Here is a 57,296-nt window from a genome sequence, read left to right on the forward strand (position 1 = left end):
CGGGCGTGGGATAGGAAAGCAGCAGCGAAATGATTTTCAGGGTCCTGTTCATTACACCTGCTCCCTGAAAATATCGGTCGGCGTTTGGACCACTTTCTGGCGCTTGGCACCGAACAGATCTTCCGTCGACGTGCCGCCCGAGCAGCCATTGCCGAAGGTGAAGCCGCAGGAGCCGCGCACGTCATAGGCGTCCTCGGTGATTTCACGATGCGTCGTCGGGATGACGAAGCGGTCCTCGTAATTGGCAATCGCCATGATGTGGTACATTTCCTCGATCATCGCGCCGCTCATGCCGACGCGGTCGGCAATCGCCTCGTCGATGACGCCATCGACCGTCTTGGCGCGCATATAGGCGCGCATGGCGAGCATGCGTTCCAGCGCCGAGATGACCGGCTCTTCCTTGCCTGCGGTCAGGAGATTGGCGAGGTAGCGGACCGGGATGCGCATGGAGCGGACATCCGGCAGCGGGCCGTCCATGCCGAGCTTGCCGGCAGCCGCAGCCGATTGCAGCGGCGAAAGCGGCGGCACATACCAGACCATCGGCAGGGTGCGGTATTCGGGATGGAGCGGGAAGGCGATCTTCCAGTCCATCGCCATCTTGTAGACCGGCGAATGCCTGGCGGATTCCAGCCAGGCTTCCGGCACGCCGTCCTTGCGCGCCTGTTCGATCACGGCAGGATCGTTCGGATCGAGGAAGATGTTGAGCTGTTCCTGATAGAGGTCCTGTTCATTGGCCGTGGAAGCGGCCTCCGAAATACGGTCTGCATCATAGAGCATCACGCCCAGATAGCGGATGCGGCCGACACAGGTTTCCGAACAGACGGTCGGCTGGCCTGCTTCGATGCGCGGATAGCAGAAGATGCACTTCTCGGACTTGCCCGAGCTCCAGTTGTAATAAATCTTCTTGTAGGGGCAGCCGGAGACGCACATGCGCCAGCCGCGGCACTTTTCCTGATCGATCAGGACGATGCCGTCATCCTCGCGCTTGTAGATCGCGCCGGACGGGCAGGCCGCAACGCAGGTGGGGTTGAGGCAGTGCTCGCACAGGCGCGGCAGGTACATCATGAAGGTATTTTCGAACTGGCCGTAGATTTCCTTCTCGACGCCTTCGAAATTGTAGTCCTTCGAGCGCTTGGCGAACTCGCCGCCGAGAATTTCCTCCCAGTTCGGCCCCCATTCGATCTTTTCCATCCGCTCGCCGGAAATCAGCGAGCGCGGGCGGGCGGTCGGCATGGTCCTGCTTTCGCCTGCCGTCTGCAGATGGCCGTAATCGAAGTCGAACGGCTCGTAATAGTCGTCGATTTCCGGCAGGTCCGGATTGGCGAAAATCTTGGCGAGGATGCGCCATTTTGCGCCCATCTTCGGCTCGATCTTGCCGTTCTTCTTGCGGACCCAGCCGCCGTTCCACTTCTTCTGGTTTTCCCATTCCTTGGGAAAACCGATGCCGGGCTTGGTCTCAACGTTGTTGAACCAGGCATATTCCACGCCTTCACGGTTGGTCCAGACGTTCTTGCACGTCACCGAGCAGGTGTGGCAGCCGATGCACTTGTCGAGATTGAGCACCATTCCAATTTGCGCACGGATTTTCATTCTGCTGCCTCCTTCACGGCGGAGTTGCGGTTGCCTTCTTCAAGCGGCCCTTCCATCCAGTCCACATGGTCGAGCTTGCGCACGACCACGAACTCGTCGCGGTTGGCGCCGACGGTGCCGTAATAGTTGAAGCCATAGGACTGGTGGGCGTAGCCGCCGATCATATGCGTCGGCTTGGTGATGATGCGGGTGACGGAGTTGTGAATGCCGCCGCGCTGTCCGGTGAGTGGTGAGCCGGGCGTATTCACGATCTTCTCCTGCGCGTGATACATGAAGATGGTTCCATCCTTCATGCGCTGGGAGACGACCGCACGGGCCACGATGGCGCCGTTGGCGTTGTAGACTTCCACCCAGTCATTATCGACGATTCCGGCCTTTGCCGCATCCGGCTCCGAAATCCAGACAACCGGCCCGCCGCGATTGAGCGTCAGCATCAGGAGATTGTCCGTATAGGTGGAGTGGATGCCCCATTTCTGGTGCGGCGTGATGAAGTTCAGCACCAGATGCGGCTGGCCGTCCGCCTTTTCGCGGATTGCCGGGTTGACCGTCTTGGTGTCGATGGGCGGACGATAGACGCAGAAGCCCTCGCCGAAGGCGCGCATCCACAGGTGATCCTGATAGAGCTGCTGACGGCCGGTCAGCGTGCGCCACGGGATCAGCTCATGCACATTGGTATAGCCCGCATTATAGCAGACATGCTCGGATTCGAGCCCCGACCATGTCGGCGAGGAGATGATCTTGCGCGGCTGCGCGACGATATCGCGATAGCGGATCTTCTCGTCTTCCTTGGGAAGAGCCAGATGGGTGTGGTCGCGGCCGGTGAACTTCGACAGCGCTTCCCATGCCTTGACCGCCACTTCGCCGTTGGTTTCCGGCGCAAGCGAGAGAATGACCTCGGTTGCGTCGACATCGGTATAGATGCGCGGACGCCCTTCGGTTGCGCCCGGCTCATGAACCCTGCCGTTCAGCTTGCCGAGAAGCTCGACCTCATGCTCGGTGTTCCACGAGATGCCCTTGCCGCCATTGCCAAGCTTGTCCAGAAGCGGCCCGACGGAGGTATAGCGCTTGTAGAGGTTCGGATAATCGCGCTCCACGACCACGACCGAAGGCATGGTCTTGCCGGGAATCGGCTCGACCTCGCCCTTCTTCCAGTCGAGAACATCCTTGGGCTGCGCCAGTTCGCCCGCCGTGTCATGCAGGGTCGGCACCAGAACGATGTCCTTCTCGACGCCCAGCACTTCCGGCGCCACTTCCGAAAACTTCTTCGCGATGCCCTTGAAGATGTCCCAGTCGCTGCGTGCTTCCCACGCCGGATCGGCGGCACTCGACAGCGGATGGATGAAGGGATGCATGTCGGAGGTGTTGAGGTCGTTCTTCTCGTACCAGGTGGCAGTCGGCAGAACGATATCGGAATAGACGCAGGTCGTGGACATGCGGAAATCGAGCGTGACCAGCAGGTCGAGCTTTCCTTCCGGCGCATTCTCATGCCACACGGCCTCGCGGCTTTCCTGCGCGCCTTCCTGTCCCAGATCCTTGCCAAGCAAGCCGTTGGAGGTGCCGAGCAGGTGCTTCAGGAAATATTCATGCCCCTTGCCCGACGAACCGAGCAGGTTCGAGCGCCAGACGAACATGTTGCGCGGCCAGTTGGCCTCGTGGTCGGGGTCCTCGCAGGACATGGTGACCGTGCCGTTCTTCAAGGCATTCGCGATGAAGTCCTTCGGCTCCTTGCCCGATGCGGCTGCCTCTCTGGCAAGCTCCAGCGGGTTGGTCTGCAACTGCGGCGCGGAAGGCAGCCAGCCCATCCGTTCGGCGCGGATGTTGTAGTCGATCATCGTGCCTTCCCACGCACCATCGGGCGCGGTGGGCGAAAGGATGTCCTGCACCTTCACGGTCTCGTAGCGCCACTGGTCGGTATGCGCATAGAAGAACGAGGTGGAGTTCATGTGGCGCGGCGGACGGTTCCAGTCCAGCGCGAAGGCAAGCGCGGTCCAGCCGGTCTGCGGGCGCAGCTTTTCCTGTCCCACATAATGGCTCCAGCCGCCGCCCGACTGGCCGATGCAGCCGCACATCACCAGCATGTTGATGATGCCGCGATAGTTCATGTCCATGTGGTACCAGTGGTTGAGACCGGCACCGAGAATGACCATGGAACGGCCATTGGTCTTTTCGGCATTGGTTGCGAATTCGCGGGCGACGGCAATGATCTGGTCGCGCGGGACGCCCGTGATCTTCTCCGCCCAGGCCGGGGTATAGGGCAGGCCCTCGTCATAGGACCGGGCGGAGTTCTCGTCGCCAAGCCCGCGATCGAGGCCGTAATTGGCGGCGAACAGGTCGAACACGGTCGCGACCAGCACTTCGCCCTTCTTCAGCTTGAGCTTGCGGGCCGGGACCTTGCGCACCAGCACGCTGTCATGGTCGGTGCCTTCGAAATAATCGTGTTCGCGATTGCCGAAATAAGGGAACGCCACATCGGCGACGGCATCGTGCGCGCCAGTCGCAATGAAGCTCTTGGCGAGTTCCACATCCTTGCCCCGGCCATCCTTTTCTTCAAGGTTCCACTGGCCGTCATCGCCCCAGCGGAAGCCGATGGAGCCCTGCGGGGCAACATAGGTGCCGGATTTCGTATCGAAGGCGACCGTCTTCCAGTCGGGATTGTTGGCCTCGCCCAGATCGTCCTTCAGGTCCGAGGCGCGCAGGAAGCGGTCCGGCACGTAGCGTCCGTCCTTCTTTGTGAGCATGACCAGCATCGGGAAGTCGGAATATTTGCGGCAATAATCCTCGAAATACGGAACCTGCCGGTCGAGATGGTATTCGCGCAGGATCACATGGCCGAGCGCCATGGCAAGGGCGGCGTCGGTGCCCTGCTTCGGGTGCAGCCAGAGGTCGGCGAACTTTGCAGCTTCAGAATAGTCAGGCGAGACCACGACCGACTTGGTGCCCTTGTAGCGCACTTCCGTGTAGAAATGCGCATCCGGCGTGCGGGTCTGCGGCACGTTGGAACCCCAGAGCATCAGGAAGCCCGCATTGTACCAGTCTGCCGATTCCGGCACGTCGGTCTGTTCGCCCCATGTCATGGGTGACGCGGGCGGCAGGTCGCAATACCAGTCGTAGAACGACATGCAGACGCCGCCGAGCAGCGACAGGTAACGCGAACCCGCCGCATAGGACACCATCGACATGGCCGGGATCGGCGAGAAGCCGATCACGCGGTCCGGGCCGTACGTCTTGGCCGTATAGGCATTGGCGGCTGCAATGATCTCGTTGACTTCTTCCCAGGTGGCGCGAACGAAGCCGCCGAGACCGCGCACCTTCATATAGTCGGCGCGCTTGGCCGGGTCCTGCTGGATCGCAGCCCAGGCTGCGACCGGCGTTTTCAGCGCACGTTCCTTGCGCCACAATTTCAGGAGGCGCGAGCGGATCAGCGGATATTTCACGCGGTTGGCCGAATAGACATACCAGCTATAGCTTGCCCCGCGCGAACAGCCGCGCGGTTCGTGGTTCGGAAGATCGGCGCGGGTGCGCGGATAGTCCGTCTGCTGGGTTTCCCAGGTGATGATGCCGCCCTTGACGTAGACCTTCCACGAGCAGGAGCCGGTGCAGTTCACGCCGTGGGTGGAGCGCACGATCTTGTCGTGCTGCCAGCGCTTGCGATAGGCATCTTCCCAGTCACGGTTTTCGTTGGTGGTGACGCCATGGCCCTCCGAGAAGGTGCCGACATTCTTGCGCGCAAGAAAGTTCAGGCGATCGAGGAGTAGACTCATGATTTTATCCTCACTTTGGTTCGTTAGGCGGCAGCAGCGGCTGGCTTGCTGCGGTGCTCCACGTCGTAGAGCAGCCCGCCTTTTCGGGTGTAGACGCCCCAGGTGATGACGAGGCATGTCACGTAGAAGATCAGGAAGGCCCAGAGTGCGGCTTCCGGCCCGCCGGTCATGCTGATCGAGGTGCCGTAGCCCTTCGGAATGAAGAAGGCGCCGAAGGCAGCGATGGCCGAGGTGAAGCCGGTGATGGCCGCGGATTCCTTGTCCGCTTCGTGGCGGCGTTCTTCCGCGGTGGCCTTGGGCATGAGCCTGTCCATTTCCTTCGACATGATCGCCGGGATCATCTGGAAGGTGGAGGCGTTGCCGATGCCGGTCGCGAAGAACAGCAGGATGAAGGAAGCGAAGAAGCCCCAGAACGCGTTCGGCTGATCCTTGATGCCGACGAAGTAGAGCACGCCCGCCACGCCGATCATCATCAGCACGAATGCCCAGATGGTGACGCGCCCGCCGCCGTATTTATCGGCAAGCCAGCCCGAGCCCGACCGCGACAGAGCGCCGACGAGAGGCCCGAGGAAGGCGAACTGAAGCGCATTGACTTCCGGGAACAGGATGTTGGTCAAAAGCGGGAAGCCTGCCGAATAGCCGATGAACGAGCCGAAGGTTCCCGTATAGAGCCAGCACATGATCCAGTTGTGCCTGCGGCGGAAGATGACGGCCTGATCGGCAAACGAAGCCTTGGCCGATGCGATGTCGTTCATGCCGAACCAGTTGGCGAAGGCCGTGACGATGATGAACGGCACGAAGAAGAACCCGGCATTTTGCAGCCACAGCGGTGCGCTGCCCGCTTCGGTCGCGACCATTGCCGGATCGCCACCGAGCTTGCCGAAGATGCCGGCGGTAATGACCAGCGGCACCACGAACTGCACGACGCTGACCCCGAGATTGCCGAGGCCCGCATTGAGCGCTGCCGCATTGCCCTTCTCGTGCTTGGGGAAGAAGAACGAGATGTTGGACATGGAGGAGGCGAAGTTGCCGCCACCGAAGCCGCAACAGAGCGCCAGCAGAAGGAAGATGAAATAAGGCGTATTCGGGTTCTGCACCGCATAGCCGATGCCGATGGCCGGAATGACCAGCGACCAGGTGGTCAGTGTGGTCCATAGGCGGCCGCCGAAGATCGGCACCATGAAGGAATAGAAGATGCGGAAGGTCGCGCCCGAAATGCCGGGGAGCGCCGCCAGCCAGAAGAGCTGGTCGGTCGTGAACTGGTAGCCCACCAGCGGCAGCTTCGCCACCACCACGGACCAGACCTGCCAGATGGCGAAGGACAGGAGAAGCGCGGGGATCGAAAGCCACAGGTTGCGCCTGGCGATCTTCCTTCCCTTCTGTTCCCAGAACGCCGGATCGTCCGGACGCCAGTCGGTGAGGACGGAATCGCCCTTTGCCGGCTTGATTTCGGCCTTCTTCAGGCCCTGCAATTCGGCGAAGGCCGGAAGTTCTTCCGTGGCCGCGCCTTGCGAGGCGCGTTCCATCTGGCGGATCGAGACATGCATCCATGTGAACGACACGGCGACGATGACGAAAAGCAGCATGAAGCAGCTTGTCCAGAGGCCGGTCTGGTCGAGGAGCACGCCGAACAGGATCGGCAGGATGAAGCCGCCAAGACCGCCGATCATGCCCACGAGGCCGCCGACCGAGCCGACATTGCCCGGATAATAGACCGGAATGTGCTTGAAGACCGCAGCCTTGCCGAGCGCCATGAAGAAGCCGAGGATGAAGACGGTGATGGTGAAGCCGATCACGCCCATTTCGGCATGGAAGGCCAGCGGGCCGTTATCGCTCTGGATGACATAATCCGTCGGCGGATAGGACAGCACGAAGGTTGCGACCAGCGAGACGGCGAAGGTCCAGTACATGACCCGGCGCGCGCCATAGACATCCGAAAGATGCCCGCCATAGGCGCGGAACAGGCTGGCCGGAACGGAGAAGAACGCCGCGATGATGCCTGCCAGGCGAATATCGACGCCATAGACATGGATCAGATATTGCGGCAGCCACAGCGCGAGTGCCACGAAGGCGCCGAAGACGAAGAAATAGTAGAGCGAGAAACGCCAGACCTGCACATTCTTCAGCGGTTCCAGCTCCATCAGCGTGCTGGTGGGCTTTATGCCCTTGAGCCGGCGCTCGACCAGAACCGGATCGTCGCTCGTGGTGAAATAGAAGATGAGCGCCATGACGACCATCGCCGCCGCCCAGACTTCCGCGACCGCGTGCCAGCCAAACGCAACCATGACCATCGGCGCGAAGAACTTCGTCACCGCCGAGCCGACATTGCCCGCGCCGAAAATGCCAAGCGCGACGCCCTGCTTTTCCGGCGGATACCAGCGCGACACATAGGCGACGCCGACCGAGAACGACCCGCCCGCCACGCCGACGCCAAGCGCCGCAACCAGCATCTGCGGATAGGTGGTGGCGTAGGTCAGAAGCCAGGTGGCGACCGCCGAGACCAGCATTGTGAGCGTGAAGATGGCGCGGCCGCCATAGCGGTCCGCCCAGATGCCGAGGATGACGCGGATCAGCGATCCGGTCAGGATGGGCGTGCCGACCAGCAGGCCGAACTGCGTTTCGCTCAGTCCAAGCTCGGACCGGATTTCAATGCCGATGATTGCGAAGATGGTCCAGACCGCGAAACAGACTGTAAAAGCGGTCGTACTCATCGCTAGCGCCGTTGTCTGCGCCCTGGGATTTTCCCCTGCGACATGTTGCATAGGCGTACTCCGAATTGAATACCATTGGGAGGTTTCGTATGCACTTATGCGTCGACTGCGAGATGAATACATTGATTAAGATCAATATCTTTAGACTATTCAAGTTGAATTTTAGTTCTTGGTGACTTAAGGCCAATAATAGACCGAGTTTGGCGCAAGTATTGATTAATGCATATTGCACGATTGATATTTATCAATTATATTAGCGGGCCATAACTTGCCCCCTGAAGTGAGGATCGATGCGGAGAGAAGAAATCGACGCGCTGAGAAATCTGCCGCTTTTCGCGGACATGGCCGACGCCACGTTCGAGCGGCTAGTGCGCCCGAGTTTCGTGCAGTCGTTTCCGCCCCGCACGACCCTGATCAGGGAGGACGAGCCTGCGGATTTCCTGTTCGTGATCCTGGACGGGCTTGTGCTGATGTCGGCGAAATCGGACGATGGCGAGACCGCGCTGGAGATACTGCGCGCCGACGACATCTTCATTCTTGCAGCCGTGCTGAACGATGATGTATGCCTGCAAACCGCGCAGACGCTCACGCCCACCCGCGTGCTGATGGTGCCTTCCAGCCTGGTGCGCGACCTGATGAGCGAGGATGTCGGCTTCATGCGCGCCATCGTTTTTGAAACCGCGCGCGCCTATCGCCGTCTGGTGAAGGAACTGAAGGCGCAGAAGCTGCGCAGCAGCGTACAGCGCCTCGCCAACTGGATCGTCAAGGAATCGCTTTTGAACGACGGCGCCGACGTGGTGATGATTCCTTACGAAAAACGCACGCTCGCCTCCTATCTCGGCATGACGCCGGAGAACCTGTCACGCAATTTCGCGACACTCGGTTCGCATGGCGTCACGGTGCAGGCCTCGGCGATCAAGATCACCAACAAGAACAAGCTGCTGCAATTTGCGGCCCCCTCCCACCTGATCGACAGGCAGGAACCGGCGCGCGCATTCGACAGAATTTGAGATCAGCAGCCTTCATCTTCCTGTCAAACAGAACGACTATCCGGTGACTTTCTCGATCGAACGGGCCGCCGTCATGAAAGCACCTCTTGCTGCACTGTTTCTCGCCCTTGCAACCAGCGCCGTTGCGCATGAAATGCCCAAGCCCGAACTGATCGGCGCTTTCACCCTGCCCACCGGCCTGAAAATCGGCGGCGTCGAATTCGGCGGAATATCCGGCCTCGACTACGACCCGCGTGCAGATGTCTATTACGCCATATCCGACGACCGTTCGGAAAACGCGCCAGCGCGCTTTTACAAGCTCAAGCTCGCCATCGACGGTTCCGGCATGCAGAGCCTCGATATTCTGGAAACGGTTACGCTTCTGGACAAGGCGGGCAAACCATTTGCACTGAAGGACGTGGACCCGGAAAGCATCCGCTTCAATACGGCCACCGGCACCATCTACTGGTCGAGCGAAGGCGACAGGAATGGCAGACCGTTTGTCGGCGAAGCAAAGACCGATGGCAGCTTCATCCGCGAATTTGCCTTGCCGGAAGCTTACATTCCCGACGAGGGCAGGACACGCGGCATCCGCAACAATCTTTCCTTTGAAAGCCTGACGATCACGCCGGACGGCAAGACGCTTCTGGCCGGTACTGAAAACGCGCTGGTACAGGACGGGGACAAGGCGACGCTCGACCATGGCAGCCGCTCGCGCATCATCGCCTTCGATCTTGCATCAGGCAATGTGACGGCGGAATATGCCTATGACACCGGCCCGATCTTCACCAAGGCGACTGAGCCGCCCTTCTGGAACGATAACGGCATGTCGGAATTCGTTGCCGATGGAAACGATCTCCTCACCGTCGAGCGCTCCTTCGCCATGGGCGTGGGCAACCGGATCACGCTCTATCGCGCATCCTTCGACGGCGCCAGCAATGTGAAAGACGTTCCGTCGCTCGCCAGCGAGCCCGTAACGCCGCTGGCAAAGCAGCTCCTCCTCCAGCTCGACGAAGGCGATTTCGGCCTCGACATCGACAATATCGAGGCCGTCACCTTCGGGCCGGTGGTGGACGGGAAGAGGACGCTGGTCCTCGCTTCCGACAACAATTTCAGCCACGGACAGGTTTCGCAGTTCATCGCCCTGAAGCTGCCCTGAAGCGACATGACCGGCCACAGCATTTCCAGCTGAAGTGTGGCGCGGTTTTGCGCAGGATGTTCAGGTCCAGAAATAGCGCACGGTGTGGAAGAAGACCGGGGCTGAAAAGACGAGGCTGTCGGCCCGGTCGAGCATGCCGCCATGCCCTTCGATCATGTGGCCCCAGTCCTTCACGCCGCGATCGCGCTTGATGGCGGAGGCGACAAGCCCGCCGAAGAAGCCCATGATGCATGACGTCGCCGCAAGGGCGCCCGCCTGGAGCGGCGAAAACGGCGTCAGCCAGGCAAGCCCCGCCCCCAGAAGCGATGCCGCCGCAACCCCGCCGACAAAGCCTTCCCAGGTCTTTGACGGCGATATGCTGGGCGCGATGCGATGTTTGCCGAACAGCTTGCCGAAAATATATTGCAGCACATCGCTGCCCTGCACGGTGGCCACCAGAAAAGCGATCAGCAGCAGTTTCTTGCCGTCGAAGCCGGGAATATCCAGCGTCATCAAGGCCGGTACATGGCTGATGCAATAGACCGACAGCATGATGCCCCATTGCTGCTCGCTGATGCGTTCCAGAAAGCGCGACGTGTCGCCGGAAAGCGCCGTCAGCACCGGCATTGCGAGGAAGCAATAGACCGGGATGAAGATGGAATAGAGCCCGTACCAGTCGATCCAGATCAGGTAATACTGCACCGGAATGACCAGCAGGAACATGCCGAGCAGCACGCGGTGGTCGGCGCGCCTTGTCTGGGTCAGCGTCGCATATTCGCGGAGGGCCGCGAACGAGATCATCCCGAACAGCACGATCACGCCACCCTTCCCGAACAGGAAAGCGACGCACATGGCGCCAACCATGATCCACCATGCCTTGATGCGGGCATTGAGATTGACCAGCGTGGATGAAAGCGGCTTTGGCGCGCGCCATGAAAGAACACCGGCCACGGCGCTTGCCGTTGTCAGAACGCCCATGAGGCCAAGGAATAATCGGGTTGTTTCGCTCATGGCTGTTTACCGTTACGGGGCTGTATATCGAGAAGGCTCTGGCGGGCGCGGGCGAGAAATTCCTTGCGGTCCTCACCCTCGCGAAGCTGGACCGGCGCGCCGAAAACGACACGGCACAGAAGCGGCACCGGCAGCATCGCGCCCTTGGGCAGCACGCGCGACATGTTTTCGATCCAGCATGGCACCAGTTCGACATCGGGGCGCGCCAGCGCCAGATTGTAGATGCCGGAGCGAAAGCGCAGCAGCGCCTCGTCTGTCATGTTGCGCGTGCCTTCGGGAAAGATGATGAGCGAATAGCCGTCGGCCAGCGCCTTCAGCATCACTTCCATCGGGTCCTGCGTGCGTTCCACCCAGTTGCGTTCCACAAGCACGGTGCGCAGCAGAACTTCCGCCATGAACTGGCGCACGCGGTTGCCCCGCCAGTAATCCGCGCCGGCGACGGCACGGGTGCGCGCGCGTTCTTCCTGGTCGAGACAGGAGGAAAGCAGGATGAAATCGCCATGACTTGTGTGATTGGCAAAATAGATGCGCTGGTTGCGCGACGGGCCAGTGCCGCTCCAGATCGGCCGCACGCCGGTAATCCCCCGCGACAGGATTGCCAGAAACGAGCCGAAAATCGATTGCACCTGATGCCGGATCAGTTCCCGCATGTCACAGCCCCTGACCCGTTGGCACCACGGCCAGCAGAATGAAAAGCACGATCCCAACCCCCATGAAGAACCGCAGGCGCCCCACGATGCGCCGCGAACCCTCGATCCTCGCCGCAAGCGGACGAACAGGACCGGCATTGGTGCGCAGGCCCATGCGTTCCAGAATTCGGTCCACCTCGCTCAGGCCCGTTTCGCCGGAAGCGGCAATCAGCCGGAAAAGCGCTGCATCGAACAGAAGATGCGCCGCGATACCGAGCACGATCAGCGCGCTTGCAAGCAGCAACGGCCAGATCAGCCAGAAAGCCAGATCGTGCACCGGGCGCAGGAAGGGCGCGACCGCCAGAAGAACGACCGCGACGGCAATGCCGGGAAAGGCGTTGCGGCGCAGCCAGACCGCCGTGGAGGATGCAGGCGCGTTCATGCCGCTTCCCCCGCCAGATGCAGATGAACCGGCCAGCCTTTGGCGCGGATGAGCGTTTCTGCTTCTCGCGCATTGGCCACGCGGCCAGTCGAGACGAGCCAGGCCACCGCAACCGTGGCGCTGCGCTGGAAACCGAGCGCGCAGCAGATGAGAACCGGACCGTGATGGCGAGCCGCTTCAACGGCATCGGCGGCCAGTTGCACTTTTTCCGATGGCGGCGCGACCAGATCGATCGCGGCAAAGCTCTTCCATTCCGCGGCATGCGGCGGCGGTACCATTTCAGCGGCCAGATCGATGACGGTCGCAAAGGATGAAAGTTCTGCGGCTTTAGGAAAACGCCCCAGAAACACCCCGTCGGCAAGCTCCACATGCGGCGGCAGCCTGCGGTTCCAGAACCGCACATTCAGCCCGGCAAAAAGACGATAGGGCCAAAGGAGCCAGCGGCTTGCAAGACTGACCGATCCATCCGTCTGCTTCTGGAAAATGCCAGCACCTGCACCAAAATAGCCAAGCGCCACGATGGCCAGCGCGGTTGCGGGCCAGAGCCAGAAGATCGCATAGCCGGTCATGCTGAGGCCATGAATGCCGAGCGCGAGAAAAAGCACAGCGCCCGCCAGATAGTATAGACCCAGCCGACGCGCTTTTGGGTTTGTGGTCAACTGAAAACCGGCGAATGGTGAGGACCCATTACGCGGAAAAAGCCACAGGGCGAACAGGCCGAGCAAAGCGCCCGCCGGAATATCGACCGCGTGGTGCTGATAGGTGGTCAGCACCGACAGGCCGATCAGCAGGCACCAGACATGCCAGACCACGCGCACGGCACCGCCCATCACGCGGCGCATCTGGTCCCAGATGATGATCAGAAGCGCGATATGCAGCGAAGGTGCCTGATTGAAGGGTTTGTCGAAACCGCCGAGCACATCGAACATGAAGCCCGGAATGCCAGCCGTTGCCGGTTTTACGAAGGTCGCCGTCAGCGGAAAGGCGACGAAGCAGAGAACGGCGATGATCTGAGCCGCCAGATAACGCTTCGCCAGCCGGTCCACCTGTTCCGGACTGTCATTGACGAACAGCGCGACCGCGTAGAACAGATTGACCGACCAATAGGGCACGATGCTCCACGCGATGAACGGAACCCGGTTTTCCCACGCGAAGGCAAGGTTCGGCACATGGCTTTGCTGCGATGCGAGCCAGTTGGCCGTGCCGTATGTCAGGTAGAAGAAGGGAGCGAGAAACAGAAGCCAAAGGATGGCGCGACGGACCACGGGCCGCCGCGAATATCCCTCGCGTTCCGTCAGATGCACCGTCACGCCTTGCCGTCTCCGACCCGCTCTGCAATCGAGACGGTGAAAATGCCCCACTGATCGATGCGCTGTTCGATCTTGCGATAGCCTGCCTTTTCGACAAGCTGGTCCATCTCGCCCTGCGTGCGGCGGCGCATCACCCATGCCTCGCCGCCGCGATGCGAGGTCAGCGCCCGCGCGATCATTTCAAGCTGCGGATGCCATGGCTGGTTGGTGTAGATCAGCAGTGCGCCGGGCTTCTGCACGCGGGCAAGCCCCGACAGCGAACGATTGATCAGCGCGTTATCGGGGAAAAGCTCGTAAAGACCGGACACGATGGCGAGGTCCGGCTGCGGCGTGACAGCGGCGAGGCTTTCCTCGTTGAAAGCGTCGCCCTCTTCCATATGGGCAATGGCCTCCAGCCCGCGATCCCTGATGAGCTTGTTGCCCGCCAGTACATTGATCGGCGAATAGTCGCGCAGATGGATGCTGTCCGGCATCGCCCCGGCGCGCACCACCGCGTCGATGACATAGCGGCCATGGCCGCAAGCAATATCAAGAATATTGGTCGAGCGGCCTTCGCTCTTCAGCCGGTTGATCGCCACGCCGATCAGTTCTTCCAGATGCACCTTGCGCTGCCGGATGCCCCGCCAGCCGATCGCTTCCAGAAACTGCCTGTCGATGAGCTTGCCGCCCGGCCCAATACCGCGCGCTTCGTTCTCATAGACGTAATCGAGCGTCGAACCGGAATCGAAACCGGTGCGCCTGCCGACTTTCAGCCCTTCCGAAAACAGTGCGCCGAAAGCTATCGACGCGCGCGTCGACGCCCAGTAGAGCCCCTGCGCCGTCAGAAGCGGCAGCGGGGTCGACAGCTGGTCCGCCTCGTCGCGCGTGTGGCCTGCAATATGCCCTTCCGTCAGGTCGGCGCGCTGCGGCGCTTCGGCAAAGCGCGCCTCGATGAAATCATGAATGCGTTCGATGGCCGGTTTGCGGTCCCGCTCGCCCAGCGTGTCGTGGTAGAAGCCCTTGAGCACGTGCCGCTCCTTGATGCGGCTGCCGAGGTTCTCGAAGAAGCGATGTTGCGGCGCGGGGCGCACGACGAAATCGCTGCCTGAGATGAGCAGTTGCGTCGGAACGGTAATCGCCCGCGCATCGTCCACCACGCGCTTCGCCGTCTCGTAGAGTTGCAGCAGGATATGCGATGCAATGGGCCGTGTGATCAGCGGATCGGTACGATAGGATTCGATGCGTTCCGGATCGTGGGTCAGGAACTGCGGCTTGACGTAGGAATTGACGTAGAAAGTGCCTTTCAGCTTCTGCCACAGGCCGATGCCTTCCTTGGCGAATGGCACATAGAGCTTGATGTCGAAGGCAGGCGAAGCCAGCACCAGCGCCCGGATATTCGGCGCATAGTCATGCACCCATGCGGCAGCAAGCACCGCGCCGACGCTCTGCGCGATAATTGCCACGTCCTCGATAGCCGCGCCGGTTTCCTCCCGGATATGGGTGACGAAACTGTCGAGATCGCGGATCGACGCGCCGAAGGATGGCGAGAAGCCGCGCACGCCCGGCGACTGGCCGTGGCCGCGCGCATCCCAGGCATAGAAGGCGTAGTCGTCCAGCCCCAGTTCGTCGACGAGGTGCGCGACGCGGCCGCTGTGCTCGTGCCCGCGATGCAGCAGGACGATGACGCCTTTCGGCTTGCCGGAGAGCGCCGGCCAGAAACGGTAGAACAGCGACGTGCCGTCATGGGTCGCGAACCGGCTTTCCTGCGCCACGCGATGCGGTTTTACTGCCTGCTCGTCCATGCATCCCTCTCCAGCGTTTCCTCGCGAGGCGGCTGCCCCCAATTTCTATTGAGTGAAACAAAATGTTTGCTTAAACGAGCTGGAGCGAACCGCAAATAGCTGTTCAATACTTATTCTTCGTTTCCCAAGAGATTCTTGATGTCCGTTTATCAACTCAAGTCGCGTTTCCAGAATTTACTGAGGCCGCTGGTCGTGCGACTTGCCGCAGGCGGTGTAACCGCCAATCAGGTTACAGTCGCCGCCGCGCTCGTCTCGATCATACTTGGGGCTTTTCTGGCGTGGAGCGGAAATGCGGCATGGTTTGCGCTCGTCCCGGTCTGGCTGTTCCTCCGCATGGCCCTGAACGCCGTCGATGGAATGCTGGCGCGCGAACATGGGCAGAAATCGACGCTGGGCGCCTATCTCAACGAGATCGGCGATGTGGTTTCCGACGCGGCGCTCTATGCCCCTTTCGCGCTGGTCGCCCCGTTCACCGGCCCGTGGATTTTCGCGGTCATATTCCTTGCCACGCTGACGGAATTTGCCGGTCTTGCCGGGGCTTCCGTGGGTGCGAGCCGCCGTTATGACGGCCCGATGGGCAAGAGCGACCGCGCCGTGGTCTTCGGCGTGCTTGGTGCCTGGATCGCCATCGACGGCACCTTGCCGGACTGGATGTTCTGGCTGCAACCGCTCCTTTGCCTGCTTCTGGCCACGACCACGGTCAAGCGCATCGCAAACGGCATAAGCGAGACAAAGAACCGTTAAAAGGTACTGGTCCGGTACTGGTATTGACGCAATTGGGGCCTATGTTGGTCCATTCAATTCCAGCTCAATCGGAGGCCATGCCAATGAAGAAAGCTAAGACTGCTTTTTTGTTTGCGGGCATATTCGCATTTTCATCCGCGCAGAGCCCGGCGCTCGCCGCCAGCGACGGCAGTTCCAGCCAGCGCGCCAGAGAAGTCACAGCAGTGGTCAACGCCGTGGCACAGAAGATGCCCGGCCAGCCGATCAATACGGTGATGTATATCCGCTCCAACAATTTCGAGGTGCTGGCCGGCGACTGCACGGTGCGCGCGCATATCGTCTCGTCCGGCCACAAGGCGAAAAGCACCTCTCCCGACAAGATCAAGGTCCGGCTCAACAAGCGGCGCTGCGCACGCTAACTCCCGTTGAGCTGGGACCTCGCGACGGTCTTGACCACCCAGTCGGCGAAGACGCGCAGGCGGTTGCTGAGATGCCGGTTGGGCGGATAGACCAGATAGATCGGCGTCGGCTCTATCTCCCATTCCTGCAGGACGGGGCGCAGCGTGCCGCTGGCGATGTCGTCCTTCACCATGAACAAGGGCGCCTGCACCACGCCAAGCCCGGCCCGAGCGGCGGCAAGATAGGTGGTCGATTCGTTCGCCGCCACCACATAGCGCCCGTTGACCTCGATCTCTTCCGTCCCCTTCCTGAAGCGGAACGGCATCTGCTGGCCGGTCGATGGCCGGAAATAGCCGACCACAGTACAATCCCGGCTGAGGTCCGACGGGTGAAGCGGTGTGGAGCAACGGTCGAGATATTCGGCGGAAGCGCAGGCGATGAAATGCATGTCGCCGATGCGGCGCGCGATCAGCGACTGGTCGGCCAACTCGCCGATGCGAATGGCGCAATCGACATTCTCCGCCACATAATCGACGGGCCGGTCCGACACGCCGAGATCGATCTGGATATCGGGATAGCGCTGGTGAAACTCCATCAGCGCCGGAATGATGATGAGATTGGCGACCGCGCCCGCCATTTCGACGCGCAGGCGTCCCTTGGGCAAGGTCTGCGCGCTCGACAGGCTGCCGTCGAGTTCGGCAAGATCGGCGAGCAAACGGGCCGCGCGCTCGTAATAGAGCGCGCCGTCCGGCGTCACCAGAACGCGGCGGGTGGTGCGATTGAGGAGCTTCGTACCAAGATGGGCTTCCAATCCCTGAATGAGATTGCTGATCGTTGCCTTGGGCATGTTGAGCGAAGCGGAGGCGCGCGTGAAATTCCCGGTTTCGACAACCCGGAGAAAGGCGCGCATGGCCGAAAGCTGGTCCATTATCAAAAAGCCGTTATTGTTCGAGATTCTGGACAGTGTAACCAATTATAGGGGACTATTCCAGTTCATAGACAATGATAATATCTGATCATGGCAGTTTGCCGCTAACGCATGTCCCCCAAAAGTGGGAACCGGTTTTGGGGCAAGGACATGCGTAAAGACAGCCAGAGCATTTCCGACGATTTCGTTCAGACAGAAATGCTCCGGCGCATCGTGCAGCCCGGTGGAGATCACCTGACAGGCATGAATGCGGCGCAGCAAACAGCCGGAGCGTGGGCGCGAACCATATATAGGCGTGTCCTGCTCCAAACGCATCATTTTCGGACCGGAAGCGTGAAACGGTTTTGCGTTCGGAAATACGTGGAAATAGAATGGATAAGGCGGTCTGGACGATTCCGTGTGACAGAACGCTTTATACATGAAGGCCAGAAAAGATGTGCGAGAAGTTTAGTGTAGAGACGTTGCAGGTTCATGGGCGACTTCATGGTCAAGCCCAGGGACAGGCGGGCGACTGCACCTGCAAGGCGCGCATCTATCGGGGGACAAAGCTGCTCTCCCCGCCGCCGGTGGTGCTGCACCTTCACGGTGGCGCTTTCTCGGCCAGTTGTCTGGGCGCCTGCGAGCGCGTCGCCGAAACACTTGCCGAGGCGGGTGCGGTGGTCGTGTCGCCGGAATATTCGTCAGCCTGTCTCAACCCGTTCCCGGCGGCGCTTGAGATAGTCTATTCCATCCTGACTTCGATGCGCGCGCGCTGCCCGGAGTTTGCGCACAAGAAGTCGATGCTGTTCGTCGCCGGTGAAGAGGCGGGCGGCAACCTTGCTGCCGGCGTGGCCCTGATGGCGCGCGATCAATATCTGACCGATCTCAAGGGTCAGATACTGCTTTCGCCCATGCTCGACCCCTGCCTCGCCACGGCGTCTTTCCGCAAATATTGCCCGGAAAGCGCCGTCAAGACGATGTCGGATGGCTGGCAGCATTATCTGGGCGAGTGTGCGGGTTTCACCCACCCCTATGCCGCGCCCGCCTTGTGTACCCGTCTTGCTGGTCTGGCACCCACTTTGCTTGTCACCAGCGCCCAGTGCCCGATGCGTGATGAAACGCAGGCCTATGCCGAGCGTCTTCGTCAGGCGGGCGTGAAGGTCCAATCGCATGTCCTGCCCGGAAAAGCCGGCTGGATACCTGAAAACAAGGTGGCGGGCACCGACTGGTCGCCACAGGAGCACAAACTTGTAGACCTGTTTTCCGATTTCTTCCGGCAGGCAGGAGCAAAGGCAATCGCAGCATGACATCAGTTTTAAAGTCCTCCCAAGCTTTGACCTGATGCCCCAATGAAGCCGGCCCCCACCGGTTAGAGCGAAGCTCTAACCTCCTTGATTGAAAGCATAATCAGACCGATCCTCTCCGGTCGGGTTATGCTGCAGGAGATACAACAATGACATCGATCACAGCCCGCCGGGCCCTATGGGGCGCCGGCCTGAGTATCCTATTGTCTGCAGCTGGCGGCGGCGCCATTCTCTTCGGCGCGCCCCACCTCAAGGCCGATGCCGCAACCGATATTTCCGCTCCCCCGCCTGCCGTGCCGGTTTCCGTCGCCAGGGCGGAATCGCGCCGCATTGCGACCTGGGAAGAATTTTCCGGCCGTCTGGAAGCAATCGACCGGGTTGAAATTCGCCCGCGCGTCGGCGGCGCAATCCTGAAAGCCCATTTCCGCGAAGGCGCTCTGGTGAAACAGGGCGACCTGCTCGTCACCATCGATCCCGAGCCCTATGCAGCGGCGGTGGAAAAGGCGAAGGCACAGGTTTCAGCCGAAGAGGCCCGCGTTGCGCTGGCCAAGACGGAACTGGAACGCGGACGCCAGCTCGTCACCACCCGCACCATCGCCCAGAGCGGCCTCGACCAGCGGTCCAGCGCCTATGACGAGGCGCAGGCAAGCTTGCGTTCCGCCAAGGCGGCCCTTCGTACCGCCGAGCTTGATCTTCAATATACGGAAGTGCGCGCGCCGATTTCGGGCCGCGTCGGGCGGCTGGAAGTAACGGCAGGCAATCTGGTTGCCGCAAGTTCCGCCTCGCCGGTCCTGACCACGCTTGTTTCGGTCGATCCGATCTATGCAAGCTTCAGCGCCAATGAGGAAGTCGTCACCAAGGCGCTTGCCAAGCTTGCAGCCTCGCCCGGCGGAAACGCCATCGAGCGCATTCCGGTCCAGATCGGCACCGCTTCCGATGAAGGCACCCCGATTTCCGGTCATATCCAGCTCATCAACAATGAGGTCGATGCCACGACCGGCACGATCCGCGTTCGCGCCGCAATCGACAATCCGGACGGCAGGCTCATTCCCGGCCAGTTTGTCCGCATCCGCTTCGGCGAACCGGAACCGGATGAAAAGCTGGTGGTGAGCGACCGGGCCATTGCTTCCGATCAGGACAAGAAATTCGTCTTCGTGGTCGGAGCCGATAACAAGGTCGAATACCGACAGGTGGTTCTGGGACGCAATTATGACGGCCTGCGCATCATCGAAAGCGGGTTGAAGCCCGGCGAGAATATCGTCGTGAACGGCCTGCAGCGCATTCGTCCGGGCGTGGTCGTCGCACCGCAACCCGTCACCGAAACACTTGCCAAAAACTGAATTAAAACGGCGCGCCTGAGCGCGCGCTAACCGCAAATGCTCAGCCTCAGCAACCCGCGAAATCTGCCGATTTCGCGGGCCGGGAGAGTCTTTGCCCATCCGCCTAAAGGGGGATAAACAGATGAACTTCTCACGCTTTTTCGTCGACCGGCCGGTCTTCGCTGGCGTTCTGTCGGTCCTGATCTTCGTTGCCGGTCTGATCGGCATGACAGGTCTGCCGATCTCGGAATATCCGGAAGTCGTGCCGCCGCAGATCGTGGTTCGCGCGCAATATCCGGGCGCCAACCCTGCCGTCATTTCTGAAACCGTCGCCACGCCGCTTGAAGAACAGATCAACGGCGTCGAGGGCATGCTCTACATGCAGAGCCAGGCGACCGCCGATGGCGTCATGACGCTGACCGTCACCTTCGCGCTCGGCACCGATCCCGATCAGGCCCAACAGCTGGTGCAGAACCGTATTTCGCAGGCCGAACCGCGCCTGCCGGAAGAGGTGCGTACGCTTGGCGTCACGACCGCCAAGAGTTCGCCCGACCTGACGCTCGTCGTCCATATCATCTCGCCCGATGGCCGGTATGACGTGAACTATCTGCGCAACTATGCGGTTCTGAACGTCAAGGACCGTATCGCCCGTATCCCGGGTGTCGGCCAGGTGCAGATATTCGGCGGCGGCGATTATTCGATGCGCGTCTGGATCGATCCGCAGAAGGCCGCCGAACGCGGTCTTTCCGCAAGCGACATCGCCAATGCCATCCGCCAGCAGAACGTTCAGGCCGCTGCCGGCGTCATCGGCGCATCGCCGTCCGTTTCGGGTCTCGACCTGCAACTTTCCGTCAATGCGCAGGGCCGTCTCCAGTCGCCGGAAGAATTCGCCAATATCGTCGTGAAGTCAGGCAATGAAGGCGAAATCACCCGGCTGGGCGATGTGGCGCGCGTCGAAATGGGCGCCGCCGATTATTCGCTGCGTTCGCTGCTCGACAACAAGCTCGCGGTCGGCATGGGCGTGTTCCAGTCGCCCGGTTCCAATGCGCTGGACATTTCCGAAAATGTCCATGCGGCCATGGCGGACCTGAAGAAAACCATGCCGGAAGGCGTGGATTTCGACATCGTCTATGACACGACCGGGTTCGTGAAGGCTTCCATCGAGTCGGTCATCCATACGCTGCTCGAAGCCATCGTGCTGGTGGTCATCGTAGTCATCCTGTTCCTGCAGACATGGCGCGCCTCCATCATTCCGCTGGTTGCCGTTCCCGTTTCCATCGTCGGCACTTTTGCGGTCATGTATGTGTTCGGCTTCTCCATCAATGCACTCAGCCTTTTCGGCCTGGTGCTTGCCATCGGCATCGTGGTCGACGACGCCATCGTGGTGGTGGAAAATGTCGAGCGCAACATCGAACAGGGGCTGTCGCCGGTCGAGGCAACCTATCGCGCCATGCAGGAAGTGTCCGGGCCGATCATCGCCATTGCGCTGGTGCTGGTCGCGGTCTTCGTGCCGCTTGCCTTCATCACCGGCCTGACGGGCCAGTTCTACCGTCAGTTCGCGCTCACCATCGCAATCTCGACGGTGATCTCGGCCTTCAATTCGCTGACGCTTTCGCCTGCCCTCGCGGCACTGCTGCTGCGCGGTCACGATGCGCCGAAGGATCGGCTCACCCGCATCATGGACAAGCTGTTCGGCTGGTTCTTCCGTGGCTTCAACCGTTTCTTCGGTGCAAGTTCGGAGGCCTATGGACGCGGCGTCGGCGGCATCCTCTCGCGCAAGTCGCTGGTGATGGGCCTCTATGTCGTGCTGCTCGGCGTCACCTTCGTCCTGTTCCGCGCCGTGCCCGGCGGTTTCGTGCCCGCGCAGGACAAGCAATATCTGATCGGCTTCGCGCAATTGCCGGATGCGGCAACGCTCGACCGGTCGGAAGACGTGATCCGCCGCATGAGCGACATTGCGCTCAAGCATCCGGGCGTGGCCAATGCCATCGCCTTCCCCGGCCTGTCGATCAACGGTTTCACCAACTCGTCGAACTCCGGCATCGTTTTCGTGACGCTGAAGTCGTTCGAGGAGCGCAAGACTCCCGAACTGTCGGCCAATGCCATCACCATGGAGCTGAACCAGCAATACGGCGCCATTCAGGATGCCTTCATCGCCATGTTCCCGCCTCCGCCCGTTCAGGGTCTCGGCACGACGGGCGGCTTCAAGCTCCAGCTTGAGGATCGCAACGGGCTTGGCTTCAAGGCGCTTGACGATGCGACCAAGGCGTTTCTCGCCAAGGCCTATCAGACGCCGGAACTGGCGGGTCTCTATTCGAGCTACCAGATCAATGTGCCGCAGCTTTATGCCGATCTGGACCGCGTGAAGGCGCGACAGCTTGGCGTGGCGGTGACCGACGTGTTTGAAACCCTGCAGATTTATCTGGGTTCGCTCTATGTCAACGACTTCAATGCCTTCGGACGCACCTACAGCGTGCGCATTCAGGCCGATGCGAATTATCGCAGCCATGCCGAGGATATCGGCAAGCTGAAGGTGCGTTCGCAGTCCGGCGAGATGATCCCGCTGTCGGCGCTTCTGAAAGTCGAGCAGACCGTGGGTGCGGAACGCGCCATCCGTTATAACGGCTTCCTTTCCGCCGATATCAACGGCAATCCGGCCCCCGGCTTCTCGTCCGGTCAGGCGCAGGCTGCCATTGAACGGATCGCGGAGGAAACCTTGCCGCCCGGCATCACCTTCGAGTGGACGGATCTGACCTACCAGCAGATTCTGGCTGGCAGTTCCGGTTTCCTCGTCTTCCCGCTGGCGCTGCTGCTCGTCTATCTGGTTCTGGCCGCGCAGTATGAAAGCCTTGCCCTGCCGCTGTCGATCATCATGATCGTGCCGATGGGGATCATGGCCGCGCTCACCGGCGTCTGGCTGACAGGAGGCGACAACAACGTCTTTACCCAGATCGGCTTGATAGTCCTTGTGGGGCTGTCGGCGAAGAACGCGATCCTGATCGTGGAATTCGCCCGCGAACTGGAGCTTTCAGGACGAGGCGTCGTGCAGGCGGCGGTCGAGGCAAGCCGGTTGCGTCTGCGTCCGATCCTGATGACCTCGATGGCGTTCATCATGGGCGTGGTGCCTCTGGTAACGTCAACCGGCGCCGGTGCGGAAATGCGCTCGGCCATGGGCATCGCGGTCTTTGCAGGCATGATCGGCGTGACCGCCTTCGGCATCTTCATGACGCCGGTGTTCTATGTGCTGATCCGCAAGCTCTCCGGCGAGCGCCCGTTGAAACATGCAGGCGCAAAGATCGAGGCCCCGCATCTGGCGCCGGGGGAATAATCCAGGCGTCTCCTTCCCTCGCCTTCCACAGAAGGGCCGGAGCAATCCGGCCCTTACTTCATTGTGGATTGGCCTTCTGCCGTCGCGATATCGCCCGAATCGGTTTCTTAAGAGGAGGCTTTGTCCGCTGCATGAAGGAGAAGATCGTTGCAGAAGTCCGGTTTGCTTGCCCTCGTCCTCGCTGCCACCGCCCTGGCAGCATGTTCCGAAACGACGCCCGGTCCTTCGGCAAGCGCCTCCCCCGCCAGACCGCCGGTCGATCCCACCCCCATCACCGGCAACTGGTGCAGCCCTGACGGCCAGCGATTCGCCATTTCCGGCGAGCGTTTCGACAGCCGCGACAGCCAGTGCTCCGTCACGCGCATGAACAATTACGAAGGCACCTTTACCGTCTCCATGTCCTGCACGGCCAACGGCCAGCAGTCGAAGGAAAACATCACCATTTCACCCGTCGGCCAGACGCTGCATATCTCGTTCCTGTCGATGGGCGGCAAGCGCGCCGTGGTCAACCGCTGCGCCTCCTGACCGGGCCGAAATCAAATCAAGGCAGAACCGTGAACCGGCGCGATTTTCGCGCCGGATGCGTTTTTGCGGGGCAAACAATGACTTTTTCCCACCAAAACTTGTGGCGAAGGCCCGACAAAATCATGGCGAAAATGCGGCAAATGGCATTTTGGGGATGATGTGATGCGACAGGAGGGGTCCGCTCTGCTAAACTCCCGCTGCAATGCCATACCCAAATTATAGGGAGACAGATATGAAAGTCGTATTCGTGACTAGCGCTGTCCTCGCTCTGTCGGTTACGGCCGCGATGGCAGACTGCACCTATCACAGTGCTCAATCCTCCACGAAAATGGAGAAGCCGCAGACCACTGCAAGCATCCAGACAACGGCTCCGGAACAGAAATAACCATCGGAAAAGCCGGGAACCGGGTAGCCCATCCTGATTCGTGACGATCGCGCCGCAACGCCGGTCGTCACTTTTTTCTGAAATTGAAACAGGGCAAAAAAAAGCGCGCCCTTCAGATGAAGGACGCGAAAGAGTTGCAAGCTCGCTCTGTTCGAGGAACCTGAACGGCAGGTTCTAGGCTCGACCAGATGCCTGTCGGCCATTTTGCCCTGGAAGCGATCCAGAATGCGGGACCGGTTTTTATTCGTAGCTCGAAACGCTTCGCTTCGAGAGTAACCGTTATCGCCGCTTCCGCGCTGTCCGGACTGGTTTGGCTGCCTATCGACCCCGACTCCCCGCGGTCGATAAGCAGCCCCCGCCCAATTTTTTGCGTCAGCCTCCTAAGCCCCAACAGGCCGACGGTTATTTAGTGGACGCTCTAGTAGCGAAAAACAATTCCCCTATTCAGGGGGGTAGGTTAGAAAGAAGAAATGCCCCACTTTTCCGGCAATGACTTTCAGCAGCCGGTAGATTTTGAAAGACTTTATGAAACCGTTTGATATTTATTTGAAATTGGACCAGACTTTTTCAGTGTTATGTGCGAATTGACGCTTTTGAAGGGGATTTTCGTCCGCCAAACTCAGGAGATTCTTGAAATTTCGGGCATCCTCCCTTTTAAGCTTCGCTGCATTCGCATTCGTTCGTTTCTGGAGATACCTCACGTGTCACGCGCAAACTGGATGTTCGCTTTCCGGCGTCTTCTGGCGCTCCCGGCACTGATCGCGCTGTTCGCCGTCTGCCAAATCATCCTTTCCACAGGCGCGGCTCCTGCTGCATCGCCTGCGACGGTGACCATCACGCTGACCGTCATCGCCCCCGATGGAACGACGCGCGTATTGAGCAATGACGACTTCACGCAGTTGCCGCAGAACACGTTGCAGACCAACACGGCCTGGACCGAAGGCCCGCAGAATTTCGACGGCGTGCTGCTGCGCGACGTGCTGGCAACGGTGGGTGTGGACGGAAAAAACGTCCCCAACCGTTCGATCACCATTCTTGCGCTCAACGATTACAGTATCAGCATTCCGCTGGAGGACGCCTACAAGTACAATGTCCTTGTGGCGCGCAGGATGAACGGTCGGGAGCTGAGCCTGCGCGACAAGGGACCATACTGGATCGTCTATCCGCGTGACCAGCATCAGGAATTGAACGATTCGCGCTATGATCACCGCTGGGCATGGCAGGTGAAGCAGATCGAGGCGAAATGAGAATCAAGCGGGGCTATATTCTCTCCGGCCTTGTCATGGCAGGTTTTGCGGCCCTGCTCGCTTATGCATTCAGCCAGCTTCTCCAGATCCAGAAATCGCTGGCGACCTATACGGGCGAGAACATGGTCTGGGCTATCACCAAGACCGAACGTGACGCCGGACGTCTGGCCGAAACGGCGCTGACAATGCCGGCGGGCAGCACCGACACCGCCGATCTCTCGCTCCGCCTCGACGTTCTTTACAGCCGCTTCGCGCTTCTGGCCGACGGGCCGCAGAAGAAATATTTCGCCCGTATTCCGGGCGCTGCCGAAATCATCCAGCGCAATACCGACCGGCTTCCCCAGATCGAGGCGATGATCAAGGCCGCGCCGGAACAATTCGACCCGATCGCCATCTATCGGGCGCTGGTGCCCATGCGCGATGAACTGACCAAGGTTGCCGATGACGCGACGATCGTGGAGCAGGACCGTGGCGGCGCGCAGCGCGACCAGCAATTGCAGTCGATTTACCTGATCATGTTCGCGGTGCTGGGCATCATGGCGACGGGCGCCATCCTGTCCTGGCAGGTGGTTTCCAACATGCGCAAGGCCGAGCGCGCCCACAAGGCATTGCAGGAATACAAGCAGCAACTGGAACAGACCGTCGCCGACCGCACCGCCGCCCTGCGCGAGGCGCTGGAAAGCGAGCGCAAGGCCAAGGAACTCTACAAGAGCTTCATCACCACGGTTTCGCACCAGTTCCGCACGCCCGTATCGATCATCGACATCATCGCCCAGCGCTTCATCCGCCGCGCCGACGAGTTCACGCCCGAAATCATCATCGACAAGGCCAAGCGGATGCGCAACGCCAGCCGCCGCCTGATCCTGCTTCTGGAAAGCACCGCCAATGCGGAACGCCTTGATGAAAGCGGGTTCCAGATCAACCGCCAGCCGGTCGATTTCTCCGAACTGGTGCGCAACACCTGCGCCTATCATCAGGAGCTGCATCCCGAGCTGGAACTGGTGACGGACATTCAGGACAGCGAGACGTTCTGTTACTGCGACGGCATTCTGGTCGAGCAGATTCTGGTCAACCTGCTTGGCAATGCCACCAAATATTCGCCCGCCGGCAAGCCCATCGAAGTGACCACGGAAGAAGACGAGAACGAATTCCGCTGCATCGTCCGCGACCACGGCATCGGCATACCGGCGGAGGAAGCGGATCGCATATTCACGCGCTTTTTCCGCGCCAGCAACGCATCGCACATGGCGGGCACCGGCCTCGGCCTCAGCCTGTCACGCGCGCTCGCCGAATTGCACGGCGGAACGCTTGTCTTCACTTCGATTGAAGGACAAGGTACGGTATTCATCCTCACTCTACCAAAGGTGGCCCAGCATGCGACTGCCTGAAATCCTCCCCCAGCCGACCGTCCTCTGCATCGAGGACGAAACCCATATTCTGGAAGAACTGATCGATGAACTGGGCACTTCGGGGTTCAACGCCATTGGCGCGGCCAATGCGACCGAAGCGCTGCGCGTGCTGGACACGACGACGCCCGACATCATCATCTGCGATATATTGATGCCCGGCACCAACGGCCTGCAATTTCTGGAACAGATCCGCAGTTCCCGCACCGATCTTGCCGGAACGCCATTCCTGTTCCTGACCGCGCTTGCCGACCGCAGCCACGAGCTGACCGGCAGGGAGGCCGGTGCCGACGATTACCTGACCAAGCCGATCGATTTCGATGTCCTCATCCTCACGATCCGCGCCCGGCTCAATCTGGTGGCGCGCGTGAAGGCCATATCCAACCAGCCTGCGGCAGCGGAGCCGAACGGCGAGTTCATCCATCTTTCGCGCCGGGAAACCGAAGTGCTGAAGGAGATCGGCACCGGACAGCGCAACGGCGAAATCGCCCGCAAGCTTGGACTGTCGGAACATACGGTCAGCGATTATGTGAAGGCCATCTACCAGAAGCTCAGCGTGTCGTCGCGGGCCGAGGCAACGCGGGAAGCCATCAGGCGTGGCCTGGTCGACGTGAGATAGGCTTTCGAATTCAACCGGTTTTTCTGGGGATGAGCGGTAATGATCTCGACAATCCGAAAGCCCCAAATTACGGTTTGCCCATGAAGCAACCGGTTCGACAACGCGCTGTCTTCTTCATTGGCGGCTATGATCCGAAAACGCCGGAGGCGTTTTTTGGACGATTGAACAGAGAAATCAAACGGTTCGAGGCACTGTGGAGCGTTCGTTCCGACGTTTCGGATGTCAGCGTGTCGCCGGACGGTGAGATCGGCTCCGTCGCGATCGCGACGGCCTCCGCCGATGATGGATGGGCGACACAGACCGACTTCAATTTTCTCGTTCTGGACAAGATCGTGCTGGCGGATTTCGACCGTCCGCTGCCAGTCAGGCTCGCCAAATATCTCGCCGCCTTCGGTGATTTCGTCCTGACCGGCACCGCTTTGCGCTTCTTTGCCAATGCCTGGCGCTTCGGCCTTTATTTTCTCTATCCTTTTCTCGTGCTCGCCCTGTTCGCGGTTGCGGGCTATGCGGTGGCGCGATGGACGGTCCAGTGGCTCGGCGCCCTGAGCTGGCTTGGAGGCCTTGCGGTTTTTTTCGCGGCGCTCGCCATTTTGGGCAAAATATGGTCCACCAACCACCTGATGGACCTCTGGTCATTCTCGCTCAATTTCATTCGCGGGCGGCGGCGGGATGCAGAATCCCTGATGCAGCGCTTCGCAGCCGGCATTGTCGAGCGCACCACGGCGAAACATTATGATGAAGTCATCCTGATCGGCCACAGCACCGGCGGCATGCTGATGCTGGATGTTGCCGCGCGCTGCCTTGCCATCGATCCGGAATTCAGCAGCCATGCGCCGAAGGTGACGGTCCTCACGCTCGGATCGACCGCCCTCAAGGCCGGTTACCATCCGGCGGGCGGGCATTTTCGCGAGGGCGTGCAGCGGCTGGTGGACGATGGCAGGATCGACTGGGTGGAAATCCAGTGCCTGACCGATGCGATCAACTTCTACAAGACAGACCCCGTGGCCGAGATGGGTTTGAAGCGGGATGCGCAGCGATCCTTTCCCGTCACGCGGACGGTGCGCATAAAGGAAATGCTGCAGCCGGAAATCTACCGGCGTGTGAAGCGGAACCTCTTTCGCGTGCATTATCAATATGTATTCGGAAATACGAAGCCCTATTGGTATGATTTCTTTCAAATCTGCTGTGGGCCGGTCTCGCTTCGGGAACGGACCGACGACCGCATAATCGGCGCCCTGCCAAGGAAGGAAACTGTTGCCGAATGACACCGACACTGGCTGCAATCGTCTGGAGTATCGGGCTTGTCGCCTGGGTCGTCATCCGCATTCCGCACCAGCGGCGCGCGCGCAAGATCAAGGTTGCGAAGGATGCAAGGACGCTGGCCGACAGGCTGGCGCTGGGGGCGGCGACTGTCGGCCTGTCACTGATCCCGATCGTCTATGTCGCAACCGGCTTTCCCGCCTTTGCCGACTATGCCTTCCAGCCGTGGCTCGCCTGGATCGGGGTGGTTGTCGAGATCGCCTTCCTCTGGCTTTTTCATGCAAGCCACCGGCAGCTGGGCAAGAACTGGTCGGTCTCGCTTGAAATCCGCCGCGAGCACAAGCTGGTGACCGAAGGGCTCTATAAATATGTCCGCCACCCGATGTATCTGTCGTTCTGGCTATGGGCGATCGCGCAGTTCTGCCTGCTTCCGAACTGGTTTGCGGGGCTGGCGGGCCTTGTCGGTGTCGCCATCCTCTATTTCTACCGCGTCGGCCACGAGGAGGCGATGATGCGCGCGGCGTTCGGCGCATCCTATGACGACTATGCGCGCAGGACGGGCCGCGTCATCCCGAAGATCAAAATATAGCTCAAGTTCTAGTGATTTGGCCGGAGCGGATCGGCGCTCTAAATACTCTTTCGATGCGTTCCGTTCGAAAGCCATTTTCGAACGTGCCCCAACAGGTAGTCGAAGATGGTTTCAAAACCCGATAGTTTGCATTCGAAAATGACCCGCCGCAGCCTGATCTTTGCGGGGGCGGCGCTCGCGCTCTGTGGCGGCGCGGCGCAGGCAGCGCCCAGAACGCCTTCCCGAACCGCGCCGCAGGCCGATGTCTATCTCCTGCGCGGCTTCGGGGATATTTTCTCCACCGGCATCGACGAGATCGGCAGGCAATTGCAGGCCAACGGCGTCGACGCGCATGTCGAGGGGCATCAGGCCTGGCGTTTTGTGCTGAACCGGATTCTCGCCGACCAGAGAAACAATCCGCGTGCGCCGGTGGTGCTGATCGGCCATTCGCTGGGCGCCAATGCCGTTATCGATATTGCAGCGGCGCTTGAAAAGAAGGGCATCCAGGTTGCCTATATGGCAACCTTTGCCGCTACCGCTCCCGCTCCCCTGCCCGGCAATATAAGACGTGTGGTGAACTTCTATTTCAAGCAGCACGGCTGGGGCCTGCCGCTGACGGCCGGGCCACGCTTCAGGGGAAGCCTCGACAACCGCGATTTTTCAGGCATGAAGGATATCGGCCATTTCAACATCGAGAAGCAACGCCCGCTTCAGGAAGAAGTGGTGCGCAATGTGCTGGGCATCGTGCGCTCGAGATGATCGGAAAAGCCGAATGGCGGAAGAGAATGGGAGTCGAACCCACCAAAGACCGTCTATCGGCCCCTCCCGGATTTGAAGTCCGGACATGCCACCGGGCATGCATCCCTTCCAGATATTGAGTTCATTCCATAAGTTCGTCTCAGGTGGCCGCGACGAGAGGCAGTTTCCGCCCGGCTGCCACCATTTCACTCACTCCTCATTCCTACCGCACCAGCAATCGGAGCGTCAATCTGGGCAACTCGCCGATCACTGAATGATGCAGGTGCCCGGCCATTCATTGCAGGCTCGGTTTGCGCAACCGCCTGCGACAGCCAGAACCAGTATCAGGCACATGGTTGTTGAAAAGGTTTTCACAGGGCTCCTCCCGTTTGTGGTGTTTCCGCTTGCGCAAAATCGCCAAACAGGTCGAGCTTGCGGCGGTTGAGGCGGCGCATGTCTCCGCGCCTTATCGTAACGCTGTTGCGGTCGAAGAATTCCAGTATCTGGATCGCCACCTTGCGGCCGCTGTCGACCCGGTCGCGAAATCGCGCAGCGATAAACCAGCCGCTGTCGAAAGCCGCATCCATGTCCGACAATATGCCGATCATCTCGGCAATCGTTGCACGGAGGAAAAAATGGTCGTGCGCCACTTCATGCACCCGGCCCATGCGCCCGGCAAGCTTGAACAGGCGGCGAATATCTTCCTCCCGCTCGTCCAGCAGACCCGCAATATCGCGCACGCGCGGCGGGCGAAAACGGGCATCGCCGCCAAGAAGCGGCGCGATGCGCTGCCACAGCGCCTCGTCGGCATCGCTCATCGTCACTTCATGATCGCGCAGGCGCAGCCAGGCACCGTCGAGCCGCAACAGGTCCGCCTCGATGAGCGCGGCGATGGCGGCGCGGAAGGCCGGAGCAGGCAGGCGCGGCTTCAACAGCAAGCGCAGTCGCTCCACCCCCATGCCGATCAGGTCCGGGTTCTCCGCATGGAAAGCACCGAGCCGCGCCACAATCTCGTCCCGCAGCGCATTCCATCGCTCCGGCAACAGCAGGAGCACGGAATTTGCCTGCGGCAGCATCGCCGCATCGAGCGCCTGGGCCAGCGCCTGCGGATCGTCGGCCAGCGCCCGGTCGCGCTGGAAGGCCGTCGCATCGAGATAATATGGTTCGACGGACAGCAGCGCCCGCGCCGCCTGCACGGGATCATCGATGGAATGGGCGTCGAGTTGCGCCATGCGCTCCGGGCTGCGGCGCTTGCGCTGCGGCGGACGCAGATCGAGAAAACGTCCGCCGCCGATGGTTCGTTGCGCGGACACATCCCGGATGACGAAACGGTCTCCGGTGGCCACGGCAAGGGGGCGATCCAGAACCAGTTGCACCCGGTCTTCGCTCCCGGGCCGAAGCTCGTCGCCCCGCAAAGGCACGATGCGCGCGCCAACTTCCGCCGACGCATGATGAAGGCGCGCAGGAAACCACTGGCCTATCGGCTTTTTCTCGGAAGGCAATATTTGCAGGGAGGCATCGATGCGGTCCGTGGGACGATGCAGAGCGGGCGACACCAGCATGTCGCCGCGATGCACCGCCTCTTTCGATATTCCCTCGCCTGCCAGATTGAGCGCGCAGCGATCACCCGCCTGCGCGGTTTCGCTCGGCCGGTTCTGCGCATGAATGGTCCGGACCCGCGCTTCTTTTCCAGCCGGGCTGATCGCCAGATGATCGCCAATGGCGACCTTGCCGGAAAGCACAGTGCCAGTGACGACCGTACCCGCGCCCTTCAGCGTGAAGGAGCGATCCACGGCCAGACGAAAACGTCCGTTTGCCTGCCGCTCGCCAAACGCACGCGCCTGCGCCTCCAGCATGGCTCTGAGATCATCGATTCCGGCGCCGGACACGGTGGAAACCGCCAGAACGGGAATATCGGCAAGCCCCGTCAGCGCCAGTTCGTTGCGGATAGCGGTTTCCACTTCCGCAAGGCGGTCGGGCGCGGCAAGATCGGATTTGGTAATGACGGCGACACCGCGCCGGATGCCGAGCAGGTTGACGATTGCCAGATGTTCGCGCGTTTGCGGCATGATGCCGTCATCGGCGGCGACAACCAGCATGACGAAATCGATGCTCGCCGCCCCGGCCAGCATCGTATGCACGAACTTCTCGTGCCCCGGCACGTCGACGAAGCCCAGTATGTCCTTTTCATCGCCGGACAAGGGCAGATAGGCAAAGCCGAGATCGATGGAAATGCCCCGCGCCTTTTCCTCTTTCAGCCGGTCCGTATCCACCTGTGTAAGCGCGCGCACCAGCGCGGTCTTGCCATGGTCGATATGACCCGCCGTTCCAACGATCATGGTTGCTCGTCCAGTGCGCTGCGCGCTGCCTCGATGAAAGGCGCGGCAAGCGCGCTGCCGCCCGTCCTTGCGCGCTGCAGATAATCGTAAGCCGCCAAAGGATCGCGTTCCACGCCCATGCCAAGGTGCAGCGCCGCCCCCAGCATGGCCTGCCCGTCGGCATCGCCCGCATCGGCGGCCTTCCGCCACCAGTAGACCGCCCTGGACGGATCACGCGGCACGCCGAGGGCATTATGGTAGATCATGCCAAGCCGCGTCATGGCTGCGGCAACGCCGCCTTCGGCTGCCTTCAGCGCCCATTCACGCGCCTCGACCGGATCGGCGGAAATCACCCCGCCCTCGATGAGCATCCAGCTCAGCATGTCCTGCGCCTGCGCGTCACCCTGTTCGGCGGCAAGGCGGTAGAGCCGCGCAGCTTCCGGGTAATCGGCTTCGATGCCCTCGCCCTTGAAAAGCAGCGAAGCGAGATCGCGCTGGCCGGAAGCATCGCCAGCGGCGGCGGAAAGGGTGAGCCAGCGTTGCGCGAGGCCGATATTCTTCTCGACGCCCATGCCGCCTGCAAAACAGGCGCCGATATTGTTCTGCGCACGGGCATTGCCGCTGCGGGCCAGCGGCTCCCAGATGGAAAGCGCCGTTGCGTAATCACCCGTCTTTGCAGCCGCAAGCGCCTTTTCCAGCGCCTGTGCCGTCGTGTCCTGCTTCGGTTTGCGGGCGAAGAGATCAGCAAGCCGCATAGGATGACAGGTTCCTGATGAAACTGCTTTCGTCGTCAAGACAGCGCAGGTCGAGCACGAGCGCGCCCTTTTCTATCCGCCCGATGACCGGGAGAGGCAGCGCGCGCAGCGAAGCGCCAAGCGCTGTCAGCGCGGAGCCGCTGCCGTCCTTCGGTGCAATCGACAGACCGGCGCTTGGCACGGTCGAAAGCGGCAAGGCCCCGGAGCCTATCTGGCTGGCGCACTCCGTCACCGTGACGGTGAAAGCGGTGCCGAGCACCTTTTCCAGCGCGGGTTTGAGCCTTTCCGCCTGCGCGGCAATTTCTGCCTGCGGGCGCGCCAGATAACGCAGGGTCGGCAGTTTTTCCGCAAGCCGTTGCGGGTTGCGATAAAGTTTCAGCGTCGCCTCAAGCGCCGCAAGCCTGATCTTGTCGACCCGCAAGGCGCGCTTCATCGGGTTCCTGTTGATGCGGGCGATCAGATCGCGCCGCCCGACGACGAACCCCGCCTGCGGCCCGCCGAGAAGCTTGTCGCCGGAAAAAGTGATGATATCAGCGCCTTCGGCCACTGCCTCGCGCACCGTCGGCTCATGTGCGAGACCGAAAGCCGTCAGATCGGCCAGCGTGCCGGAGCCGAGATCGTTGACCAGCGGCACGCCCCTCGCCTGCGCGATTGCCGCAAGTTCCGGGGCCGCGACTTCGCGCGTGAAACCTTCGATCCGATAGTTGGACGTGTGGACCTTCAGCACCAGACCCGTATCGGAGTTGATCGCATTCTCGTAATCGCGCGGATGGGTGCGGTTGGTGGTGCCGACTTCGACAAGCCGCGTACCGGCGCGGGTCATGATATCCGGCATGCGGAAAGCACCGCCGATCTCGATCAGTTCGCCCCGCGAAACAATGGCTTCCTTGCTCGAGGCAAGGCTGTTCAGCACCAGAAGCACCGCCGCCGCGTTATTGTTGACGATGGTGGCATCCTCTGCCCCGCTCAGTTCGCAGACAAGCGCGCGCAGATGATCGTCACGCTCGCCGCGCGAGCCGGAAGAAAGGTCGAACTCAAGCGAAACCGCCTGCCGCATGGCTTGCATCGCAGCCTCGATTGCGGCTTCGGCCAGAATGGCGCGCCCGAGATTGGTGTGCAGGACCGTTCCGGTCAGGTTGAACAAGGGGCGCAGGCTCGACTGCCCGGATGCTTCGAGCAGGTGAATAACCCGCTCCGCCAAAAGCACGTTGCTGGAAGGCGCGGCACCGGACTTCACCGCCTCACGCTCATTTCCCAGCACCTTCCGCACGGCTTCCGCCACCGAAGCATGGCCAAAGCTCTCCAATGCTGCGGCAAGCGCGGGCATTTGCAGGATGGCATCCACGGAAGGAAGATGGCGCAGCGAAGATTTGATCTGGTCCATGCTGCCTCACAATCCGGCGAGAAGCGGGGAGAAGCCACCCCGCCTGTAAGGCGTCTCGCGCATCAGCATGTCGAGGCCGAGGCTTGCAACATCGTCGGCCACCGGATCGGCATCCGAGGACAGCTGCTGATAGATGATCTTGACCCAGCTTTCGCATTCATCGCAGGTTTCGGCCTTGATGACGCCCCCGCCTTCCTCGACTTCCTTGTAGCCGATGCCCTTTGTGGACCCGCAGCACGTGCATTTGATCCGCACATAGTGCCAGAGCGTGTTGCAGACGGAACAGGAGCAGAAGCGCGCGCCATGCGCACCGTGCCAGCCGACCACCATGGAGCTTGACGGCATGCTGCCGCAAGCGGGGCAGACGCCATCGGCAACCGGCTTCACCGACTTCGGGTCGAGCGCCGAGGCGAGCCGCGCAAGATGAAGCTGCAACCCCGCCCAGACATAGATGTGCTCGGCAATTGCGTCGGGCGGCAGAATGCCGGCAAAGATCGCCTCGACCATCCGGCGACGTTCATTCGCATTGCTGCCCGCCACACGTTCCAGCGCATCGGCGGCGTCCTGCGGCTTGGCGATATTGCGGGCGCGCTCGAAGAGTCGGTCGAAGATGGTTTGAAGCCCTGCATCCGATGCGGCATTCGCACGATCGATCGAGGGCATGCCGAACTCGCGTCCCCGATCATTCTCCTGCCGCGCAGCGACAGGGCCGAGCCCGGCGTCTATTTCGGACTGCGCCTCGCTCAGATCGGCGATGAATTCCAGATAGGGTTTCAGCGGGCTGACCGAGGCCAGAATACGCAGGCGCTCCGCCCGTCTGGCAAAAAGTGCGCCGGGTTCCGGCAGTTGCACGAAGGGTGGGGCCGATATTTCGCCGATGACCGTCGGGTCCGGCACCAGATCTTTCTTGCCTGCCATGTCACTCCTCACGAACCCAACGGGCCACGTGGACCACTGAATAACGTCATTCTGAGGTGCCTGCCGGGAAATGCAACCCAGAAGGCGAAGTTTCAGAGCATGATTCCCAAAAGCTGAAACCGTCTACGCAGGGAAATCAGTCCACTGGTCTGAACTCTGATCCTGCTTCAATCAGATAAATCATGCTCAAACAAAAGCCTGGGGCGAGATGTAGCTTCAACTTGAAAGCATGCCGCTCTAGGCGGCAGGCTTGCCGCTGCCCTGCTTCGCCTTCTGTTTCGATGTCAGTTCGCGCAGCCACTTGCGATGGTGCCGCCAGGCCCATCCGCCCGTCACCGTGCCACGTGTCATCGCATGGATCGTTCCCTTGACCCAGATCGCGGCATAGACATGCACGATCCAGACGCAGATGGCCGCAACCGCCGCCATGGAGTGAACGAACAAGGCCCAGCGCTGCTGGTTGATGCTGGTATAGGAGCCGAAATATTCGTTCCAGATCATCAGGCCGGATACGATCAGGATGACGATCAGAAGCGACATGGACCAGAAAACAAGCTTCTGACCGGCATTGTATTTGCCGACTTCCGGCAGTTTTTCCTCATTGCCAGCAATCACGTCATTGGCCTGCGACAGCCATTGGCTGTCTTCGCGCTTCCACAGATTGGCGCTCCAGAAGCGCAGGAAAAGGCCGAGAAAGCTGAAGAACAGGACAACGCCGATCCATGGATGGATGGCGCGTGTCCATTGCCCGCCGCCAAACAGGCCCGACAGGAAAAACAGCCACGGGTGGAACATTGCAAGGCCGGAAAGGGCCAGCAGCACCAGGCTGGCGGCGGTGATCCAGTGATTGATGCGCGCGCCGCCGGAATAGCGGTGCACCCTGACCGGCGGGCCGGGTTCTATGCCGTCGCCGCGCTCAACATCGTCAAAGTCGGTCCTGCTCATGAGCTTTTTTCCCCCGTGAGCTTTTCGGCCTGCTCCTCGTCGTGCTCTGTCACGACATTCGGCCCCTTGAAGATATAGTGCAGCAGACCCGCTGCAGCGGCCAGCCCCATGACGGCCATGCCCGCATATTTGGACACGCCCTTCCACGCCTCGACAACCGGGCTGATGCGCGGATTGTTCGGCAGGTTGGCATAGAGTTCGGGCCGGTCGGCATGGTGCAGCACATACATGACATGGGTGCCGCCGACGCCCGGCGGATCGTAGAGCCCGGCATTCTCAAAGCCGCGCGATTTCAGGTCCTTGATGCGTCCGTCGGCCCATTCCTTCATTTCGTCCTTGGTGCCGTAGACGATGGCCTGTGTGGGGCAGGCCTTGGCGCAGGCCGGTCCCTGCCCCACCGCGATGCGGTCGGAACAGAGCGTGCATTTATAGGCCTTGTTGGTGACCTCGGAAACGCGGGGGATGTTGAACGGGCAACCCTTGATGCAATAGCCGCAACCGATGCAGTTATCGTGGATGAAATCGACGATGCCGTTGGAATATTGCACGATTGCACCGGGCGCCGGACAGGCCTTGAGACAGCCGGGGTCTTCGCAATGCATGCAGCCATCCTTGCGGATGAGCCACTCCAGATTGCCGGTATCGGGATTGTCCCACTCGGTAAAGCGCATCAGCGTGAAGGTGTTCGGCGTCAGGTCGTGCGGATTGTCATAGACGCCGACATTGATGCCCACTTCCTCATGCGTGTCGTTCCATTCGGCGCAGGCCGACTGGCAGGCCTTGCAGCCGATGCACTTCGACACGTCGATAAGCTTCGCCACCTCGGTCTGGCGCTCGGCAGGCGGCGTCACATTCGACGCCGACCGCCTGATCAGGTCCTTGTCACCGAAACGCGGCTGTTGCGGCTGGACGCTAGGATTGGGAACGGGTGGAAACATTTATCCCTCCTAAGCCACAGGCGCGCTTGAGCGCTCGATATTGACCAGAAACGCCTTGAATTCCGGCGTCTCGATGTTCGCGTCGCCGACAAAAGGCGTCAGTGAGTTGGGGCCGAAGCCCTTGCGAGCTGCACCCATGAAGCCCCAATGGAGCGGGATGCCGACCACATGCACCGTCTTGCCGTCGCAGATCAGCGGCTTGATGCGCTTGGTCACCACCGCCTTGGCCTTCACCGAGCCCCGCTTCGACCACACGCGCACCCAGTCGCCCTTGGCGATGCCCTTTTCCTTCGCCAGTTCCTCCGAGATTTCGACGAAGAATTCCGGCTGCAGGACCGCATTCACATGGACATGCTTGGTCCAGTAGTGGAAATGCTCCGTCAGACGGTAGGAGGTGGCCGCATAGGGGAACTCCTCCGAAGCCGTTTCGGCGAACTGCTTGAAGTCGTCGTTGAAGACACGCGCCACCGGATTGCCCCGGATGTTCGGTGCGATCACATTGGCGAGCGGCGATTCAAACGGCTCATAGTGGGCCGGGAACGGACCGTCGCGCATCATGCCGCGGCTGAACAGGCGCGACGCGCCTTCCGCATTCATGATGAAGGGGCCGACTTCCTGCGGCTTGGCGGTCGGCGCAATGTCCGGCACGTCATAGCCTGTCCACTTCGAACCGTCCCATTCGATGAGCTTGCGGCTCGGGTCCCACGGCTTGCCGTCGATGTCGGCGGAGGCGCGGTTATAGAGAATGCGGCGGTTCGCCGGCCATGCCCACGACCAGTTGAGATAGGCGCCCGTCTCGTCCGGATCGTGATTGTCGCGGCGGGCCATGTTGTTGCCCGCCTCGGTGAAGCAGCCGGAATAAATCCAGCAGCCCGATGCCGTCGAGCCGTCGTCGCGCAGCGCCGCGAAACCGGCGAGCAGCTTGCCCGCCTCGGCGACCACCTTGGTCGGATCGGCCGGATCGGTCACCGTGGAAAGCGCGCGGCCGTTCAGTTCCTTGGCCAGTTCTTCCGCTGTCGGCTCGCCCTCATCCTTGTAATCCCAGGTGAGATTGAGGATCGGATCGGGGAAAGCGCCGCCTTCCTTGCGATAAAGCTCCCGCAGCCGCAGGAAAATCTGCGCCATGATCCAGTTGTCGGTCTTCGCCTCGCCGGGCGGTGTGGCGCCGGGCCAGTGCCATTGCAGCCAGCGCCCGGAATTGGTGAGCGAACCCTCGTCCTCCGCAAAACAGGTGGAAGGCAGCTGGAACACTTCCGTCTGGATGGAAGCCGAATCCACATCGTTGAATTCGCCGTGGTTTTCCCAGAAACGCGAGGTTTCCGTTTCCAGCGGGTCCATCGTGACGAGGAATTTCAGCTTCGACAGGGCATCGGTCAGCTTCTTGCGGTTCGGCACCGCCATCAGCGGATTGAACCCCTGACAGACATAGCCGTTGACCTTGCCATCATGCATCATGTCGAAGATGCGCAACATGTCGTAGTTCGGCACGTCGAGCTTCGGCAGCCAGTCGAAAGCAAAGTCGTTTTCGACAGTCGCGGCGCTGCCCCACATCGCCTTCTGGAAACTGACGAAGAACTTGCGATAGTTCTGCCAGTAGCTCGTCTGGTTGGGGCGCAGCGGCTTGAAACCGCGTGTCGACATGTAGATTTCGAGATCGGTCTCCTTTTCGACCGGGATGTTCATATAGCCCGGCAGGAGGTTGGACATAAGGCCGATATCGGTCAGCCCCTGAATGTTGGAGTGACCGCGCAGCGCATTCATGCCGCCGCCGCGCACGCCGATATTGCCGAGGATCAACTGCAGCATCGCCATGCAGCGAATATTCTGCGATCCCTTGGAGTGCTGTGTCCAGCCGAGCGCGTACATCGACGTCATCGTCTTGTCCGGCGCCGAGCATTCGGACATCATCTCGGCCACTTTCAGGAATTTCTCCTTCGGCGTGCCGCAGATGCGCTCCACCATTTCCGGCGTGAAGATGGAAACGTGCTCTTTCAGCAGGTTCCATACGCAACGCGGGTTCTGCAGCGTATCGTCGACGACCGCATAGCCGTCATCGCCGATCACATATTCCCAGCTCGAGCGGTCGTAGTCCCGCTTTTCCTCGTCATAGCCGGTAAACAGCCCGTCCTTGTACTCAAAGCCATCCTTGATGATGTAGCTGGCATTGGTGAAATGCTTCACATAATCCCACTGCACCTTGTCATTCTGGATGCAGTAGTTGATGACGCCGAGCAGGAAGGCGATATCCGAACCCTGCCGGATGGGCGCGTAGAAATCCGCCACGGAAGCCGTTCGCGTGAAGCGCGGATCAACGACGATCAGCTTCGCGCCGCGATGGTGCTTGGCCTCCGTCACCCATTTGAAGCCGCACGGATGCGCTTCCGCCGCATTGCCGCCCATGACGACGACGAGATCGGTGTTCTTGATATCGGTCCAGGAGTTGGTCATTGCTCCGCGGCCAAATGTTGGGGCGAGACTCGCCACCGTCGGGCCGTGTCAGACGCGTGCCTGGTTATCGAATGCGACTATGCCTGTGCTGCGCACCACCTTGTAGGTGAGAAACGCCGTTTCGTTGGTGGTGGCCGATGCCGCGAGGAATCCCGTCGAAACCCAGCGATTGACCGTGGTGCCCGCCGCATTCTTCACGATGAAGTTTGCGTCGCGATCGTCTTTCAGATGGCGCGCGATGCGGTCGAGCGCATCCTCCCACGAAATCTGCTTGAATTCGGCGGCGCCCGGCTCGCGCACCCGCGGATTTTTCAGGCGGGTCTCGGCCTGGACGAAACCCCTGAGTGCCGCGCCCTTCGGGCAAAGCGTGCCGCGATTGGTGGGGTGATCCGTATCGCCTTCGACGTGGATCAGATCGGCCTTCTCGCCTTTCCTCACATCTCCCTTGGAATAGAGGATGATGCCGCAGGCGACCGAGCAGTAAGGGCAGGTATTGCGGGTTTCGGTCGTGTTGGTCAGCTTGAAGGGACGAATGGATTCGGCATAGGCGCTTTCCACCGCACCAAAACCGAAGGACCCAAGCGCCGAAGCCGCCACTACCGCCCCCGTTCCGCCCAGAAACTGGCGGCGTGAGAGCTCCACATTCATTGCGCTGCACCTCCCTGATCGTCAGAAGAAAAATGCCGAAGCATATCCCTCCCTGAATTGGACTTGCCTGAGATCAGTTCACCGCAATAAACCCAAGTTGTCAACCGAAGGGAAGGTTAAATTAATTAACAATAAGACCCATTTATCAATAATATGACTTTAATAGTCATGTATTATTACATGAAGCTCACCACCGGAATGACTTGGAAACGCGCCAGCTGATTGACGTTGCCGTGTAAAAACGCCAGACTGATGCCGTGGCTTCTTTTGTTGCTCCCGAGTTTCGGGGCTTGAATTTTGAGCGGCTCCTGCCTCGCACCGGCTTCCCTGACCCGATGCGACGGTATCGTGCGGCCCTCGGCTCCGGCTCCCCTCAGCCGCGCAAAACGACAGCCGGAATTTCCTGCCATCTGCATCCTCCCGCGCGCCTTCCAGGCTTTTCGGGCTTTCCGGGGCTTCCAGCTTGGCGGCGCGAAAGTCGTCCTTCCATGCCATCGCACAGAACAATCCAGAGCAAAAAGGGGATCGTCATGAACCGTCGGGAACTTTTTAAATCCGGTGCGGCCTGTGCCGCCGTCAGCATGCTGCCGAATTTTGCCTCTGCGGCCAGCACCGCATTCGCGCCGCAGCCGTCGGACTGGCGCAGCTTCGAGATCACCACCAGCGTCACGCCTGCCGCTTCGGGAGAAGTCATTCGTGTCTGGGTTCCGCTGGCGGGGTTCAATGCCGAGGACTGGAACCGCCCGGAGGGCAATCGCTGGACGACCAATGCCAAGGTCGCGCGGCTCGACCGCGATCCGGCAAGCGGCACCGGCCTTCTCTATCTCGAATGGGATGGAGGGGAAGAAAAACCGCAAGCCGAAATCATCAGCCTCATCTCCACCCGCGACCGTTCGGGCAATCTCGATGCACCGGCCAAGGCCGTGCCGCTGACCCGCGCGGAACGCGAACGCTATCTGGCGGGAACGCGGCTTGCGCCGGTCGATGGCATCGTCAAGCAGACCTCTGACAGGATCGTTGCGGATGCCGATACCGATCAGGAGAAGGCGCGCCGGATCTATGACTGGGTGGTCGCCAACACCTATCGGCGGGCCTCCACGCGCGGCTGCGGTGACGGCAATATTGTCGCCATGCTCGACAGCGGCGATCTCGGCGGCAAATGCGCCGACATCAATCCCTTGTTCGTGGCTCTCGTCAGGGCAGCGGGAATTCCGGCCCGCGACCTTTATGGCGTGCGCGTCGCGCCTTCCGCCTTCGGCTACACGAGCCTCGGCGCGAAGAACGAGGTCATCACCAAGGCCCAGCATTGCCGCGCCGAAATCTATCTCGACGACATCGGCTGGGTCGCGACCGATCCGGCGGATGTGCGCAAGGTGATGTTGGAAGAGGAAAAGGACGGGCTCCCCGCCGACGATCCGCGTGTAGCAGCCGTGCGGCAAAAGCTGTTCGGTTCATGGGAGGGCAACTGGATCGCCTTCAATGACGGCAGCGATATCGCCTTGCCGTCCGCGCAAGGGCCGGAACTCGGCTTCCTCATGTATCCGCAGGCCGAAGTCGCCAGCACCCGTCTGGATTGTCTCGATGCGGACGCCTTCCGCTACGCCATGACCGCACGCGAAATAACGATATAAGTTTTGAGGACATCATGGATATTGCATCGCCTATTCGTCTCAGCACGCTTGCCCATGGCGGCGGTTGCGGCTGCAAGCTTGCTCCAGCCGTTTTGCAGGACCTGCTGTCGGACCAGCCCGTCATGCAGCCGTTCAGCCAGCTCCTCGTCGGAACGGAAACCGGCGACGATGCCGCCGTCTGGCAGTTGGACGACGAAAACTGCGTGATCGCAACGACGGATTTCTTCATGCCGATGGTGGACAATCCGTTCGATTTCGGGCGCATCGCGGCCACCAATGCGATATCCGACGTCTATGCCATGGGCGGAACGCCGATCATGGCGCTGGCGATCCTCGGAATGCCGGTGAACCAGATGCCCGCCGAAATGATCCGCGAAATCCTGAAGGGCGGTTCCAGCATCTGCGCGGAAGCGGGCATTCCGGTTGCGGGCGGGCATTCCATCGACGCGCCGGAACCGATCTACGGACTGGCGGTCATCGGCACCTGCAAGCTTTCGAACCTGCGCAGGAACAGCGGCGCGCGTGTCGGCGACACGCTGATCCTGACCAAGGCAATCGGCGTCGGCATCTATTCCGCCGCCTTCAAGAAGCAGGAACTCGACAGCGCCGGTTATGATGAAATGATGGCGTCGGTCACCTTGCTGAACCGGGTCGGTGCCGAACTCGGCAAGGATGGCACCGTTCATGCCGTCACCGATGTGACCGGCTTCGGCATTCTCGGCCATGCTCTGGAAATGGTGCGCGGCTCCAATGCGGGCATTGGGCTGGACTATTCCGCCCTGCCCTTCCTCAATCAGGCCGAACATCTGGCGCAGGCCGGTTTCGTGACCGGAGCCTCCACCCGCAACTGGGCAAGCTACGGCCATGGCGTGCAGCTTCCGGACGACTATCCGCTCTGGAAACAGCAATTGCTGACCGACCCGCAGACCTCCGGCGGGCTTCTCGTATCCTGCGCGCCGCAGGAGGCCGAAAGGCTCCTCGGCAGCATCCGCGCCGCCGGCTATCCATCCGCCCGCATTGTCGGGAAAGTGACAAACGATGCGGGCCGCGTGACCGTAAACGGATGAAATCGCTGCAACATCGACGTGAAAACCGGAGGCGATATTCAGAAAGCACGATGCGTGGTTTCTACAGTCTGGAAGGCCGTTTGTGCGTTCATAAGCACGTGCGGCGCTCCAGGTCGGCTCATCAACAGCTCCCTCATTGTTTGGACTGTTCCCCTCTGGAAATCGGTGGCATGAGTCGATAAAGGCAGTAGCGCGTCCCGAAAAGTGCGAAGCGGTTTTCGGAAAAGATGCGCGTTAAAAACAAACGGATAATATTTTCCAGAGGGACATCATGGGCTATTTTCCAAGTTGGCGTTTGACATCAAACGCCGTCGTGCTTCCTGACGAGCGTCTTCCGGCCGCTGCCGCCATTCCGATGGGCGTGCAGCACCTGCTTGCAATGTCCGGCTCGACCATCGTCGCGCCCCTGCTGATGGGCTTCGATCCCAATGTAGCCGTCTTCTTTTCCGGCATCGGCACGCTTCTGTTCTTCGTGCTGACGGCAGGCCGGGTGCCGAGCTATCTCGGTTCGTCCTTCGCGTTCATCGCGGTCGTCATCGCCGCGACGGGCTATGGCGGCTCCGGCCCCAATCCCAATATTGCAATCGCGCTTGGCGGCATCATCGCCTGCGGCGCGCTCTATGCGCTTATCGGCCTCGTGGTCATGGCCATCGGCACGGGCTGGGTGGAGCGGCTTATGCCCCCGGTCGTCACCGGCGCCATCGGCGTTTCCATCGGCCTCAACCTCGCCCCGGTCGCTGTCGGCCAGCTGAAGGGAAGCGGCACGCATATCACCATCGCGCTGCTTACCGTTCTCTGCATGGGTATGATCGCCGCCTATGGGCCGCGCGGCACCAAGCGCCTGTCGGTGCTCTTCGCACTGCTTTTCGGTTATCTGCTGGTCCTGATCCTCGGCAACGGCCTCGGCATCGTGCCGGGCATCGATTTCACCGCCGTCAGCAATGCGGCATGGTTCGGCCTGCCGCATTTCACCACGCCGGAATTCAACTGGCAGGCGGTCACCCTGATCGCGCCCGTCGCCATCGTGCTGGTGGCGGAAAACCTCGGTCATATCAAAGCGCTCGGTTCGATCACCGGCCAGAACATGGACCGCTACATCGGCCGCGGCTTCCTCGGTGACGGCATCGCGACCATGATTTCCGGTTCGGGCGGCGGCACCGGCGTTACCACCTATGCCGAAAACATCGGCGTCATGGCGATGACCAAGGTTTATTCCACGCTGATCTTCGTGATTGCCGCCGTCATGGCGCTGATCCTCGGCATGTCGCCGAAATTCGGCGCGATCCTGCAGACGATCCCGGCTCCGGTTCTGGCCGGTCTTGCCGTTTCGGTCTTCGGCCTCATCGCCTCGGCCATGGCGCGCATCTGGATCGTCAACAAGGTGGATTTCGCGGATTCCCGCAACCTGTTCACCGCCGGCGTGGCGCTCATTTTCGGCGCGAGCGACTTCACCTTGAAGATCGGCGAGTTCGCGCTCGGCGGCATTGCGACATCGACGCTGGCCGCTCTCGTCTTCTACCAGCTGCTCGGCATCGGCCGCAGCGACAAGCCCGCCGAATAAAACCAGAGGGAGCGGGCATCCGGCCCGCTCCTTCCACTGCCGAAGCAGGTCCTGCTTGATCGGCATCAAATACTGTACTTCTATATTCGTCTATGTCCGAGAATGAAGATCATCCGGATGAGACGGGTTCATGCTATCAGACCTTTTCGAACATAACCGGCAGTGGGCCGCGGAAAAACGCCGGGAAGATCCCGAATATTTCAGCCGTCTGTCCTCGATGCAGCGCCCGGAATATCTCTGGATCGGCTGTTCCGACAGCCGCGTTCCGGCCAATGTCGTCACCGGATTGCAGCCGGGCGAGGTGTTCGTGCACCGCAACGTCGCCAACCTCGTCCATCGCGCCGATCTCAACCTGCTGTCGGTGCTCGAATTTGCGGTCGAGGTGCTGGAGATCAGGCACATCATCGTCTGCGGCCATTACGGTTGCGGCGGCGTGCGCGCCGCCATGGCCGGTTATGGCCACGGCATCATCGACAACTGGCTGCAGCCGGTACGCGATATCGCGCAGACCCATGAGCAGGAACTGGACCGCTTTGCCGATCCCGAGGAACGCCTGAACCGGCTTTGCGAGCTGACCGTCGTCTCGCAGGTGGAAAGCCTGTCGCGCACGCCGGTTCTGCAATCGGCCTGGAAACAGAACAAGGAGATCGTCGTGCACGGCTGGATTTATGGCCTCAAGGATGGCCTGTTGCGCGACCTTCAATGCGACTGCACGAAAAGCGTGCTGGATTTTTCATGTCAGCAGGCCGGTTGATCCGCCAGCAGCTTCCCGGCCCTCACGCGCATGTCGGGTGCAAGTTCGGCTGAACGCCGTGCAACCTTGTCGAAATATACAGAGCTAACTTCGTTGACCGCGCGCAGTTCGCCGTCGAGCGAACCCGCCATCGTCTGCCGAAACGTGATCGACGAGCGTCCGACTTTCAACACCTGCGAATGGATCGTCAGCAGGTCCCCTGCTGGCACTTCCCGCTTGTATTCGGTTGTCGAGCGCACATCCGCCCAGCCGAATGTGTCATCGGGAATTTTCCCTGCGATGTGGCCAAGCAGTTGAAAGCTCGCATCGTCGAACATCCCGGCATAATGCCGAACATTCATATGCCCCATGACATCGCACATCCACGGATGCGCGACGCCGACAAAGGTAACAAGACCGCTCATCGCGCCACCGACCGGTAGCCGCCGAGGAAGGCCGTGAGATTATCGCCCAGCGCATCGCACAGATAGCCGCCTTCCTGCACGATGACGGTTGGCAACCGCAGCTTCGCGATTGCTTCGGCGATGCGTCCGAAACCGCCGGTGGTCACCGACAACCCGCCGAACGGGTCGCCCTCAAACGGGTCAAGGCCGAGTGCGACCACAATCGCATCGGGCGCGAAGGCTTCGATGCGGCGGAAGGCCGTGTCGAGCGAGGCGAGGAATTCGGCGTCGCCGGATTTGCGCGGCAGCGGCAGGTTGAGATTGTAGCCAAGCCCCGCGCCTTCGCCGCGTTCGTCGGCGTGGCCCCAGAAGAATGGATAGAAACGCACCGGATCGGCATGGATGGAGACGGTCAGCACATCGGGGCGGGAATAGAAAATGCCCTGCGTGCCGTTGCCGTGATGAAGATCGACGTCGAGGATCGCCACGCGCCGGGCCCTGGAGCGCAGACGCTCTGCCGCGACCGCCGAATTGTTGACGAAGCAGAAGCCGCCCGCCACATCGGCAAAGGCATGATGCCCCGGCGGACGGCAGAGCGCATAGGCCGCAACTTCCCCTGCAAGCACCGCATCGGCGGCATCGACCGCGCTCCACGCGCTCCAGCACACGCTTTCCCACGTGTGTTTGGCAATCGGGCAGGCCGTATCGGCCATGTGATAGCCGACCTGTCCCACGGCGGACGCGGGATAGCGGCCGTCACGCGCGAGCGGATGGATGTTGGGGATCACCTCTTCCGACGCCTCTTCGATACGCCGCCAGCGGGCATGGATGTGCTGAAGGAATTCCAGATATTCCGGCGTATGCACGGCCGCAATCGGGCCAAGGCCGTGATTTTGCGGACGGATGATCTCGCAGCCTGCGGCCTTTGCACCGGCGAGCAGACGTTCAACACGCTCCGGCTGTTCGGGGTTTGGCTGCGGCGCGCCGCTGGAAAGAAAGGCTTTTGGGTCGTGACGCTTCTGCTCGACGGCGTAAAAGGCTTTCATGACTGCTCCCTGATTTGATTGATGCGCGCCAGGCGGGTGAAATCCTCGCCATAGGCGCCGTGATCGCGGTCGGATTCGATCCAGCCGATACCGAGCCGCTCATAAAATCTCTGTGCTGCAATATTGTCCCGGTCCACGGCCAGCCGCAGATAGACGCCGCCCCGCGCCATCGACCAAGAGGCGACATGGCGCAGAAGCACTTCGCCGATCCCGTTGCCGCGAAAGGCTTCATCGACATAGAGGTCCTGCACGTAGACGCCGGGCTTGCCGTACCATGTCGAGAAGATGGGGAAGAACAGGGCGAGCCCGGCAAATGCCCCGTCCACCTCGGCAATCAGGCTGGTGAATGCCGCATAGGGGCCGAAACCGTAACGGCGAAAATCCTCGACCGTGCTGGAAATCCTGTCGGCAGCGCCAAGCCCCTCGCCCATGATAAGGATCGCCTCATGGATCATTTCGGCATCGGCGGGTTCGCCCAGACGAACGATGATGCGCCTTTTGCTCTCCAACACGATTTTCGGCATCAGAGCATTTCCTGTCTTGATTGAATCATTGGAAGCTCTCTATCTGATTGTTTGACCGCATGTCTTTGCGGGAGACATGCTCTAGAATGCCACCCTATCTCCGCCTTTGAGTCCCAGATATTCGCGTGCCTCCTCGGGCGTCGCAACGTCCAGCGACAGGCCGTCGAGGATGCCGCGTATGCGCCGCACCTGATCGGCATTGCTTTTGGCAAGCTGGCCCCGCCCGTCATAAAGGCTGTCTTCCAGACCGACGCGAACATTGCCGCCCATGGCGGCCGCCATGGTGATCATCGGGATCTGATGCCGCCCCGCCGCCAGCACGGAAAAGGAATAGTCGTCCCCGAACAGCTTGTCGGCAATCCGCTTCATATGCATGAGATTGTCCGGATCGGCTCCGATGCCACCCAGAACACCAAAGACGAACTGGATGAACAGATGGCCCGACACCAGACCCCGGTCGCGGAAATGCGCCAGTGAATAGAGGTGGCCGACATCGTAGCATTCGAACTCGAAGCGCGTGCCGCAGCCCTGTCCGAGACTGGTCAGAATGCCTTCCATGTCCGCGAAAGTGTTCTTGAAGATCGAATGGCGAGTCGCTTCGAGCAGTTCCGGCTCCCACGCATGCTTCCACTCGCGCGGCTTGTCGAGTGCCGGGAATAGCGCGAAATTCATCGAACCCATATTGAGCGAGCACATTTCCGGCTCTGCCCGGAGCGGCGCGGCCAGCCGGTCCTCCAGCGTCATCAGCGACGAGCCGCCGGTGGAGATATTCACCACGGCAGATGTCGATTGCTTGATGCGCGGCAGGAACTGCATGAACAGGTCCGGATTGGCGGAAGGCCTGCCGTCGCGCGGGTCGCGGGCATGCAGATGCAGGATCGACGCGCCCGCTTCCGCTGCCGCAATGGCTTCGCTCGCAATCTCGTCGGGCGTTACCGGCAGATGCGGCGACATGGACGGCGTGTGCACGGAACCTGTCACCGCACAGGTGATGATCACCTTGCGACGCATTTTCTTCTTGTCGGTCATGATCCGGTTTCCTTACGCATTCACGGGCAGTTTGAGCTCACGCGCCAGAACCTCCAGCGTATCGCCGAGGATGTCGGTGATCTCGCCGACCTGTTCGCGGCTGACGATCATGGGCGGGCAGACGAGGAAGTGATCGCCCTCGACGCCGCCGCGTGTGCGGCGCGAATAGATGATCAGCCCGCGCTCATAGGCGAGATCGACCATGCGCTGATGGGCGTTCAGCTCTTTCGGCAGCGGCTTCATGGTTTCAGGGTCGGAAACGAATTCGGCAGCGAGCAGCAGGCCCTTGCCGCGCATATCGCCGATGAAGGGGAAGCGCTTTGCAAGCCCTTCCAGTTCGCCCTTCAGCGCATCGCCCATGCGGGCAGCATTGCCGACCAGATCGAGACGATCGATTTCCTGCAACACCGCCTTGCCCGCCGCGCAGGCCAGCGGATTGCCGGCATAGGTGAAGCCATGCAGGAAGCCGCCCGCGTCCAGAACCGGCTGCACGATTCGCCCCGGCGCTGCCATCGCGCCCAGCGGGCAATAACCGGAGGCAAAGCCCTTGGAAAGCGCGATCAGGTCCGGCTTGCAGTTCCAGTGGTCGCCGCCCAGAAACTTGCCGGTGCGCCCGGCGCCGCTCATCACCTCGTCATGGATCAGCAGGATGCCATAACGGTCGCAGATTTCGCGGATGCGCGGATAATAGCTGTCGGGCGCGACCAGCGCGCCCGTGGACGCTCCGCCGATCGGCTCCATGATAAAGGCGAGCACGCTTTCAGGGCCTTCCTCCTGAATCCGTTCCTCCAGCATGTCGGCATATTTCTGTCCGCGCTGTTCCATCGAGAGATTGTCGCGATCGAGATAGGCGGTCGGCGCCGGAACCTTGGGCATTTCGCGCATGATGGGCGCGAAAGGTTCGCTCAGAGCCGCATAGCCGGTGACGGCGAGCGCCCCAAGCGTGCCGCCGTGATAGGATGGAAAGCGCGAAATCACTTTCCAGCGCTTGCCCTGCCCGGTCGCAACCGCCCACTGGCGCGCGAGCTTGATGCAGGATTCGACCGCTTCCGATCCGCCGGAAACGAAGAAAATCTTGTCCAGACCTTCCGGCATCCGCTCGGCGGCCATGCGCGCCAGATCTTCCGCCGGTTCGTTTTCGAAATGCAGGCGATAGGCGAAGGTCACGCGGTTCATCTGCTCCTTCATGGCATCGAGCACGTTGCGATTGCCATGGCCGATATTGACCACCATCGCGCCGCTTGATCCGTCGATGACGCGGCGTCCGTCCTGATCCCAGATGTAGATGCCCTCGGCGCGATCCACCAGCGGTCTGCGCAGGCGCGACTGGTAGAAAAGATGGGATGCCGGGCGTTCGTTCTGTGCATTTGTGTTGAGCATGGCGTTACTCTGTCAGCGCTTGAGATATTGGTTGAGAACATTGGCGGTCACGCGCTCGACCATGCGGTCGCCGCGCTTGAGGGCCGCTACCCACTCGCAGCTTCCGGCGTGGAAGACCTCGCCCTTGCCGCGTGGAAAATTGACGATCATGCCGCAGCCGCGCTTGATGCGTTCCACGGCTGCATCCCCATCGTTGCCAATCAGCGTATCGGCCACGAATTTTGCATCGGCGTCGGAAAGGAACTGGTCGTCGGCCGGGATATCCGCGCTTTCCTCCTTGAGAGACGAAATGCCGAGCGCCAGAATCTGCAACCCGTCAGGGGCACCGCTGCCCTCCTCCGGCTCCGGCAATCCGCCACGGATCACATAATCCAGTCCATCGACCTCGTAGCCGAAGGCATGGCCTTCCGAACCCAGAAGATCGCCGTAATAGATGCCGGTTCCTGCAAAGGCCCAGTGTTCGGGACGATAGACCGGGAAACCGCGCACGCCGCGCGGGGCGCAGCCGCCCCAGCCGACATAAAGCCCGCGCAAGGCGTTGAGGCCGAATGTCTCTGCGGCAGGCCGTCCGGTTTCCGCCGCTTCCCAGCAGCCGCTGGTGCGGCGCGGATCGGCGGAGCGATAGACCGGGTCTTCGGCGCGCGCACGGTATTTGTAGCAGGTCTGCCGCTTGCCATTGTCCTCTAGCCGGGTCTGCCACATGAAATTGCCGGCAAAACGCGCCGCACGACCGCCGCCATCGACGTAATTGTCGACGGCATCGCGCATTTCCCATGTCCAGTATTCATCGTGACCGACGAAGACCACGCAGTCATAACCGTCGAGGATTTCCGGCGCGAAATGCAGCTCATGCTGGGTTGCGAGATCGACCGCATAGCCTTCCCGTTCGGCCCAGCGGAAGAACAGGCTGTCATAGCTTGCCCAGCCGGACGAGGCATATTTCTTGGAATAGCCATTGGCATAGGCCCATTCCATGTGCGGATAGCGCGGGGGCGCGGCAGGGGGCGTGACGATTTCCAGCGGCACGCGCGGCGCATCGGGCGGCAGCAGGGCGAAGCCACGGCAGAACGGGCGCTCGATGCTCACCGTCGTCGCATATTGATCGCCATTCGGCCCGGTAATCCCCTGATAATGGTTGGAGCCGCCCCAGGTATTATAGGCCGTCCATGTGCCGGTTGCGGCAACCTGCAGGATACGGCCCGGCTTGCGCCCCGCCGCAGGGCGCAGGATGAACAGGTGATGGCAATGGATGGGCTGGCCGTCATTGCCATGCGCCCTCAGCGTGATGCGATAAGCGCCGGAGGGCCAGGTCTCATCCGTCCTGACGGCGAATGTCGTTTCCCAGCCGCAGCCGACGACCGAACATTGCGCCGGTGTATCCTGCCATTTGCAGTCGATCCCGCGTTTTGAGAATACCGGCGTTTCCACTGCGCCGTCCCGCACGATTTCGATGTCGAAACGCTGCGCGGTCGCACTTACCTGCAGATGAACCGTCGCGCCCGGCAGATAGGAATAGGCGTCGGTATAACACCAGATTTCGCCGCGCGGCCCGTCCATGCCGGGATATTCGTAATAATGGCCGAGGACAGCCTCGCGGCGCTGCGCCGGGGTCAGCCCGAAATCGGGAAACTCCCCGAAATTCGCAAACTCGTTATTTCTCTCGCTCATGCCGACACCTCACGTAGCCAGATATTTCTTGAGGAAGGAGCGGGTACGCTCCTGCACCGGGTTGCTGAGTATCTGGTCCGGCGGTCCTTCTTCCACGACCACGCCGCCATCCATGAACAGGATGCGGTCGGCAACCTCGCCTGCAAAACGCATCTCGTGCGTGACGATCAGCATCGTCATATGTTCGGCGGCAAGCTGTTTCATGACGGCATTCACTTCGTCCACCAGTTCTGGGTCGAGCGCCGAAGTCGCCTCGTCGAAAAGCATCACCTTCGGCTGCATGGCGAGCGCACGCGCGATTGCCACGCGCTGCTTCTGCCCGCCCGACAGGCGCGAGGGATAGACGTCGATCTTGTCGGCAAGCCCGACCTTCGACAGAAGCTCCAGCGCCAGCGTGCGCGCCGCGTCCTTGCCCATGCCCTTCAGCTTGATCGGGCCGAGCGTGATGTTTTCCAGCACGGTCAGGTGCGGGAACAGGTTGAAGTGCTGGAACACCATGCCCATCTGCTGGCGCACCGCATTGATGTGCTTTTCGAACGCCTGCCCTGCCAGCGGCTGGTTGACCTGCACGCCGTCCAGCCAGACCTCGCCGCCATTCAGCGTTTCCAGATGGTTGATCGACCGCAGGAGCGTGCTCTTGCCGGAACCGCTGGGGCCGATGATGGCAACGATCTGGCCGCGCGCCACTGAAAGGTCTATGCCCTTCAACACTTCCAGCGCGCCGTAGGCCTTGCGGGCGCCCTTCACTTCGACCATCGGTTGTGCCGATTTGGAGCTGCTCATCGCGTGACCTCCACTTTTCTTTCAATGCGCCGCAGGCCAGCCTCGAGCACGAGATTGACCACGTAATAGATGGCCGCGACGGTGATATAGAATTCAAACGGGCTGAAGGTTTCACTGATGGCAAGCTGGGCGCTGTGCACCAGTTCCGCAATGCCGATGATCGAAACCAGCGACGTGTCCTTCAGAAGAACGATCATGTTGTTGCCGATCGGCGGGATGGTGTTGCGGATCGCCTGCGGAATGACGACATAGCGCAAGGCCTGTCCGTGGCTGAAACCGATGGAACGGGCGCCTTCCATCTGGCCGGGATCGACAGCCACGATGCCCGCGCGGATGATGTCGGCATTATAGACCGCGAAATGCAGGCTGAGGCCGATGATGCCCGCGCCAAGGGCCGGAATATCGATGCCGATCTGCACCAGCCCGAAATAGATCAGGAACAGTTGCAGCAGAAGCGGCGTTCCCATGAACAGCCACATGAAGATCCGCACCGGCCAGGCGAGGATTGCGGGCGCATAGAGCACCACCAGCGCAAAAGCGATGCCGAGCACGAAGCTCAGGAAGGCCGAAGCCACGGTCAGAACCAGCGTCCACCAGAGGCCTGTCAGAAGCAGATCGGTATAGGGAGTGACGATGCTGAAATCGAGAGCCTGCATCCAGTCCTCCCTCACTGCGCCGCAAAGCGCTTGTCGAGAAGATCGACCCCGCGCGCCACGACATAGATGATGATCATGTAGAGAATGGCGGCGACGCCGAAAATCTCGAACGGCTTGTAGGTCGAGCCGATAAAGCGCTGCGCGGTATAGGTCAGCTCGACCACCGAAATGGTGGAAACCAGCGCCGAGCCTTTCAAAAGAGCGATGGCGTTGACGCCAAGCGGGCGGATCATCAGCCGCGCCGCCTGCGGCAGCACGACGAGACGCATGGTCTGGCCGCGTCCGAAACCGATGGAGCGCGCGGCTTCCGTCTGTCCGCGATCAACGCTCTGAATCGCGCCGCGGATCGATTCCGACATATAGGCGCCGATATTCAGCCCGAGCCCGATGACACCGGCGGCAAACGGCTCCAGATTGATGCCCACCTGCGGGCCGCCGAAATAGAGAATGAAGAGCTGCACCAGGCAGGGCGTGCCGCGAAAGACGCTGACATAGGCCGCCGCCAGCCCGCGCAGAATGGGGGAGCGGGAAAGGCGGCCCGCCCCGAGTATTGCAGCCACCACAAGGCCAAGGATCAGGGCCAGCGCGGAAATTTGCACAGTCACCCATGCCGCCTCCAGAAAAAACGGGAGGACGCGCTGCATCAACGCAAAATCCATCGGAAAACTCCGGTCAATCGGTTCTCAGCCGGCCCGGGCAATTGCCGGGCCGGGATGACGGCATGTCAGCGGATGTCGCTGCCGATCCACTGCATCGAGATTTTCTCGTAGGTGCCGTCGGCCATGATCTCGTCGAGAGCCTTCTGCATCGCTGCCTTCAGTTCCGGATTGTTCTTACGGATGGCGATGCCGATGGCGACGCTGCCGCCTTCGATGTCCGGCGTATCGAGCTTGCGGACCTTCTGCCCGGTTTCCTTGATCGCCACCATGACCGGGATATTATCGACGACGATGGCGTCGACGCGGCCCGAATTCAGCTCCAGCATCAGTTCCGGCAGGCCCTTATAGGTGCGGATGGTCCAGCCGCCCTGCTCACGCGCCCATTTCTCGTGGGTTTCGCCAAGCGTCACGCCCAGCGTCTTGCCCTTGAGATCATCGAGCTTCTGCACGGCAGAATCTTCCTTCACGAAAACCGCGCGGCCCGCGTGATAATAGGGGCCGACGAAGTCCACCGCCTTCTCGCGCTCCGGCGTGATCGTCATGGAGCCGACCACCGTGTCGAACTTGCCCGCCCGGAGACCCGCGACGATACCGTCCCAGGCGGTGGTGATGAGCTGCGGCTTCAACTGCATGCGTTCGGCAATGGCCGAACCGATGGACGCATCGAAGCCCACGACCTCGTTCTTCTCATTGACGAAATTGAACGGCGGATACTGGCCGCTCATGGCGATCTTGAGTTCTCCCGATGCCTTGATCTTTTCAAGATCATCCGCCTGTGCGGGCGCAACTGCAAAAACTGCGATGGCGGCAATCGCGGCAGCGGCAATGAAACCCGTGAATCTGTTAAACATCTTGTTCCCGACTTCCTCTTGTTTGTTTTTCTTGAGGCTTGTTTCTGCCCCTCAATATTCATGATTGCTTTTATGGATTCATTTCGCAAATAGATAATGGGAATGGATTGCATAGATTTCATGAATGGATAAAGCCATGTCGTTACATAGGCCCGAGCGCCTTGTCTGGGATCTGGACTGGAACCTGCTGCGCAGTTTCGTGGTGATCGCGGAGGTGAAAAGCATCACCCGCGCAGCCGAACGCCTCAACCTCAAACAGCCGAGCGTAAGCAATGCCTTGCGCCGTCTGGAAGACCGCATCGGCCAGCGGCTGGTGGAGCGGGATGCCACCCATTTTGAGCTGACGGAAGTCGGCAAGCTTCTTTATGAGCAGAGCATCGAGGTCTTCGGCGCCATTTCCCAATTGCCGCAGCTGGTGCGCGGAGTGGGAGACGATGTAACCGGCCATGTCACCATATCGGTTGCGAGCCACATTATCTCGCCTATCTTCGATCAGGCGCTTGCGCTCTTTCACGAACAGCATCCGCGCGCGACCCTGACGATCAACGTATCCGCCAGCACCGAAGTCGCCCGGCTGGTGCGCGAGAAGCGCGCCTCTTTCGGTCTGGGGCTGGTAAGCAATCGCGATCCGGCGCTCGACTACACGATGGTCTATCGGGAGTTCTTCGGCTTTTTCTGCGGCCCCCGCCATCGCATGTTCGGCCAGTCGGGGCTGACGCTCGCCGACCTGAAGGGCGAGCCGTCCGTGTCGTTCCAGACCGACCATATTGCCGACGCGCTGCGACCTGTCGCCCTGCTCCGCAGCGAGGCGCGGCTTTCGCCGGAGGTGGTCGGCACGTCATCGAGCCTTGAGGAAGTGCGCCGCATGATCATCACCGGCCTTGGCATCGGCCCGCTGCCGCTGCACGTGGCCCGGCGCGAGATCGATGACGGTCTTCTCTGGCGACTGCCACCCTATGAAAACCCGCCCGCCATCGATGTTTTCCTGATCCACAATCCGGAAACCAATCTCAATAAGGCCGAGAAGGCCATGCTTGCCGGACTGAGGGGGCTGATCGCTTCCACGCCCATGGAAGAGCGTATCTATGGAGATTGACGAGCGGGCATTACCCGCTCGTCCTTATGGCGTCATTCTGCCGCTTCGGCAGCGCATAGAGCATCGCATTCGGCGGTTTCCGTCGCAGCGGAAAGGCTGGCCTGACCAAGCGCGACGACGGCCATTGCGCTGAGGCTCGCCACGACCGAAACCCAGAAGCCGTTCCCGGCGCCGAAATTGTCGACCACCCAGCCGGAAACGAAGGCGCCCAGCGCCATGCCGATGCCAATGCCAGTCATGACCCAGGTGATGCCTTCGGTCAGCATCGCCTCGGGCACGCGGCGTTCGATCAGGCCGAAGGCCGTGATGAATGTCGGGGAAATCGCAACACCGCTGACGAACACCGCCGTTGCCAGAAGCGCGGTCGATGTACCGGCGAAGGGCAGCGGCAGCGCAGTCAGGGCAAGGACGCTGACGGCGATCAGCAACTGGCGCTGCAATGGAATGCGGATCGACAATGCGCCAAGCGTTATCCCCACAAGAAACGAACCGATGGCATAGACACCGATGACGATGCTGGCGGCGCCGGGCTCGCCAAGCTCACGCGTGATCGCCACGGCGCTGACTTCAGCCGTCGCGAAGGTCGAGCCGACGAAGATGAGAGCAAGCGTGATGATCTGAACGGGACGAGACCAGATGGCGGAGCGTTGCGGGTTGTTCCGGTCGAGCGCACGAATCGGCGGCTCGCTGGAACGCTGCAGGAGGAAGGCAACCGTCCCCACGGCGAGGAAGGCCGTGCTGATCAGCATTCCAGCTTCGGGAAACAGCGAAACCGCCAGGGCCACGGAAAGGGAGGCACCGGAAATATAGACCAGCTCATCAGCCGCAGATTCAAACGCGAAAGCGGTGTTCAGCTCGGGACGATTGCGGAAAATTTCAGTCCATCTTGCCCGCACCATTGCGGGAATGCTGGGCATGACGCCGGCAAAGAACGCCGAGGCGAACAGGGTCCAGTTCGCCCAGCCCTGATTTGTAGCTATAAGCAGGAAGACGAAGGCTATCACCGAAACGATGGTGGCGGGCATGACGATGCGGCTTTGTCCGTAACGGTCGACAAGGCGCGAAATCTGCGGCGACACAAATGCATTCGTCAGCGCGAACGTGGCGGAGACCGCGCCCGCCAGCCAATATTCGCCATGGGTCTGCGCGAGCATGGCTACAATGCCGACAGGCGCCATCGCAATGGGAAGACGGGCGAAGAATGCAGCCGCCGAAAAGCCGACAGCGCCGGGCGCGCTGAAAATCTCTCTATATGGATTGGACATCGGAGTGGGTCCTTGAAAGGGGAAATTGCATCACTTGCATACGGTCCGTATGTTAATTAAATAATTGATACGCGGCGTATGTCAACTAATATACGCAGCGTATCTGAATAAATGGAGCGACGATGCGTAAACCTCGCAGCGAAATGATTGCCGAAACAAGGGCGAAGCTGATGGCTGCGGGCCGCAAGGCATTTGGCACCGTTGGTTATGCCGAAGCTTCGATGGATGACTTTACCGCCTCCGCCGGACTGACGCGGGGCGCGCTTTACCATCATTTCGGCGACAAGAAGGGTCTTCTGCAGGCCGTGATCAACGAAATCGATTGCGAGATGGCCGCGCGGCTGTGCACGATTTCGGCGAAGGCGCCCAACCGCTGGCAGGGCTTTGTCGACGAGAATGTCGCCTATATCGAAATGGCGCTGGAACCTGAAATCCAGCGCATCATGTTCCGCGACGGACCGGCGGTGTTTGGCGATCCGTCCTGCTGGCCGAGCGCCAA

The 57,296-nt window shown here is 60.9% G+C and carries 50 protein-coding genes and 1 tRNA gene (2 of these 51 cut by a window edge); 21 read left to right on the plus strand and 30 right to left on the minus strand.

The features are described from left to right. The 4 genes in view from narJ to ABWW28_RS02510 are tightly spaced (at most 23 nt apart) and all read right to left on the minus strand, a layout consistent with a single transcriptional unit that may run on beyond the window. On the minus strand, positions 1 to 52 hold the beginning of the coding sequence (gene narJ / locus ABWW28_RS02495; RefSeq protein ID WP_006468359.1) for a nitrate reductase molybdenum cofactor assembly chaperone. It extends 659 nt beyond the left edge of the window; the window shows 52 of its 711 coding nt (coding positions 1–52); it begins with the start codon at positions 50 to 52; its stop codon lies off the left edge, out of view. Then, entirely contained in the window at positions 52 to 1,590 is a 1,539-nt protein-coding gene (narH, locus tag ABWW28_RS02500) for a nitrate reductase subunit beta (RefSeq protein ID WP_006468358.1), read from the minus strand. Before narH ends, narJ begins: the two co-directional genes overlap by 1 nt. Then, positions 1,587 to 5,351 (minus strand): nitrate reductase subunit alpha, encoded by a 3,765-nt coding sequence (locus ABWW28_RS02505; protein ID WP_176587975.1) that lies wholly within the window; start codon positions 5,349 to 5,351, stop codon positions 1,587 to 1,589. Before ABWW28_RS02505 ends, narH begins: the two co-directional genes overlap by 4 nt. A 23-nt stretch (positions 5,352 to 5,374) precedes the next feature. Next, complete coding sequence (locus ABWW28_RS02510; RefSeq protein ID WP_121991018.1) at positions 5,375 to 8,113, minus strand: nitrate/nitrite transporter; 2,739 nt, start codon at positions 8,111 to 8,113, stop codon at positions 5,375 to 5,377. Positions 8,114 to 8,352: 239 nt separating this feature from the next. On the opposite strand from ABWW28_RS02510, the gene ABWW28_RS02515 reads away from it, so the two are divergent. Continuing rightward, a complete protein-coding gene (locus tag ABWW28_RS02515) occupies positions 8,353 to 9,072 on the plus strand; it encodes a cyclic nucleotide-binding domain-containing protein (protein ID WP_353390215.1) in 720 nt (239 codons plus the stop codon). Between the two features lie 73 nt (positions 9,073 to 9,145). Further along, on the plus strand, positions 9,146 to 10,210 hold the full coding sequence (locus ABWW28_RS02520; protein WP_176587977.1) for an esterase-like activity of phytase family protein: 1,065 nt from the start codon (positions 9,146 to 9,148) through the stop codon (positions 10,208 to 10,210). 60 nt (positions 10,211 to 10,270) lie between these two features. Here ABWW28_RS02520 and ABWW28_RS02525 read toward each other — a convergent pair whose 3' ends face one another. The 5 genes from ABWW28_RS02525 to ABWW28_RS02545 are packed head-to-tail and all read right to left on the minus strand — an operon-like array spanning position 10,271 to position 15,362. Further along, the gene (locus ABWW28_RS02525) at positions 10,271 to 11,200 is read right to left on the minus strand and encodes a phosphatidate cytidylyltransferase (protein ID WP_176587978.1); all 930 of its coding nucleotides are present in this window, start codon (positions 11,198 to 11,200) and stop codon (positions 10,271 to 10,273) included. Continuing rightward, positions 11,197 to 11,850: a lysophospholipid acyltransferase family protein gene (locus ABWW28_RS02530; protein WP_006468352.1), complete on the minus strand. Its 654-nt coding sequence runs from the start codon at positions 11,848 to 11,850 to the stop codon at positions 11,197 to 11,199. The genes ABWW28_RS02525 and ABWW28_RS02530 overlap by 4 nt, the downstream gene beginning before the upstream one ends. 1 nt (position 11,851) lies before the next feature. After that, the gene (locus tag ABWW28_RS02535) at positions 11,852 to 12,271 is read right to left on the minus strand and encodes a hypothetical protein (RefSeq protein WP_176587979.1); all 420 of its coding nucleotides are present in this window, start codon (positions 12,269 to 12,271) and stop codon (positions 11,852 to 11,854) included. Beyond that, positions 12,268 to 13,581 (minus strand): phosphatase PAP2 family protein, encoded by a 1,314-nt coding sequence (locus ABWW28_RS02540; protein ID WP_176587980.1) that lies wholly within the window; start codon positions 13,579 to 13,581, stop codon positions 12,268 to 12,270. Before ABWW28_RS02540 ends, ABWW28_RS02535 begins: the two co-directional genes overlap by 4 nt. Next, positions 13,578 to 15,362, minus strand: a complete 1,785-nt coding sequence (locus ABWW28_RS02545; protein WP_176587981.1) for a bifunctional alpha/beta hydrolase/class I SAM-dependent methyltransferase — start codon at positions 15,360 to 15,362, stop codon at positions 13,578 to 13,580. The genes ABWW28_RS02540 and ABWW28_RS02545 overlap by 4 nt, the downstream gene beginning before the upstream one ends. Before the next feature lie 138 nt (positions 15,363 to 15,500). Between ABWW28_RS02545 and ABWW28_RS02550 the strand changes: the two genes are divergently transcribed. Both ABWW28_RS02550 and ABWW28_RS02555 read left to right on the plus strand, forming a co-directional pair. Further along, a complete protein-coding gene (locus ABWW28_RS02550; RefSeq protein ID WP_176587982.1) occupies positions 15,501 to 16,106 on the plus strand; it encodes a CDP-alcohol phosphatidyltransferase family protein in 606 nt (201 codons plus the stop codon). Positions 16,107 to 16,189: 83 nt separating this feature from the next. Next, positions 16,190 to 16,504 carry a hypothetical protein gene (locus ABWW28_RS02555; protein ID WP_176587983.1) on the plus strand — a complete coding sequence of 105 codons (315 nt, stop codon included), beginning with the start codon at positions 16,190 to 16,192 and terminating at the stop codon, positions 16,502 to 16,504. Here the strand turns inward: ABWW28_RS02555 and ABWW28_RS02560 are convergent. Continuing rightward, complete coding sequence (locus ABWW28_RS02560) at positions 16,501 to 17,412, minus strand: LysR family transcriptional regulator (protein ID WP_006468346.1); 912 nt, start codon at positions 17,410 to 17,412, stop codon at positions 16,501 to 16,503. The genes ABWW28_RS02555 and ABWW28_RS02560 overlap by 4 nt on opposite strands. Positions 17,413 to 17,846: 434 nt before the next feature. Between ABWW28_RS02560 and ABWW28_RS02565 the strand changes: the two genes are divergently transcribed. The 11 genes from ABWW28_RS02565 (at position 17,847) to ABWW28_RS02615 (ending at position 30,111) form a co-directional block, all read left to right on the plus strand. After that, complete coding sequence (locus ABWW28_RS02565) at positions 17,847 to 18,698, plus strand: alpha/beta hydrolase (protein WP_006468345.1); 852 nt, start codon at positions 17,847 to 17,849, stop codon at positions 18,696 to 18,698. Positions 18,699 to 18,844: 146 nt separating this feature from the next. Continuing rightward, on the plus strand, positions 18,845 to 20,035 hold the full coding sequence (locus ABWW28_RS02570; RefSeq protein ID WP_006468344.1) for an efflux RND transporter periplasmic adaptor subunit: 1,191 nt from the start codon (positions 18,845 to 18,847) through the stop codon (positions 20,033 to 20,035). 121 nt (positions 20,036 to 20,156) lie between these two features. Continuing rightward, on the plus strand, positions 20,157 to 23,342 hold the full coding sequence (locus ABWW28_RS02575) for an efflux RND transporter permease subunit (RefSeq protein WP_151570027.1): 3,186 nt from the start codon (positions 20,157 to 20,159) through the stop codon (positions 23,340 to 23,342). A gap of 147 nt (positions 23,343 to 23,489) precedes the next feature. Beyond that, positions 23,490 to 23,867: a hypothetical protein gene (locus ABWW28_RS02580; RefSeq protein ID WP_112701340.1), complete on the plus strand. Its 378-nt coding sequence runs from the start codon at positions 23,490 to 23,492 to the stop codon at positions 23,865 to 23,867. A gap of 232 nt (positions 23,868 to 24,099) precedes the next feature. Continuing rightward, the gene (locus ABWW28_RS02585; protein WP_176587984.1) at positions 24,100 to 24,252 is read left to right on the plus strand and encodes a hypothetical protein; all 153 of its coding nucleotides are present in this window, start codon (positions 24,100 to 24,102) and stop codon (positions 24,250 to 24,252) included. A gap of 701 nt (positions 24,253 to 24,953) precedes the next feature. Beyond that, positions 24,954 to 25,499 (plus strand): putative pterin-binding protein, encoded by a 546-nt coding sequence (locus ABWW28_RS02590; RefSeq protein ID WP_241084123.1) that lies wholly within the window; start codon positions 24,954 to 24,956, stop codon positions 25,497 to 25,499. After that, complete coding sequence (locus ABWW28_RS02595) at positions 25,496 to 26,887, plus strand: sensor histidine kinase (protein ID WP_176587985.1); 1,392 nt, start codon at positions 25,496 to 25,498, stop codon at positions 26,885 to 26,887. The genes ABWW28_RS02590 and ABWW28_RS02595 overlap by 4 nt, the downstream gene beginning before the upstream one ends. Next, a complete protein-coding gene (locus ABWW28_RS02600; RefSeq protein ID WP_176587986.1) occupies positions 26,874 to 27,524 on the plus strand; it encodes a response regulator transcription factor in 651 nt (216 codons plus the stop codon). The genes ABWW28_RS02595 and ABWW28_RS02600 overlap by 14 nt, the downstream gene beginning before the upstream one ends. An 80-nt stretch (positions 27,525 to 27,604) precedes the next feature. Beyond that, on the plus strand, positions 27,605 to 28,789 hold the full coding sequence (locus ABWW28_RS02605; RefSeq protein ID WP_176588036.1) for an alpha/beta fold hydrolase: 1,185 nt from the start codon (positions 27,605 to 27,607) through the stop codon (positions 28,787 to 28,789). After that, positions 28,786 to 29,373, plus strand: a complete 588-nt coding sequence (locus ABWW28_RS02610; protein ID WP_176587987.1) for a protein-S-isoprenylcysteine O-methyltransferase — start codon at positions 28,786 to 28,788, stop codon at positions 29,371 to 29,373. Before ABWW28_RS02605 ends, ABWW28_RS02610 begins: the two co-directional genes overlap by 4 nt. 138 nt (positions 29,374 to 29,511) lie before the next feature. Beyond that, positions 29,512 to 30,111, plus strand: a complete 600-nt coding sequence (locus ABWW28_RS02615) for a thioesterase domain-containing protein (protein WP_176587988.1) — start codon at positions 29,512 to 29,514, stop codon at positions 30,109 to 30,111. Positions 30,112 to 30,125: 14 nt separating this feature from the next. Here ABWW28_RS02615 and ABWW28_RS02620 read toward each other — a convergent pair. From ABWW28_RS02620 to ABWW28_RS02660, 9 genes are all read right to left on the minus strand, one after another. Then, a tRNA-Sec gene (locus ABWW28_RS02620) sits at positions 30,126 to 30,221 on the minus strand. Between the two features lie 240 nt (positions 30,222 to 30,461). After that, on the minus strand, positions 30,462 to 32,429 hold the full coding sequence (gene selB / locus ABWW28_RS02625; protein ID WP_176587989.1) for a selenocysteine-specific translation elongation factor: 1,968 nt from the start codon (positions 32,427 to 32,429) through the stop codon (positions 30,462 to 30,464). After that, positions 32,426 to 33,163, minus strand: coding sequence for a tetratricopeptide repeat protein (locus ABWW28_RS02630; RefSeq protein WP_176587990.1), 738 nt, complete (start codon positions 33,161 to 33,163; stop codon positions 32,426 to 32,428). The genes selB and ABWW28_RS02630 overlap by 4 nt, the downstream gene beginning before the upstream one ends. Then, entirely contained in the window at positions 33,150 to 34,547 is a 1,398-nt protein-coding gene (selA, locus tag ABWW28_RS02635; RefSeq protein ID WP_176587991.1) for an L-seryl-tRNA(Sec) selenium transferase, read from the minus strand. The genes ABWW28_RS02630 and selA overlap by 14 nt, the downstream gene beginning before the upstream one ends. Positions 34,548 to 34,553: 6 nt before the next feature. After that, positions 34,554 to 35,465: a formate dehydrogenase accessory protein FdhE gene (fdhE, locus tag ABWW28_RS02640; RefSeq protein WP_176587992.1), complete on the minus strand. Its 912-nt coding sequence runs from the start codon at positions 35,463 to 35,465 to the stop codon at positions 34,554 to 34,556. A gap of 237 nt (positions 35,466 to 35,702) precedes the next feature. Continuing rightward, a complete protein-coding gene (locus ABWW28_RS02645; RefSeq protein ID WP_006468327.1) occupies positions 35,703 to 36,410 on the minus strand; it encodes a formate dehydrogenase subunit gamma in 708 nt (235 codons plus the stop codon). Then, positions 36,407 to 37,348, minus strand: coding sequence for a formate dehydrogenase subunit beta (gene fdxH / locus ABWW28_RS02650; protein ID WP_113342468.1), 942 nt, complete (start codon positions 37,346 to 37,348; stop codon positions 36,407 to 36,409). Before fdxH ends, ABWW28_RS02645 begins: the two co-directional genes overlap by 4 nt. Positions 37,349 to 37,357: 9 nt before the next feature. Further along, positions 37,358 to 40,444 (minus strand): formate dehydrogenase-N subunit alpha, encoded by a 3,087-nt coding sequence (gene fdnG / locus ABWW28_RS02655; RefSeq protein ID WP_176587993.1) that lies wholly within the window; start codon positions 40,442 to 40,444, stop codon positions 37,358 to 37,360. A 176-nt stretch (positions 40,445 to 40,620) separates the two neighbouring features. Next, positions 40,621 to 40,854, minus strand: coding sequence for a hypothetical protein (locus ABWW28_RS02660; protein ID WP_247886201.1), 234 nt, complete (start codon positions 40,852 to 40,854; stop codon positions 40,621 to 40,623). Positions 40,855 to 40,974: 120 nt separating this feature from the next. On the opposite strand from ABWW28_RS02660, the gene ABWW28_RS02665 reads away from it, so the two are divergent. The 4 genes from ABWW28_RS02665 (at position 40,975) to can (ending at position 45,457) form a co-directional block, all read left to right on the plus strand. Next, positions 40,975 to 42,075: a transglutaminase-like domain-containing protein gene (locus tag ABWW28_RS02665; RefSeq protein ID WP_176587994.1), complete on the plus strand. Its 1,101-nt coding sequence runs from the start codon at positions 40,975 to 40,977 to the stop codon at positions 42,073 to 42,075. Positions 42,076 to 42,089: 14 nt separating this feature from the next. Further along, positions 42,090 to 43,142: a selenide, water dikinase SelD gene (selD, locus tag ABWW28_RS02670; protein WP_176587995.1), complete on the plus strand. Its 1,053-nt coding sequence runs from the start codon at positions 42,090 to 42,092 to the stop codon at positions 43,140 to 43,142. Positions 43,143 to 43,413: 271 nt separating this feature from the next. Beyond that, the gene (locus ABWW28_RS02675; RefSeq protein ID WP_353390230.1) at positions 43,414 to 44,703 is read left to right on the plus strand and encodes a solute carrier family 23 protein; all 1,290 of its coding nucleotides are present in this window, start codon (positions 43,414 to 43,416) and stop codon (positions 44,701 to 44,703) included. 130 nt (positions 44,704 to 44,833) lie between these two features. After that, positions 44,834 to 45,457, plus strand: coding sequence for a carbonate dehydratase (gene can, locus ABWW28_RS02680; RefSeq protein WP_113342461.1), 624 nt, complete (start codon positions 44,834 to 44,836; stop codon positions 45,455 to 45,457). Here the strand turns inward: can and ABWW28_RS02685 are convergent. The 10 genes from ABWW28_RS02685 to ABWW28_RS02730 form a co-directional block, all read right to left on the minus strand. Next, entirely contained in the window at positions 45,442 to 45,861 is a 420-nt protein-coding gene (locus tag ABWW28_RS02685; RefSeq protein WP_113342460.1) for an acyl-CoA thioesterase, read from the minus strand. The genes can and ABWW28_RS02685 overlap by 16 nt on opposite strands. Then, entirely contained in the window at positions 45,858 to 46,886 is a 1,029-nt protein-coding gene (locus tag ABWW28_RS02690; protein ID WP_176587996.1) for a histone deacetylase family protein, read from the minus strand. The genes ABWW28_RS02685 and ABWW28_RS02690 overlap by 4 nt, the downstream gene beginning before the upstream one ends. After that, entirely contained in the window at positions 46,883 to 47,410 is a 528-nt protein-coding gene (locus ABWW28_RS02695) for a GNAT family N-acetyltransferase (RefSeq protein ID WP_176587997.1), read from the minus strand. Before ABWW28_RS02695 ends, ABWW28_RS02690 begins: the two co-directional genes overlap by 4 nt. A gap of 81 nt (positions 47,411 to 47,491) precedes the next feature. Beyond that, positions 47,492 to 48,439, minus strand: a complete 948-nt coding sequence (gene kce / locus ABWW28_RS02700) for a 3,5-dioxohexanoate:acetyl-CoA acetone transferase (RefSeq protein WP_112669352.1) — start codon at positions 48,437 to 48,439, stop codon at positions 47,492 to 47,494. A 12-nt stretch (positions 48,440 to 48,451) separates the two neighbouring features. Further along, on the minus strand, positions 48,452 to 49,819 hold the full coding sequence (locus ABWW28_RS02705) for an aminotransferase family protein (protein ID WP_353390236.1): 1,368 nt from the start codon (positions 49,817 to 49,819) through the stop codon (positions 48,452 to 48,454). A 12-nt stretch (positions 49,820 to 49,831) separates the two neighbouring features. After that, on the minus strand, positions 49,832 to 51,487 hold the full coding sequence (locus ABWW28_RS02710) for a N,N-dimethylformamidase beta subunit family domain-containing protein (RefSeq protein WP_113342456.1): 1,656 nt from the start codon (positions 51,485 to 51,487) through the stop codon (positions 49,832 to 49,834). Positions 51,488 to 51,496: 9 nt separating this feature from the next. Next, complete coding sequence (locus ABWW28_RS02715; protein ID WP_113342536.1) at positions 51,497 to 52,243, minus strand: amino acid ABC transporter ATP-binding protein; 747 nt, start codon at positions 52,241 to 52,243, stop codon at positions 51,497 to 51,499. Between the two features lie 23 nt (positions 52,244 to 52,266). Beyond that, positions 52,267 to 52,926 carry an amino acid ABC transporter permease gene (locus ABWW28_RS02720; RefSeq protein ID WP_353390240.1) on the minus strand — a complete coding sequence of 220 codons (660 nt, stop codon included), beginning with the start codon at positions 52,924 to 52,926 and terminating at the stop codon, positions 52,267 to 52,269. 11 nt (positions 52,927 to 52,937) lie between these two features. After that, on the minus strand, positions 52,938 to 53,585 hold the full coding sequence (locus ABWW28_RS02725; RefSeq protein ID WP_113342455.1) for an amino acid ABC transporter permease: 648 nt from the start codon (positions 53,583 to 53,585) through the stop codon (positions 52,938 to 52,940). A gap of 65 nt (positions 53,586 to 53,650) precedes the next feature. Beyond that, positions 53,651 to 54,436 carry an ABC transporter substrate-binding protein gene (locus ABWW28_RS02730; RefSeq protein WP_176587999.1) on the minus strand — a complete coding sequence of 262 codons (786 nt, stop codon included), beginning with the start codon at positions 54,434 to 54,436 and terminating at the stop codon, positions 53,651 to 53,653. A gap of 136 nt (positions 54,437 to 54,572) precedes the next feature. Here ABWW28_RS02730 and ABWW28_RS02735 point away from each other — a divergent pair, with 136 nt between their 5' ends. Then, positions 54,573 to 55,532: a LysR family transcriptional regulator gene (locus ABWW28_RS02735; protein ID WP_021585453.1), complete on the plus strand. Its 960-nt coding sequence runs from the start codon at positions 54,573 to 54,575 to the stop codon at positions 55,530 to 55,532. A 32-nt stretch (positions 55,533 to 55,564) separates the two neighbouring features. Here ABWW28_RS02735 and ABWW28_RS02740 read toward each other — a convergent pair whose 3' ends face one another. Further along, positions 55,565 to 56,797: an MFS transporter gene (locus ABWW28_RS02740; protein WP_113342453.1), complete on the minus strand. Its 1,233-nt coding sequence runs from the start codon at positions 56,795 to 56,797 to the stop codon at positions 55,565 to 55,567. Between the two features lie 122 nt (positions 56,798 to 56,919). Between ABWW28_RS02740 and ABWW28_RS02745 the strand changes: the two genes are divergently transcribed. Beyond that, positions 56,920 to 57,296, plus strand: the 5' portion of a protein-coding gene (locus ABWW28_RS02745; protein WP_006468306.1) for a TetR/AcrR family transcriptional regulator. The gene runs 217 nt beyond the window's last position; the window shows 377 of its 594 coding nt (coding positions 1–377); the start codon lies at positions 56,920 to 56,922; the stop codon falls past the right edge of the window.

The organism is Brucella sp. NBRC 14130 (assembly GCF_040371715.1).
GTDB lineage: Bacteria > Pseudomonadota > Alphaproteobacteria > Rhizobiales > Rhizobiaceae > Brucella > Brucella intermedia.

Bases quoted from the DNA above. Each gene is read 5' to 3' on its own strand.
- ABWW28_RS02535 (WP_176587979.1), bottom strand. From the start codon at position 12,271: ATGAACGCGCCTGCATCCTCCACGGCGGTCTGGCTGCGCCGCAACGCC.
- can (WP_113342461.1), top strand. From the start codon at position 44,834: ATGCTATCAGACCTTTTCGAACATAACCGGCAGTGGGCCGCGGAAAAA.
- ABWW28_RS02545 (WP_176587981.1), bottom strand. From the start codon at position 15,362: ATGGACGAGCAGGCAGTAAAACCGCATCGCGTGGCGCAGGAAAGCCGG.
- ABWW28_RS02615 (WP_176587988.1), top strand. From the start codon at position 29,512: ATGACCCGCCGCAGCCTGATCTTTGCGGGGGCGGCGCTCGCGCTCTGT.
- ABWW28_RS02665 (WP_176587994.1), top strand. From the start codon at position 40,975: ATGAACCGTCGGGAACTTTTTAAATCCGGTGCGGCCTGTGCCGCCGTC.
- ABWW28_RS02530 (WP_006468352.1), bottom strand. From the start codon at position 11,850: ATGCGGGAACTGATCCGGCATCAGGTGCAATCGATTTTCGGCTCGTTT.
- ABWW28_RS02520 (WP_176587977.1), top strand. From the start codon at position 9,146: ATGAAAGCACCTCTTGCTGCACTGTTTCTCGCCCTTGCAACCAGCGCC.
- ABWW28_RS02605 (WP_176588036.1), top strand. From the start codon at position 27,605: ATGAAGCAACCGGTTCGACAACGCGCTGTCTTCTTCATTGGCGGCTAT.
- ABWW28_RS02715 (WP_113342536.1), bottom strand. From the start codon at position 52,243: ATGGTCGAAGTGAAGGGCGCCCGCAAGGCCTACGGCGCGCTGGAAGTG.
- ABWW28_RS02720 (WP_353390240.1), bottom strand. From the start codon at position 52,926: ATGCAGGCTCTCGATTTCAGCATCGTCACTCCCTATACCGATCTGCTT.
- narH (WP_006468358.1), bottom strand. From the start codon at position 1,590: ATGAAAATCCGTGCGCAAATTGGAATGGTGCTCAATCTCGACAAGTGC.
- ABWW28_RS02695 (WP_176587997.1), bottom strand. From the start codon at position 47,410: ATGCCGAAAATCGTGTTGGAGAGCAAAAGGCGCATCATCGTTCGTCTG.
- fdhE (WP_176587992.1), bottom strand. From the start codon at position 35,465: ATGGCAGGCAAGAAAGATCTGGTGCCGGACCCGACGGTCATCGGCGAA.
- ABWW28_RS02740 (WP_113342453.1), bottom strand. From the start codon at position 56,797: ATGTCCAATCCATATAGAGAGATTTTCAGCGCGCCCGGCGCTGTCGGC.
- fdxH (WP_113342468.1), bottom strand. From the start codon at position 37,348: ATGTTTCCACCCGTTCCCAATCCTAGCGTCCAGCCGCAACAGCCGCGT.
- ABWW28_RS02600 (WP_176587986.1), top strand. From the start codon at position 26,874: ATGCGACTGCCTGAAATCCTCCCCCAGCCGACCGTCCTCTGCATCGAG.
- ABWW28_RS02595 (WP_176587985.1), top strand. From the start codon at position 25,496: ATGAGAATCAAGCGGGGCTATATTCTCTCCGGCCTTGTCATGGCAGGT.
- ABWW28_RS02525 (WP_176587978.1), bottom strand. From the start codon at position 11,200: ATGAGCGAAACAACCCGATTATTCCTTGGCCTCATGGGCGTTCTGACA.
- ABWW28_RS02555 (WP_176587983.1), top strand. From the start codon at position 16,190: ATGAAGAAAGCTAAGACTGCTTTTTTGTTTGCGGGCATATTCGCATTT.
- ABWW28_RS02575 (WP_151570027.1), top strand. From the start codon at position 20,157: ATGAACTTCTCACGCTTTTTCGTCGACCGGCCGGTCTTCGCTGGCGTT.
- selB (WP_176587989.1), bottom strand. From the start codon at position 32,429: ATGATCGTTGGAACGGCGGGTCATATCGACCATGGCAAGACCGCGCTG.
- ABWW28_RS02675 (WP_353390230.1), top strand. From the start codon at position 43,414: ATGGGCTATTTTCCAAGTTGGCGTTTGACATCAAACGCCGTCGTGCTT.
- ABWW28_RS02735 (WP_021585453.1), top strand. From the start codon at position 54,573: ATGTCGTTACATAGGCCCGAGCGCCTTGTCTGGGATCTGGACTGGAAC.
- ABWW28_RS02565 (WP_006468345.1), top strand. From the start codon at position 17,847: ATGTGCGAGAAGTTTAGTGTAGAGACGTTGCAGGTTCATGGGCGACTT.
- ABWW28_RS02610 (WP_176587987.1), top strand. From the start codon at position 28,786: ATGACACCGACACTGGCTGCAATCGTCTGGAGTATCGGGCTTGTCGCC.
- ABWW28_RS02630 (WP_176587990.1), bottom strand. From the start codon at position 33,163: ATGCGGCTTGCTGATCTCTTCGCCCGCAAACCGAAGCAGGACACGACG.
- ABWW28_RS02560 (WP_006468346.1), bottom strand. From the start codon at position 17,412: ATGGACCAGCTTTCGGCCATGCGCGCCTTTCTCCGGGTTGTCGAAACC.
- ABWW28_RS02645 (WP_006468327.1), bottom strand. From the start codon at position 36,410: ATGAGCAGGACCGACTTTGACGATGTTGAGCGCGGCGACGGCATAGAA.
- ABWW28_RS02705 (WP_353390236.1), bottom strand. From the start codon at position 49,819: ATGCTCAACACAAATGCACAGAACGAACGCCCGGCATCCCATCTTTTC.
- ABWW28_RS02570 (WP_006468344.1), top strand. From the start codon at position 18,845: ATGACATCGATCACAGCCCGCCGGGCCCTATGGGGCGCCGGCCTGAGT.
- selD (WP_176587995.1), top strand. From the start codon at position 42,090: ATGGATATTGCATCGCCTATTCGTCTCAGCACGCTTGCCCATGGCGGC.
- ABWW28_RS02505 (WP_176587975.1), bottom strand. From the start codon at position 5,351: ATGAGTCTACTCCTCGATCGCCTGAACTTTCTTGCGCGCAAGAATGTC.
- ABWW28_RS02515 (WP_353390215.1), top strand. From the start codon at position 8,353: ATGCGGAGAGAAGAAATCGACGCGCTGAGAAATCTGCCGCTTTTCGCG.
- ABWW28_RS02660 (WP_247886201.1), bottom strand. From the start codon at position 40,854: ATGGCAGGAAATTCCGGCTGTCGTTTTGCGCGGCTGAGGGGAGCCGGA.
- ABWW28_RS02725 (WP_113342455.1), bottom strand. From the start codon at position 53,585: ATGGATTTTGCGTTGATGCAGCGCGTCCTCCCGTTTTTTCTGGAGGCG.
- ABWW28_RS02510 (WP_121991018.1), bottom strand. From the start codon at position 8,113: ATGCAACATGTCGCAGGGGAAAATCCCAGGGCGCAGACAACGGCGCTA.
- ABWW28_RS02710 (WP_113342456.1), bottom strand. From the start codon at position 51,487: ATGAGCGAGAGAAATAACGAGTTTGCGAATTTCGGGGAGTTTCCCGAT.
- kce (WP_112669352.1), bottom strand. From the start codon at position 48,439: ATGACCGACAAGAAGAAAATGCGTCGCAAGGTGATCATCACCTGTGCG.
- ABWW28_RS02730 (WP_176587999.1), bottom strand. From the start codon at position 54,436: ATGTTTAACAGATTCACGGGTTTCATTGCCGCTGCCGCGATTGCCGCC.
- ABWW28_RS02685 (WP_113342460.1), bottom strand. From the start codon at position 45,861: ATGAGCGGTCTTGTTACCTTTGTCGGCGTCGCGCATCCGTGGATGTGC.
- ABWW28_RS02585 (WP_176587984.1), top strand. From the start codon at position 24,100: ATGAAAGTCGTATTCGTGACTAGCGCTGTCCTCGCTCTGTCGGTTACG.
- ABWW28_RS02550 (WP_176587982.1), top strand. From the start codon at position 15,501: ATGTCCGTTTATCAACTCAAGTCGCGTTTCCAGAATTTACTGAGGCCG.
- selA (WP_176587991.1), bottom strand. From the start codon at position 34,547: ATGGACCAGATCAAATCTTCGCTGCGCCATCTTCCTTCCGTGGATGCC.
- ABWW28_RS02690 (WP_176587996.1), bottom strand. From the start codon at position 46,886: ATGAAAGCCTTTTACGCCGTCGAGCAGAAGCGTCACGACCCAAAAGCC.